The sequence below is a fragment of the Bacillus sp. CBEL-1 genome, assembly GCF_004348885.1.
GTDB lineage: Bacteria > Bacillota > Bacilli > Bacillales > Bacillaceae_H > Priestia > Priestia aryabhattai_A.
Genome location: NZ_SBIM01000013.1, coordinates 1323342 through 1381012, shown reverse-complemented (window position 1 = coordinate 1381012; position 57671 = coordinate 1323342). Strand labels below are relative to the sequence as shown.

Genomic DNA, 57671 nt, shown 5'->3' with positions numbered 1-57671 from the left:
GTGACGATTTCTTAGAAAAATTAGTATTAGGCGTAGCAAATAACCAAGAAGAAATCGATGGCATTCTACGTGATCACTTAGAAAAATGGACGTTAGATAGAGTTGCAACGGTAGACCGTACTATTTTACGTATGGCGGTATATGAAATGAAATACGAAGAAGAAATTCCTGGAAATGTTACGATGAATGAAGCAATTGAATTAGCGAAAGTATTTGGTGATGATCAATCTGGTCGCTTTATTAATGGTGTATTATCGAAGGTAGCTGTTACTCTATCTCGCTAACCGAGTACAATCTAATGAGGTACTTCTCTCCTTTATCTAAAAAGGAGAGGGGAAGAACCTTTTAGAAACAAGGAGGTTATATTATGAGTGAAGTTCGTTATTTAACTGTATCAGCATTAACACGCTATATTAAGCGGAAATTTGATGTTGATCCTCACTTACAAGATATTTGGATTAAAGGTGAAATATCTAACTTTAAAAAGCATAGTAGAGGTCATATGTATTTTACCTTAAAAGATGAAAATGCTCGAATTGCAGCGGTTATGTTTGCTGGTCATAACAGCAAGTTAGCTTTTCAGCCTGAAGAAGGAATGAAAGTGTTAATTCGCAGCGAAATATCCGTATACGAACCAAGTGGAAACTATCAAATGTATGTAAAGGAAATGCAACCTGATGGTGTTGGTAATCTCTACTTAGCTTATGAGCAGTTAAAGAAAAAGCTTGAAAAAGAAGGCTTATTTCATGCTTCCCACAAACAAAACCTTCCAAAATACCCGAGTGCAATCGGTGTAATTACATCCCCGACAGGAGCCGCAGTCCGCGATATTATCACAACGCTGAAAAGGCGCTACCCAATCGCTAAAATTATTGTTATACCAGCTCTCGTTCAAGGTGTGAATGCTGCTCCTTCAATCGTAAAAGCAATCAACGAAGCAAACAAGCGAGACGAAGTTGATGTACTAATTGTTGGGCGAGGAGGAGGGTCGATTGAAGAGCTATGGGCGTTTAATGAAGAAGCGGTTGCACGTGCGATTTATCATTCAGCGCTACCTGTTATTTCAGCAGTTGGGCATGAGACCGACTTTACAATTGCAGATTTTGTAGCAGATCTAAGAGCCCCGACTCCAACAGGAGCTGCAGAACTCGCAGTACCAAGTATTGCTGAGATTTCGGAGCGTATTTCGCAACGAAATATTCGCTTACTTCGCGCGATGAATGAAAAAATTCAGCATAGTAAAAGACGATTGGAAAAGTCCCAAAAATCCTATGCGTTTCGCTATCCACAAAAACTAATCGAACAAAAAGAGCAACAACTTGACCGCGTTATCGATACATTATATCGTGAAAGCAAGAGATTTTTCGAAAGAAAGCAAAATCAATACGAACAACTTGCCATGAACTTGCAGCGCAATCATCCTCAGCAAAAAATCAAGCAAGCACGTGAACAGCACATGCAGCTAACAAAAGTGTTGCAAAGAGAAATGCAACAACTTATGAAACAGCAGCACCTTTTATTTGCAACCACAGCCTCTAAGCTACATGCACTAAGCCCGTTAAAAACAATGGAGCGGGGATATAGCTTGGTGTATGATGATGATCAGAAGTTAATAAAATCAACAAAGCAATTGGCAAAAGGTGATACTATTCAAGTTCGGTTAACTGATGGGCAACTACAGTGTGAAGTGTCAGATATAAAGGAGCGATAAAAGATGGCGAATAAAAAAGAGCAGACGTTTGAAGACGCAATGGATCAGCTGGAGAAAATTGTAAATAACTTAGAAGAAGGTGACATTCCGTTGGAAGAAGCGATTGAAAAATTTCAGCAAGGAATGTCTTTATCAAAATTCTGTCATGATCGTCTCCAGCAAATCGAAAAACAAATGGAGAACATTTTGCAAGAAGACGGAACGTTAGCACCTTTTACTGTTCAGGAGGAAGAATAAACGTGAGTGAACAGCAGCTACAGAATTATATTCAATTTACAAAAGAGAAAGTAGAGACATTTTTTCATGAGTATGTAACAAATCTGCAAGCTCCTTCATTATTAAAAGAGTCGATGTTGTATTCATTAATGGCAGGAGGAAAGCGTCTGAGACCAATGTTAGTTTTTGCGACGTTAAAAGCATTGGGGCATGATGAAGAAAAAGGAATCGCAGTTGCAAGCGCAGTTGAAATGATTCACACGTATTCACTCATTCACGATGACTTACCAAGCATGGATGACGATGATTTACGAAGAGGCAAGCCTACAAATCACAAGGTATATGGCGAAGCAACGGCAATTTTAGCGGGAGACGCGCTATTAACAAACAGTTTTCAGGTGATTATAAATGCCTCACAAATAAAAGATGAAGTAAAAGTAGAGCTTCTGAGCGAGCTTACAAAAGCAGCGGGAGCAGAAGGCATGATTAAAGGACAGGTTGCTGATATGCAAGGAGAACAGCAACATGAATATTTAACCCTTCAGGAGCTAGAAGATATTCATATACATAAAACAGGAAAGCTTTTAAGTTTTTGTGTGAAAGCAGGTGCAATCTTAGGTGAGGCAACTGAAGAGCAGTTGAAGCTTCTAGAAAAGTTCAGCTTTAACTTAGGAATTGCTTTTCAAATTCAAGATGATATTTTAGATATTGAAGGGTCCGAAGAAGCAATTGGCAAACCAGTGGGAAGCGATACGGAAAACGAAAAGACGACGTATCCACTTCTACTGGGAATGGAAGAAGCCAAACAAAAGCTTCATCACCATATTCAATCCAGCTTAGATGCGCTTAAAACAGCGAATTTGGATACGGGGTTGCTTGAAGAAATTTGTCTATACGTAGCAAAACGTGATCGTTAAGCAACGGCCCTGTTTTTTATATAAATGAGATAAAATAAGATTGAGTCCCAATATTGCCTATGCTATAATAGCCTTACTACTATGTCAAAGACGTAGTGCATAGGTTTGCAAGACATATACAATATTTTGGTGGCCGTTATCACATTTGTGTTAGCGGCTATTTTTTCACTGTTTTCTTTTAAAGAGAGGTATGTTTACTTATAACCTGACAAAGGTATTATAAGTAGTAACTGTGTTAATAATTGACTATTAGTATAAAACCATACAAAATGTATTAAGGTAACTTTATAACAAGTACGAAAGTGAGTGATCCAGATTGGATCTTACAGCGATAAAAAGTCCTGATTTTTTAAAAAAGATGTCAATAACAGAATTAGAAGCATTGAGTGAAGAAATTCGTCGCTTTTTAATTACAAAGCTCTCTGTAACAGGAGGCCATATTGGGCCAAACTTAGGAGTAGTTGAGCTGACGGTGGCCCTTCATAAAGTATTTAACAGTCCTAAAGATAAATTTCTATGGGATGTTGGACATCAGTCCTATGTTCATAAAATTTTAACGGGACGAGCATGCGAATTCGATACTATTCGCCAGTATAAAGGCCTTTGCGGTTTTCCTAAGCGTGATGAAAGCGAACATGATGTGTGGGAAACGGGACACAGTTCTACTTCATTATCAGCTGCAATGGGAATGGCAGTTGCGCGTGATTTACAAAAAACAAAATCTCATGTTATCCCAATTATTGGTGACGGAGCCTTAACAGGCGGTATGGCCTTGGAAGCGCTAAACCATATTGGCCATGAAAAAACAGATATGACTGTTATTTTAAACGATAATGAGATGTCGATTGCTCCAAATGTAGGTGCCCTTCACAGCGTACTGGGGCGACTTCGTACAGCAGGGAAATACAATTGGGTAAAAGATGAGCTAGAAGTGCTTTTGAAAAAAGTTCCAGCCGTTGGTGGGAAACTAGCAGCCACAGCGGAGCGCGTTAAAGATGGTCTAAAGTATATGGTTGTATCCGGTATGTTTTTTGAAGACCTTGGATTTACATACCTCGGTCCGGTGGATGGTCATAATTACGAAGAGCTTTTAGAAACTCTTCAGTATGCCAAGAAGACAAAAGGGCCAGTTGTCGTTCATGTTATTACGAAAAAAGGTAAGGGGTACTTACCAGCAGAAAGTGATACTAGCGGTGCGTGGCATGGTACAGGCCCTTACAAAATTGAGTCTGGTGACTTTATTAAAGATAAAAATGTACCGGTAGGATGGAGCGCACTAGTGAGTAATACTGTTTTAAAAATGGCTCGTAAAGACGAACGTATTGTAGCGGTCACGCCTGCTATGCCAGTTGGGTCTAAGTTAGAAGCATTTCAACAAGAGTTTCCGCATCGTATGTTTGATGTTGGAATTGCAGAGCAACATGCAACAACGATGGCAGCTGGCTTAGCTACTCAAAATATGAAGCCGTTCTTAGCTATTTATTCAACGTTCTTGCAGCGTGCTTATGACCAAGTTGTACATGACATTTGTCGTCAAAAGCTAAATGTATTTATCGGAATTGACCGAGCAGGCTTAGTTGGAGCAGACGGAGAAACACATCAAGGTGTATTCGATATTGCATTTTTACGCCATTTACCAAACTTAGTGTTAATGATGCCGAAAGATGAAAATGAAGGTCAGCATATGGTTCATACAGCATTAACATATGAAGCAGGACCAATTGCTATGCGTTATCCTAGAGGGAATGGTCTAGGGGTACCGTTAGATGAAGAGCTAAAGTCAATTGATATTGGAACATGGGAAGTACTAAAAGAAGGTACAGATGCAACTATCCTAACGTTTGGTACAACGATTCCAATGGCTATGGAAGCGGCGGAAGCGTTAAGTGAAAAAGGTATTCAAGTTGAGGTTATCAATGCACGTTTCATCAAGCCAATGGATGAAGCAATGCTGCACCAAGTTTTAAAATCAAACCGCCCTGTTTTAACAATTGAAGAAGCTGTATTACAAGGTGGATTTGGAAGTGCAGTATTAGAGTTTGCTTCAGAGCATGGATATTATTCCCCTATTGATCGTATGGGAATTCCAGATAAGTTTATTGAGCATGGAAGCGTAACAAAGTTATTAGAAGAAATTAACCTAACAACTGATGAAGTAATTAATCGAGTAAATAAACTCGTAAGACCAATACAAAAGAGGCTTGAAGTGAAGTGACGAAAAAAGAACGAGTAGACGTTCTACTAGTCGAAAAAGGCTTGGTAGAAACGAGAGAAAAAGCGAAGCGAACAGTTATGGCTGGCCTTGTATACGCGAATGAACAGCGTTTAGACAAGCCTGGGGAAAAGATTGATCGAGAAACACCTTTGACTGTAAAGGGAGCAGTAATGCCGTATGTAAGTAGAGGTGGCTTTAAGCTTGAAAAAGCACTGAAAGAGTTTGATGTACAAGTGAAAGATCGTATTATGATTGATATTGGCTCGTCAACAGGTGGATTTACTGACTGTGCTTTGCAAAACGGAGCAAAAATGTCATATGCACTGGATGTCGGCTATAATCAACTTGCTTGGAAGCTACGACAAGATGAGCGAGTGGTTGTGATGGAACGTACGAACTTTCGCTATGTTACGCCAGCTGACCTTACGGCCGGGTTACCTGAATTCGCGTCAATCGATGTTTCATTTATTTCCTTAAAGTTAATTCTACCCGTGCTAAAACAACTTCTTGTATCAGGGAGTGACGTGGTAGCCCTTGTGAAGCCGCAGTTTGAAGCAGGTCGCGAGCAAGTTGGAAAAAAAGGAATTGTACGAGATGCAAAGGTTCATCAAGAAGTTGTTGAGAATATGGTGAGTTTTGCTTTGAAGGAAGGGTATGATGTACGCAACGTATCGTACTCACCAATAACGGGTGGAGACGGAAACATTGAGTTTCTACTTCACCTACATTGGAAAGGACAAAGAGAGCAAGGAGAGAATCTTGCTACTCTAACAGCTCAAGAAGTTGTGGAACAAGCGCATTTAGTACTTAAAGAGAAGAAGTCTTAACGCTCTTGTCTCTGTCCAAGCATGAAAAGCCAATGCTAGTAACTCTAGCATTGGCAATTTGATTATACACCTTTATACGCAAAGGTGTATAATCAAATTGAATGTCAGCATGATGTGGAAGAGAATCATAACATTCCGTCTATACTATAAGAAATAAGATAATACATATTAGTGTGAGGTGCCAGTATGAACAAAGGGCAAAGACATATTAAAATTCGTGACATTATTACAAACAATGATATTGAAACGCAAGACGAGTTAGTAGATATTTTGAAAAATCAAGGATTTAACGTAACGCAAGCAACCATCTCTCGCGACATTAAAGAGCTTCACTTAGTAAAAGTTCCGTTAATGGATGGTCGCTATAAATACAGCCTTCCTGCCGATCAGCGCTTTAACCCTTTACAAAAGCTAAAGCGGTCATTGATGGATGCTTTTGTAAAAATCGATTCAGCAGGGCATATGCTGGTAATGAAAACTTTGCCAGGTAATGCCAACGCTATTGGAGCATTGATTGATCATTTAGATTGGGAAGAAATTCTAGGTACAATTTGTGGTGATGATACGTGTTTGATTATTTGTCGAACGCCTGAAGATACTCAAAAGATTTCGGATCGATTCTTAGAAATGTTGTAAAGGTGTGTGAAACAGATTGTTAGCAGAACTATCAATCAAAAACTTTGCCATCATTGATGAGCTTTCAGTATCGTTTGAAAAAGGCTTAACAGTTTTAACAGGTGAAACAGGAGCTGGTAAGTCAATTATTATTGATGCTATTCATTTGCTTGTTGGAGGGCGTGGTTCATCTGAGTTTGTAAGGCATGGAACAAATCGAGCGGAGATTGAAGGGTTATTTTTAATTGAAGACGAGCACCCTTGCTATGAAAAAGCCAAGCAGGTGGGAGTTGAAGTTGAAGATGGAATGGTGGTGCTAAGACGAGACATCACTATGAACGGTAAGAGTATTTGCCGTATCAATGGAAAGCTAGTCACGCTTGGCATTTTACGTGAAGTGGGTCAAACACTGATGGATATCCATGGACAGCATGAACATCAGGACTTGATGAACCAAGATCGACACCTAATTCTTCTTGATCAGTATGGGGGGCAAAAGGTTGAAGAAGCACTATCAGAATATCGAGAAGTGTTTACTACATATACGACGCTAAAGAAACAGTTAGAACAATTGACAGAAAATGAACAGCAAATGGCTCATCGCTTAGACTTAATTCAATTTCAGCTTGATGAAATCAAAGCAGCTGATCTTCAACCAAATGAAGATGAGTTGCTGATGGATGAGCGCCTTAAGATTTCTAACTTTGAGAAGATTTATACGTCCTTAACAGATGCGTATAATGCGCTTCATGGTGAGCAAAGAGGGTTAGATTGGCTGGGTGTAGCTATGAATCATGCCGAAGAAATTTCAAACTTAGAAGATACCTATGGTGAAATTTCAGAAGTTATATCATCAAGTTTTTATCAAATTGAAGATGCTTCTTATCGTATTCGTCAGCAGCTTGATTTATTAGAGTATGACCCAAAGCGCCTTAATTTTATTGAATCACGGCTAAATGAAATTAGTCATTTAAAGCGTAAGTATGGTCAAAGCGTTGATGAAATTCTGGAGTATGCAGCTCAAATTGAAGATGAAATTGATCGAATTGAAAATCGAGATACTCACGTTGAGAAAATTAAACAAAAGCTGTCGAGCATAGCGGAAGATTTGCTTGTTGAAGCGAAAAATGTTTCTGAGGTTAGAAAGCAGCTAGCAGCAGAATTAACGGATAGTATTCATCAAGAGCTACAGGAGCTTTATATGGCTAAAACTATTTTTAATATCGTATTTGAAAAGCTACCATCAAATCAAGCTGATAGCGAACTTAGCGGTGATTCTGTTAAGTTTACTAAGGATGGTATCGATTCAGTGGAGTTTTACATTTCTACAAACCCAGGTGAGCCGTTAAAGCCTCTTGCTAAAGTAGCGTCTGGTGGAGAACTATCTCGTATTATGCTTGCACTAAAGAGTATTTTCTCTAAGCATCAAGGCGTTACGTCCATTATTTTTGATGAAGTAGATACAGGGGTGAGCGGCCGTGTCGCACAGTCCATTGGTGAGAAAATTCATGCCATTTCTGTAGATTCTCAAGTACTATGTATTTCTCATCTTCCACAGGTGGCTGCTATGGCAGATACACATTTGTTTATTTCAAAGCAAATTAAAGATGATCGTACTACAACATCTGTTCTACCTTTAAGTGAAGAAGAGAAAACAAAAGAAATTGCTCGCATGATTGCAGGAGCCGAAATAACTGATTTAACTCAGCAGCACGCCCAAGAACTGTTGGGTTTAGCAGCGAAAATTAAACAATAAGCATTTAAAAAGCGCTTCTGGTGGATTGTTATGTGCCAAAAGCGCTTTTTTTATGTAGTAAACTTTGGTTAAAAATCTTTCCTGCCGTTCTTTTTATTTTTCTTTGAACTTCGGTTATAAATGGGCTATAAGAAGGCAAAAGTAAAAGTGTAGCCATTTAGGCGAGGAAGCGAGGAGAGTGAAAAGATGAACAATCGAATTAGATATATAATTGGTGCAATTCTCCTTGTTTCGTTTATTTTTGTAGGCTTTATCCCTGTTGTGCAGCAATACCTTACTATCCCAAAACAAATGACATTGTTTAAAAGTGATGAAGTGAATTTTCCTACATCGTTAGCAGTTAGCACTCATAGTAATGATGTTATTGAAACGATGAAACAAGACGCTAAGCTTAGTATCGCTGGCAAAGAAGTAGGAAAAGAAGAAATGATGCTCCACCTTGCAGGAGTACCGGTCAAAAGAGTAGATGTTCAAGTATTATCTGACTTTAAAGTCATTCCTGGAGGCCAATCAATTGGTGTCAAGCTGAACTCTAAAGGTGTTTTAGTTGTTGGTTATCATCAAGTTGATACGAAAGATGGAAAGAAATCTCCTGGTGAAATTGCAGGCATCCAAGTAGGCGACATGATTACAAAGATCAATGGCAAAACGATTGAAAAGATGAGTGATATTACCCCATTTATTCAGCAAGCAGGAAAAACTGGAGAGCCTTTAAAATTGCAAGTAATGAGAGAAAAAGAACAATTTCAAACAAAGTTATATCCTTTAAAAGACAAAGAAGATTACGCGTATCGAATTGGTCTATATATTAGAGATTCGGCAGCAGGTATTGGTACGATGACTTTCTATGATCCAAAATCAAAGAAATATGGAGCGTTAGGTCACGTCATTTCCGATATGGATACCAAAAAACCAATTGTTGTAGAAGATGGGCAAATTGTACGCTCTACCGTCACATCAATTGAAAAAGGTGAAAACGGCGTTCCAGGCGAGAAGCTAGCACGCTTCTCAGAAGATAAAGAAATTATCGGCAACATCAAAACAAATAGCCCATTTGGTATCTTTGGAAAGCTATCTGAAACGATGGAAAACGGTATTTTAGATAAGCCAATGCCGATTTCACTATCTCATCAAGTAAAAGAAGGACCCGCTAAGATTCTAACGGTAGTTGAAAATGATAAAGTGGAAGAGTTCGATGTGGAAGTTGTTAGTAGCATTCCGCAAAAATTCCCTGCTACTAAAGGGATGGTCATTAAAATTACAGACAAAGAGTTATTAGACAAAACAGGTGGTATTGTGCAAGGAATGAGCGGCAGCCCAATTATTCAAGATGGCAAAGTAATCGGAGCTGTTACGCATGTATTTGTTAATGATCCAACTTCAGGATATGGTGTTCATATTGAGTGGATGTTAAATGAAGCTGGTATTAATATTTATAAAAAAGAATCAAAAAGAGCGAGCTAACGATAAATAGTTCGCTCTTTTTGCGATGAAAAGACTGTCGTAATACCGTTAGAAAAACGTCGAAAAAACCAGAAAACACAAGGAATTTATGGGATAATGATAAAAAAGACTTTTTTATAAAAAAATAAAGGAAATAATGTTGCATTGTCGAATTTGTCCTTTAGAATAAAGAGTAGAGACATGCGGGACTGGCGTATAAGTTAAGGGAATGAGGAGGAAGATACTTTGAAAAAAATTAAAGTATGTTTAGTCGATGATAATAGAGAATTAATTGGACTGCTTGAGGATTACATTTCTGAACAAGATGATATGGAAGTAATCGGGGTTGCGTATAACGGGCAGGAATGTTTGTCTATTTTAAAAGATAAAGATCCAGACGTGCTTGTACTAGATATCATCATGCCTCATTTAGATGGGCTTGCAGTATTGAGTCAATTAAAGGAAATGAAAAAAGAAAACTATCCTAACGTAATTATGCTAACCGCTTTTGGTCAAGAAGACGTGACGAAAAAGGCAGTCGATTTAGGCGCTGCTTATTTTATTTTAAAGCCATTTGATATGGAAAACTTAGTAAACCATATTCGCCAGGTAAGCGGTCAAGCTTCATCTTTCACAAACCGTTCATCCTCATCAGCAATGCGCTTACAGCGTGATAATAAGCCTGCGAACTTAGATGCAAGCATCACAAGCATTATTCATGAAATTGGCGTGCCTGCTCACATTAAAGGCTATTTATATTTACGTGAAGCGATTTCCATGGTTTATAAAGATATTGAATTACTGGGTTCAATTACAAAAGTCCTTTATCCGGATATTGCTAAAAAATATAATACTACAGCAAGTCGTGTGGAACGTGCGATTCGTCATGCAATTGAAGTAGCATGGAGCAGAGGTAATATCGATTCAATTTCCTCTTTATTCGGCTATACGGTTAGCATGACAAAAGCAAAGCCTACAAATTCAGAGTTTATCGCCATGGTTGCGGATAAATTACGTCTTGAACACAAAGCTTCTTGAGAGGGTAAGAAGTAAACGAAGGCTTACTAACTGTTAAATATGAACGAGATAGTACAATAAAAAACATCATTCTTTACGAGGACGCTAATCCGATAAAGAATGATGTTTTTTATTGTACTAGTTTTTCAAAACCTAGTGATGATGTTTACGCATTAAGTCTAATAACGTTAATGCGTGTCTGTATAATTAGATTTAACAATAGTTAATTTACTAAAATAAATATAGGTGATACCATATATACTTGTAAAAGTGTTGAATTGTAGAGAAGTGGAACGAGCTGTTACACATACTTGTTATTTTTTTCACATATTGAATACGTAATATAACATTCACTCCCACTTTTAATTTATCTATTAAAAAAGAAGGTGACATTCAAAATTGAGGATTCATATGAGATATAAGCGTATTATTTTTGCCTTCTGCATGGCTTTAAGTATTTCTTGTTTTGTTTCATTTATGTTGGTATCCATTAACTTTGGTTACAATGATACATTTATGCAAACGTGGTTAAAAATCTGGTCTGAAGCTTTTGTATGTGCTTTTTTTGGCTCTTATTTCTTTCCAATCGGCATTAATAAACTAATGAGTAAAATTCAGTTTGTAGAAAAGTCTCTAAATGGTAGTGGTAAAGAAATATAAAAAAACTCGGCTTTTTAAGCCGAGTTTTTTTATTGAAAAAGAGATAAGATAAAAGTCCAAATACAAACAAATAAAAGTAAAGTGAGGCTGTAGCGCAGCGTCATTTTGGTTAACTCAGCTTCTTTTCCTGTTTGGCCAACTGCTGCTGTTGCAATAGCAATTGACTGTGGAGATACGAGCTTCGCCATGACTCCTCCAGCTGTGTTGCTAGCAACTAGCATAGAAGGATTTGTTCCAATTAAAGACGCGGCCGTTGTTTGGATTGGAGCAAAAAGCGTATTGTTATTCACAACAGAACCTGTCATAAACACACCAATCCAGCCAAGAACAGGGGAGAAGAAAGGAAAAATTTGACCTGCTTCAGCTACCGCATTCCCAAGTGCCATCGTTAATCCACCGTATGTCATTAGTTTGGCGATGCTAATAACAGCACAGATCATCCCAATGGGAATGATAAATTCTTTTATTGTCTTTCCTAGAAGTGCTAGGCTCCGAGATGGACTAATTTTTTTCGTTGTTAAAACAGTGGTTACAGCAGCCAAAAGGATGGCCGTTCCAGTTGCTCCAATAAAGTCAATTGAAAGTGCAATTGGTGTTCCAGGAGCATTAAACGTGAAAACAAAAGATGATAACGGGTTTCCTGGTTGGAAAAGAGATTTGAAAACTGGAAGACTCCAAAGCAGTACAAATCCTGTTAACAAATAAAAAGGTGACCATGACAGAATGATTTCTTTTAATGCGTACTTGTTTACAGTAGATACTTGTCCATTTAGTAAGAAAATACGCTTTGGCTGCCATTTACGTAAGAAAAGAGCAAGGGCTCCCATTGCTAGAAGGGCAGGAATAATATCAGCAAGCTCTGGCCCAATCCAGATAGTCATAGCGGCTTGTGCACTAGTATAAACAAAAGACGTGACCAAAATAGCAGGGAGTGTTTCTTTAACTCCTCGCCATCCATCAAGTAATAAGATGAGCAAGAAAGGAATCGTAAAGTTAACCAAAGGGAGCGTTAAAGCTGTTTGAACAGATACATCCATAGCACTTACATTCTCTAACTGAAAAGTATCAACGATTGCTATTGGAATACCAATGGCACCAAACGCACCAGATGCTCCGTTTGCTATTAGGCAAAGCATAGCTGCTTGAAGTGGCTTAAAGCCGAGTGAAACGAGCAGCACGGCGCAAATTGCAATTGGTACACCAAAGCCCGCAGCTCCTTCTAAAAAGGCATTAAAGCAAAAGCCGATGAGCAACAGTTGAAGTCGCTGATCACTGGAGATGTTGATAATACTACCTCTTAGAACATCAAATTTCCCGGTTTCGACGGCAATTTTGTAAAGCCAAACCGCCATAATAATAATATAGCCGATAGGCCAAATACCTTGAATGAAACCTTGAATAACGCTCCCAACTGCATTGGTAGGTGAAAGGTCAAAAAAGTAAACAACAAGAAACAGTGTAATAGCTAGGTTTAATAGTGCTGCATAAATCCCTTTCATTTTAAAAAGAGTTAAGCATATTAAAAATGAGATAATAGGAATAGCTGCAATAAGTGCTGAAAGTGTAAGATTCTCAAATGGATTATACGTATCAACAAGCATTTAAACGGCTCCTTTAGGAAGCGAGAAAGCGAACTTACTCGCTTTCTGCTTAGTTTGTTAAAGTGAAAAGTGATTTCTGAATTTCTTTTAACGTTTGAATAGATTCTGAGAACTTTTTCTGTTCCATCTCATCTAACGGAAGTTCTAAGACTTTTTTGACACCTCCGCGATGAATGATACTTGGAACACCCACATAAATATCGTGCTGATCGTATTCACCATCTAAATAGGCTCCTACTGGAAGAACAACTTGCTCATTTTTTAAGATAGCTCTCGTAATCCTGGCTAGCCCCATTGCAATACCGTAATAAGTAGCGCCTTTTGATTTGATAATGTCATAAGCTGCATTTCGTACTTGAACAGCAATTTCTTCTTTTCGTTGTGGTGATAGCTGATTTGCAATTGGTGTTCCACAAATATTTGCTCCGCTCCAAACGGCAAGCTGAGAATCACCATGTTCTCCAATGATATAACCATGAACGCTTGTTGGAGCTGCACCAAGCTCTTCACTGAGGAGGTGGCGGAAACGAGCTGAATCAAGGATGGTGCCTGAACCAATTACGCGTTCCTTTGGAAGACCTGAAAATTTCCATGTGGCATAGGTAAGAATATCAACTGGGTTTGTCGCTACTAAAAAAATGCCATTAAATCCAGATTCCATAACTCCATTTACGATATGTTCGAAGATTTGGACATTTTTATGAACAAGGTCAAGTCTCGTTTCTCCTGGCTTTTGAGCAGCTCCTGCACAAATTACGACAATAGCAGCGTCTTTACAATCATCATACGTTCCAAAAGAAATGTGCATAGAGCTTGGAGCATATACGATACCGTGAGCTAAATCCATTACATCACCGCGTGCTTTTTCTGCGTTTAAATCAACTAATACTAACTCATCGCAAATACCTTGATTCATTAATGAATACGCATAGCTTGCTCCAACTGCACCTGTACCTACTAACACAACTTTATTTCCTAACGTCATTTCCATAAGAGTGCCTCCTCAAGAGAATAGTATGTGAAATATTTCACATGTTCGGATAAATAAAAAACAAATCAACTTTATTTTTTAGGCTCATTTCAACAAAAAAAGATATTGTGAAATGTTTCACAAATAGATAATAACACTTGCTTTTTCATTTGGCAACAACAAAATATCATTTTTTATTAAATGTTAATTAAATAAAAAAGGCCTTAAAAAAGGCCTTTTTATCTTCTGTAGTTTCATAATAGCTAGTGCTATTTCTGATATTAGTTATTTTCGTCTTCTTTATCCAGCTGAGCAAGCTTTTGCAATAGGATATGCTGTGGCATGTGCATCAGTTGTTCTAAAGGGACGTTCAGTTTTTCAGCCAGTTTAACAGCCGTATCAGGTGAGATTTGTAGTGGTCTCATACATATCAACTCCTATTCTCTTGTAAAATATATGTGTAAGCATTATGATAAATTGCAACTACCTTGTTAATCATAAGTCATAATGAAGGGATTGAGCAAGTATGCGTATTATGGGTCACAGAGGAGCAGCAGGGACGTTTCCTGAAAATACAATGATTTCGTTTGAAGAAGCAATCAGAGTAGGAGCAGATGGAATTGAACTTGATGTTCATATGTCCAAAGACGGTGAGCTCATGGTTATTCATGATGAAAAAGTTGATCGAACAACAAATGGTAAAGGGTATATAAGAGACTTTAACTATAAAGAATTAAGAAGTCTTGATGCGAGTTATAAATTTAAAAAGAAATACGGAGCTTGTCAAATACCTACGTTAAATGAAGTACTAGCTTGGGCTTCTAATCAGCAGTTTTCTGTTAATATTGAATTGAAAAATAACCTGTTTGAGTATGCTTATTTAGAAATGAAGGTACTTGATCTCATCTACTATTATAAAATGAAAGATCGTATCATTATATCTTCATTTAATCATAATAGCTTAGCAAGAGTCACATCTTTTGATTCAACAATTGAAACAGCTATTTTATATTCATATCCAATGTTTGAACCCTGGATTTATGCTCAACACCTTGGTGCTAGAGCACTTCATCCAAATTATCGCACAGTTAATCAAGTAAACGTAGCCGCTTCCAAAGACTATCGTATCCCTGTGCGGCCATATACAGTGAATGATGTAAAGCTAGCGAAACAGCTATACGGATATGGTTGTGAATCCATCATCACTGATTATCCTGAGAAAATGATTAAAGAATTTGCTGCTAATCGTATGTAATAAAAAAGCATCTCTATTTTTTTGATAGAGATGCTTTCTCTTTTTGCTGAAAGCGAGGTTGAACCTTTTGACGCTTTCGATCTCGATGAAGAATAAAACCTGCTACAAATCCTAAACCAATTACAAACAATAGTAACCCTATGGTAAATTGAAGCATTAAGGATGAAAAAGGAGGCTGTAAAATTCCAAACACCATATCTCTCATTAATTTAATGCCATACCCTGCTAAAACTCCGGGAATTAATAAAATGAGCAACGCAATAATCCTCATCATAGTTAGGAAATCCTTTCCTGATCTGTCTTACTTAAATGATAAAACAGCAAAAAAAATTGTCAATACTGTTTAAAGTTTTATATGATAAAGTAGTGCAAGAAGTTGCAGAGTATTTTTCCATTTTAAATGAAAAAGGTGAAAAAATATGCAAACTGTGTTGATTATTGGTGCTAACACGGGTGGATTAGCCGTACTAAAAATGATTGAAGAAGCCGAGGGAATAAAGGTAGTTGGAGTAGTAGACGTTAATTCTAAAGCCCCAGCGATGAAGTATGCAGAGCAATTAGGAATAAAAGTTTCCACAACCTGGAGGTCTTTTCTCCATAAAGGTGTAGACGTCATTGTAGATGCGACTGGGAATGAATATGTGTTTCAGGAACTACATAAGCAAAAACAAAGTAATACGTTACTGATACCAGGTTCAGTTGCTAAAATGATGGCTAGCTTAATGGACCAAAAAGAAGAGTTAATTGAACGCTTAACGCATGAATCAGATAAGTATAATCTAATCTTTAACTCTACACATGATGCAATGATTGTTGTAGATAAAGAGGCGAAAGTAACCCTCTTTAATAAAAGTGCTGAAAGAATCACGGGCTTAAAAAGTGAAAATGTCATTGGAAAGCATATCCATGAATCCATTCCAGCAAGCGAGTTACCAACAACTTTACTGACAAAACGAACGGATTATAATCGAGAGTTTACTATTACCAATAGTCATAAAGTAATTACGTCACGTATTCCTATGGTTAATGAAAAAGGAGAATTATTTGGAGCCTTTTCTGTTTTTAAAGATATTACAGAAGTGGTAAATTTAGCTGAAGAAGTGACGAATTTAAAGGATATTCAAACTATGCTTGAAGCAATTATTCAGTCATCAGAAGAAGCCATTTCAGTTGTGGATGAAGAAGGTGTTGGGTTATTAATAAACCCTGCTTATACAAAGATTACGGGGCTTCAGCGCTCAGATATTATTGGAAAGCCGGCGACCACAGATATCTCTGAAGGAGAAAGCATGCACATGCAAGTGTTAAAAACAAGAAGAGCTGTGCGTGGTGTTAGCATGAAGGTAGGGCCGAACAAAAAAGATGTTGTTGTAAACGTTGCTCCAGTTATTGTTGATGGTAAGTTAAAAGGGAGCGTAGGTGTTATCCACGATATCTCAGAGATACAGCAGCTTACTACGGAATTAAACAGAGCGCGCCAAATTATTCGTACGCTAGAAGCGAAGTATTCGTTTGCAGACATTATTGGTGAATCTGAAGAGTTTTTGTTAGCTATCGAACAAGCAAAACTAGCAGCTAAAACTCCTGCAACAGTATTATTACGCGGAGAGTCCGGAACTGGAAAAGAGCTGTTTGCCCACGCTATTCATAATGCAAGTGAACGAAAGTATAACAAATTTGTGCGCGTAAACTGCGCTGCGCTATCAGAATCTCTTTTAGAAAGCGAACTCTTTGGATATGAAGAAGGAGCATTTTCAGGTGCTAAGCGTGGAGGCAAGCGCGGGTTGTTTGAAGAAGCAAATAACGGAAGTATTTTCTTAGATGAAATCGGTGAATTATCAGCACATATGCAAGCAAAACTATTACGAGTACTGCAAGAAAAGGAATTAGTACGAGTAGGAGGAACTAGCTCAATTCCTGTAAACGTACGAGTAATTGCAGCAACGAATGTGAATTTGGAACAAGGGATTGCAGAAGGAACAATTAGACAAGATCTTTACTATCGATTAAATAAAATTCCAATCCAAATTCCGCCTCTTCGTCTGCGAAAAGAAGATATCGAGGCCTTGGCGCTACACTTGATTACAAAAATTAATCAAGACTATGGTAGAAGCGTAGAAGGTCTATCAGAAGATGCGTTGAAACTACTTCTACACTATGATTGGCCTGGGAACGTCAGAGAGCTTGAGAATATTTTGGGAAGAGCTGTTATTTATATGCAGTATAGTGAAGTGCTCATTACTGCAAAGCATCTTCCAACCTTAAATAATGTAAGTGAGCAGTCTGAATCAATACCTGTTGATTTTACTATACAAAATGGTGAAACTCTTTCAACGTTAGTGGAACAATATGAAAGAGATGTTATACTGCACGTTTTAAAAGAACATGATTATAATAAAACAAAAACTGCAAAACGTCTAAATATATCCATCCGTGCTCTTTACTACAAACTTGAAAAATATGGAATTGCAAATATAGGCATGCAATAATATGCATAGTATGCAAATTATTGCGCATGGACTTATAAACTTATTAACTGATTTTGTATCCCTGAAAAATAATAAAGTCTACTGTTTTTAGCATTAATCAAGGCAATTCGTTAGAAAACGAGGGATTTTTCGGTGTTATCAGTATTTGGCATGGTTCTTGCAAATATAAAAAGTGGTGAAGCTATTCGCTTCGTTTTTACCAAACTCTAACATGAAAGGTCGAGCACTTCATGATACTTAAACAGTTAATGCGTAAAAGTATAACGAATAAACAGGTTACAATCGCCGTTGCTGCTGCTGAGGACGCAGAAACCCTTGAAGCGGTTAATCAGGCCTGTGAGCACCAATTAGCTCGTTTTATTTTATATGGAAACGAAGCTAAAATTAAATCAAATTTAGAGCAAAAAATCAAAAGACGCTTGGAAGCAGGCGAAGTTACGATTGTGCATACAAATTCACCTCAACAATCTGCCCAAGAAGCAGTGCGTGCTGTAGCAATGAATGAAGCGCATATCGTTATGAAAGGTCACCTCTCAACTTCAACCATTCTTAAAGCTGTTTTACATAAAGAGAACGGTTTGCGAACTGGAAACGTCTTGTCACACGTAGCTGCCTTTGAAATTCCAGGGTATGACAGACCTATTATTGTCACAGATGCAGCAATGAATATTGCACCAAATATTCAAGAGAAAGTACAAATTATTGAAAATGCCGTGGGTGTTGCACAAGCAATGGGGATAACCAAACCGAAAATAGCGCCAATTGCGGCTGTTGAAGTAGTCAATCCAGCAATGGAAGCGACTACTGATGCTGCATTATTAACACAGATGAACAAGCGTGGTCAAATAAAAGGTTGTGTTGTCGATGGACCTCTTGCTTTGGATAATGCCATCAGTCACGTAGCTGCTGAGCAAAAAGGAATTCAAAGCGAAGTTGCTGGAGCAGCTGATATTTTAATGGTACCTACAATTGAATCGGGAAACATTTTATATAAATCACTTATTTATTTTGCGAGAGCAAAGGTTGGAGCTGTTATTGCTGGAGCAAAAGCGCCAATCGTACTTACGTCACGAGCAGACTCTGCTGAAAGTAAACTTTACTCGTTAGCGTTAGCAATCAACGTAGCGACACATAATTAATAGGAGGAAACAACAATGAAAATTTTTAGCTATATGGAACAATACGATTATGAACAATTAGTTTTTTGCCAAGATGAGCAATCGGGGTTAAAAGCAATTATTGCCATTCATGATACAACAATTGGGCCTGCTTTAGGTGGAACGAGAATGTGGACGTATGAGTCTGAGGAAGCGGCAATTGAAGACGCGCTGCGCCTTGCAAAAGGGATGACATATAAAAACGCAGCAGCAGGGCTTAACCTGGGAGGCGGTAAAACAGTTATTATCGGTGATCCTAAAAGAGATAAAAACGAAGAAATGTTCCGCGCGTTTGGACGTTATATTCAAGGGCTAAACGGACGCTATATTACAGCTGAAGATGTGGGAACAACTGTTGAAGATATGGACCTTGTATATCAAGAAACAGACTACGTGACAGGAGTTTCACCTGCGTTTGGTTCATCAGGAAATCCTTCGCCAGTTACGGCTTATGGAGTTTATCGCGGGATTAAAGCAGCTGCAAAAGAAGCATTCGGTACGGATATTTTAGAAGGAAAAGTAATAGCAGTTCAAGGAATCGGAAACGTTGCATATAACCTGTGTCGTCATCTTCATGAAGAAGGAGCAAAGCTCATTGTGACAGACATCAACAAGGAGTCTGTGCAGCGTGCAGTTGAAGAATTCGGTGCAAAAGCAGTAGACCCGCAGGATATTTATGGAGTAGAATGTGATATCTATGCACCTTGTGCACTAGGTGCAACAATCAATGATGAAACAATTCCACAATTAAAGGCAAAGGTAATTGCAGGAGCAGCAAACAATCAGTTAAAAGAAGCCCGTCATGGTGATATGATTCATGAAATGGGAATCATTTATGCACCGGACTATGTAATCAACGCTGGAGGAGTAATTAACGTAGCGGACGAATTGATTGGTTATAATCGTGAACGCGCATTGAAAAAGGTTGAAACGATTTATGATAATATTGAAAAAGTAATTGAAATTTCAAAGCGAGATGGAATTCCGACATATGTAGCGGCAGATCGCCTAGCAGAAGAGCGAATTGAGAAACTAAGACGCTCTCGCAGTCAGTTTTTGCAAAATGAACATCACCTTTTAAGTAGACGTTCTCGCTAATAATTAACAGCTAGGGACCTGTAGAGATACGTTCCCTAGCTTCATTTAGGCAAACAGCATTTTACCCCACTCTTAACGGATAGTAAATCCTTCTTTTAAGATGATGAGGTTACAAAGAAAAGAAGTGGGAAATCAGCTGTCTGTAAAGGTTCGGTAAGTTGAACTAAACGTCAATGGAGATAAAGAACGTTTCCGCTGATGGAAGTTAAACTTGATACAGCTAGGAGGCTCTATGTTAATTATGCAAGATTATCGAATACTCACCATTAATCCAGGATCGACATCAACGAAAATCGGTGTATTCCACAATGATCAAATGATTTTTGATCGCACGATTCGCTATGAAGCAAAAGAACTGAGTGTATTTGAAACCATTTATGATCAATATGAGTTTCGGAAAAAATCTATTCTAGAAGCGCTTGATGAAGAGGGAATTAATTTATCAAAACTTAATGCAGTCTGCGGACGTGGTGGGTTGTTACGTCCAATTGAAGGCGGTACGTATGAAGTAAATAAGCTAATGCTTACAGACTTAAAAGAAGGATATGCAGGTCACCATGCATCAAACCTTGGTGGAATCTTGGCATATGAAATCGGTTCTGGTTTGAATATTCCAGCATTCATTGTAGACCCTGTGGTTGTTGATGAATTATTGGACGTGGCTAGGATATCAGGTAGCCCATATATGGCGCGTAAAAGCATTTTTCATGCATTAAATCAAAAAGCAGTAGCCCGTAAAGTTGCTGCCAAACTTGATAAAAAATACGAAGAATTAAATTTAATTGTGACACATATGGGTGGAGGTATCACTGTAGGTGTTCATAATTATGGAAGAGTCGTTGATGTGAATAACGGTTTACATGGTGACGGTCCTTTTAGTCCAGAGAGAGCGGGAAGTGTTCCAGTGGGAGAACTTGTCCGCTTATGTTTTTCCGGTGAGTATTATCGCGAAGATATTATGAAGATGCTTGTTGGTAAAGGTGGATTAGTTGGATATTTAGGGACGTCTGATGTTCAAAAAGTTGAAAAACTTATTGAACATGGAAATGAAAAAGCAAAATTGGTGTATGAAGCAATGGCTTACCAAATTGCAAAAGAAATTGGTGCAGCAAGTGCTGTGTTAGCAGGTAAGGTCGATGCGATTATTTTAACAGGTGGAATTGCTTATTCAAAAATGTTCGTGAGTTTAATTATTGAACGCGTAAAGTGGATTGCAGATGTTACGGTGTTTCCTGGGGAAAATGAGCTTCAAGCACTGGCTGAGGGTGCACTGCGCGTCTTAAAACAGGAAGAAAAAGCAAAGCAATATCCTGGTGAGCACATTCACTCTTCTACACTTTAAAAGGAAAGGCGTGACAATATATGGCAAGAGAATATGATGTAGTAGTTCTAGGAGGAGGCACGGGCGGATACGTAGCGGCAATTCGTGCTTCTCAGCTCGGCTTAAGCGTTGCAATTGTAGAAAAAGAAAAGCTGGGTGGTACATGCCTTCATGCAGGGTGTATTCCAAGCAAAGCTTTGTTACGAAGTGCAGAAGTATTTCAAACAACAAAAAAAGCAGCCTCTTTTGGCGTTTTAGCATCTGATGTAAAACTTGATTATGAGCGTGTACAAGAGCGAAAAGATTCGATTGTCACACAGCTGTATAATGGTGTCAAAGGATTGATGAAAAAAGGCAAAATCGATGTGTATGAAGGCTTTGGTCGCATATTAGGACCATCCATCTTTTCACCGATGCCAGGAACCATTTCAGTTGAACTAAAGAGCGGTGAAGAAAATGAAATGCTTATACCAAATAACGTAATCATTTCAACGGGCTCGCGCCCAAGAACGTTACCAGGACTAACGATTGATGGAGAGTTTATCATTACATCGGATGAAGCTTTACAAATGAAAAATCTTCCTCAATCTATTATGATTGTTGGTGGCGGTGTGATTGGTGTTGAATGGGCTTCAATGCTTGCTGGCTTTGGAGTTAAGGTAACAATTATTGAATACAGTGATCGGATTCTGCCGACCGAAGATTACGATGTATCAACTGAAATGAAAAAGCAGCTACAGCGAAAAGGAATTGAGGTAGTTACTTCTGCTAAAGTATTAGCGGATACTGTTGAAGTAGCTAGCAGTGTAAAAGTGAAAGCTGAAGTGAATGGTGAAACAAGTACATACGAAGCTGAAAAGATGCTTGTATCTGTTGGGCGACAAGCCAACGTTGAAGGTATTGGATTAGAAAACACAGATATTGTTGTTGAAAATGGTTTTATTAAGACAAATGAATTTTATCAAACAAAAGAGTCACATATCTATGCAATTGGTGATGTCATTGGTGGTCTTCAACTTGCACACGTTGCTTCTCATGAGGGAATTGTAGCCATCGAACATATAGGAGACAAAAAGCCGCTGCCAATTCAATATGAAACTATTTCAAAGTGCGTATATAGTAGCCCAGAAGTGGCAAGCGTGGGTTTAACAGAGCAAGAAGCAAAAGAAAAAGGTCATGCCGTGAAAGTTGGTAAAATGCCGTTTAAAGCAATTGGTAAAGCACTTGTATATGGTGAAGCAGAAGGATTTGTAAAAATCATTAAAGACGAAGAAACAAATGACTTGCTTGGAGTGCACATGATTGGTCCACACGTAACAGACATGATTTCAGAAGCGGGTCTTGCAAAAGTGTTAGATGCAACGCCATGGGAAGTTGCTCATACTATTCATCCACACCCAAGCTTATCTGAAGCAATCGGTGAAGCAGCACTAGCTGTTGATGGAAAGGCCATTCATTTTTAATTATTAAGGAGGTTTTAACTGATGACTGAAAATCGTCATGAAGCGCTAGGTTTAACAAATGAACAAGTAGTTGAAATGTATCGTACAATGCTTCTTGCTCGTAAAATTGATGAGCGTATGTGGTTACTAAATCGTGCTGGGAAGGTACCCTTTGTTATTTCGTGTCAAGGACAAGAGGCAGCGCAGGTCGGTGCAGCGTTTGCGTTAGATCGTGAGAAAGACTACGCATTACCTTATTACCGAGATATGGGAGTAGTTCTTGCGTTCGGAATGACAGCACGTGATTTAATGCTATCAGGATTTGCAAAAGCAGAAGATCCAAACTCAGGCGGTCGTCAAATGCCAGGTCACTTCGGGTATAAAGAGAAGCGCATTGTAACGGGGTCTTCTCCGGTGACAACGCAGGTTCCTCATGCTGTTGGCATTGCTTTGGCAGGTAAAATGGAGAAAAAAGAGTTGGTGACATTTGTAACATTCGGTGAAGGCTCATCAAACCAAGGTGATTTTCACGAAGGTGCTAATTTTGCAGGGGTTCATAAATTACCTGTTATTTTCATGTGTGAAAATAACAAATATGCCATTTCAGTGCCAGTAGAAAAGCAGCTTGGGTGTGAAAAGGTATCAGACCGTGCAATAGGCTATGGAATGCCTGGATACACAGTGGATGGAAACGATCCTTTAGAAGTATATAAAGTTGTAAAAGAAGCAAGAGAAAGAGCAGTAAAAGGTGAAGGACCAACACTTATTGAAACGGTTTCTAGCCGTTTAACTGCTCACTCAAGTGATGATGATGATCGTGCGTATCGTGAAGCAGACGAAATTTCAGAAGCGAAGAAAAATGATCCAATTATTCGCTTTGGTGCGTATTTAAAAGAAACTGGGACTCTAACAGATGCGAAAGAAACTGAAATGCTTGAAGAAATCATGAAAATTGTGAATGAAGCAACAGACTACGCAGAACATGCTGCATATGCAGATCCAGAATCAGCTTTAAAATACGTATACGGTGAGTGAGGAGGAAACAAAAATGCCAGTAATGTCATATATCGATGCCGTAACAATGGCTATGCGTGAAGAGATGGAAAGAGATTCACGTGTATTTGTATTAGGAGAAGATGTGGGAAGAAAAGGCGGCGTATTCAAGGCAACTAACGGCTTATATGAGCAGTTTGGAGAAGAACGAGTAATTGATACGCCGCTGGCAGAATCAGCGATTGCTGGAGTTGGAATTGGAGCAGCAATGTACGGAATGCGTCCAATTGCTGAAATGCAGTTTGCTGATTTTATCATGCCTGCTGTGAACCAAATCGTTTCAGAGGCTGCAAAAATTCGCTATCGCTCGAACAATGATTGGAACTGTCCAATTACAATTCGTGCACCTTATGGTGGAGGCGTGCACGGTGCTCTTTATCATTCACAATCAGTTGAAGCGTTGTTTGCCAATCAGCCAGGGTTAAAAATTGTGATGCCATCTACGCCTTATGATGTAAAGGGATTATTAAAAGCAGCAATCCGTGATGATGATCCGGTGTTATTCTTTGAACATAAGCGTGCATATCGCTTAATTAAAGGTGAAGTGCCAGAAGACGATTATGTACTCCCAATCGGAAAAGCAGATGTGAAACGCGAAGGCGATGATATTACTGTTATTACATATGGTCTTTGTGTCCACTTTGCACTTCAAGCAGCTGAAAAACTTGCCGCTGATGGAATTTCAGCTCATGTATTAGATTTACGTACAGTGTATCCATTAGATAAAGAAGCAATTATTGAAGCTGCATCTAAAACAGGTAAGGTGCTTCTTGTAACAGAAGATAACAAAGAAGGAAGCATCATGAGTGAAGTAGCGGCTATTATTGCAGAACATTGTTTATTTGATTTGGATGCACCCGTTCAACGTTTGGCCGGTCCAGATATTCCAGCTATGCCATATGCTCCAACGATGGAGAAGTATTTTATGGTAAATCCAGATAAAGTAGAAAAAGCAATGAGAGAATTAGCTGAATTTTAAAGGAGTTGTTTCCAATGGCAATTGAAAAAATCAAGATGCCTCAGCTTGGAGAAAGCGTAACCGAAGGCACGATTAGCAAATGGCTAGTAGCTGTGGGAGATCAAGTTAATAAATATGATCCATTAGCAGAAGTGATGACGGATAAAGTGAATGCAGAAGTTCCATCTTCATTTACGGGTGTAATTAAAGAAATTATTGCAGCTGAAGATGAGACGCTACCAGTTGGAGAAACGCTGTGTTTGATTGAAGTAGAAGGAGCACCTTCAGCAGAGGCAGCTCAAAACCCTTCAAAAGAAACGAGCGAACAAGTTTCACAATTAAATACAGCTGACCATTCCAATAAAAAGCGCTACTCACCAGCCGTTCTTCGTTTATCTCAAGAACATGGAATTAACCTTGAAACACTTATAGGGTCAGGTGCAGGTGGTCGAATTACAAGGAAAGACGTACTGGCTGCAATTGAAAAAGGTCCACAGATGGATTCAGCTGGTCATCAAGAGACGCCAAAAACAGTATCGGTTCCATCAGCAACGCCTTCACCAAAAGCAGAGGTCAAAAAGCCAGAGCCTGTTCCAACGGCTTCTGGGGATAAAGCAATTCCTGTATCTGGTGTGCGTAAAGCAATTGCTAGCAACATGTTACGAAGCAAGCACGAAATTCCTCATGCCTGGACAATGGTTGAGGTGGACGTAACAAGCCTCGTATCATATCGTGATTCTATCAAAACAGAATTTAAACAAAAAGAAGGATTTAACTTAACGTACTTTGCTTTCTTCGTCAAAGCGATTGCACAGGCTTTAACGGAATTCCCAGAAATCAATTCGATGTGGGCAGGGGATGAAATTATTCAAAAGAAAGATATTAATATTTCAATTGCTGTTGCAACAGACGATGCGCTATTCGTACCTGTCATAAAAAATGCGGATGAAAAAACAATTAAAGGAATTGCACGTGAAATTAATGAATTGGCACAAAAAGTACGAGCAGGTTCATTACAAGCAGCAGACATGCAGGGTGGAACGTTTACCGTAAATAACACAGGATCATTTGGTTCCGTTCAATCTATGGGAATCATTAACTATCCACAAGCAGCGATTCTACAGGTAGAATCCATTGTGAAACGTCCAGTTGTTATCGATAATATGATTGCCATTCGAGACATGGTTAATCTATGTTTATCTCTTGACCATCGTGTACTTGATGGACTTGTCTGTGGTCAATTCCTAAAACGCATTAAGGAAATTTTAGAATCGATGTCTAAGGAACATACATCGATTTACTAAAAATAAAAGCACAATGATTCGCTCATTGTGCTTTTATTTGTTTAATATTTAATTCGAAAAAGTTCTGCTCGTTATGACGATTTGACATAGTGGATTTTGAGAAGGTATATATATTTCGCTTATAGAATGTAATAAAATAAAAGAAAGTATGTTAGTAGCAAAAGGCTTTGGTATCAAAGTGCAAAGGGGAAATGACGATGAATAAACCATCTTTTCATGAATTTACCTATACTCCTCAACAAGAATGGATAGAAGAAGTAAAAAAAGCGCTAAAAGATGATCCTCATTTATATGAAAAAGGAACATTTGAGAACATATCTTTGAAAACGCTTTATCGGAAAAAGGATGTGCAGAATTTATTGCATTTAAAAGATGAAGACCTTTACTTATTTGTCAGAGGTATAGACTCACATTCCGCATCAAATAAATGGAATATTGCACAGCGAATAAATGTAGCCGTTCCAAAGAAAGCAAATCAAATGATAAAGGAAGCGTTAGATAACGGACAAACGTCATTGGCTATTGAGTTAAACCCTATCTCAACTAACGGACAGAATCCTTTAACAGTTCCTTTTACTGAATTGAAAAATGGCGTTTTGCTCTCTAACTATACAGATCTATGTGCGCTTTTTAAAGATATTCAGTTGCCTGAAGTACCTCTTTTTATTCCTTCTGGATATACAGTAATACCGTTGATTGAATCTATCAATACGTACTGTCAACAGGAAGGAATCACGTTATCTCAAATGGTTGGAGTGATTGGAATGGATCCGCTCGGTTCGTTAGCTGAACACGCTAAGTCACCAATTCCGATTACTGATTTGTATCATGACATGGCAAAAGCGATTTCGTTTGTACAAGAAAAGAAAAGCTTGCTAAAGACAGTACTTATTGATACAAAACCTTATCATATGAGCGGAGCAACAGCCGTTCAAGAGTTAGCATATGCACTTTCAACAGCCGTACAATACACGGATGAATGTTTAAAGCGCAATATTCCCTTACATCATGTATTACCTCATCTGGCATTTTCATTCTCAACAAGCTCACAGCTTTTTATGGAAGTTTCAAAACTGCGTGCATTTCGCTTTCTATGGCTTCAGGCCGTTCGAGCGTTTTCCAAGACTATAGACGTACCGCTTCCTTTCATCCATGTCAACACATCCATCCATACGCTTTCAGCACAAGATTTACATACGAATATTTTACGAGGAACCCTGCAAGCATTTGCTGGAATTATTGGAGGAGCAAATAGCCTACATGTTTATCCATATGATGCTATAACAAAGCAATCAACAGAGTTATCCAATCGACTCGCACGAAATACTCAGCTAATGCTTCAAGAAGAATCACAATTAGGAAGAGTCATAGATCCAGCAGGAGGTTCATGGTACATTGAATCCTACACGCATGAACTTGCAGAAAAAGCTTGGAAGCTATTTCAAAAAATTGAGTCCAAAGGCGGTATGGAAGCATGTCTAAAGTCAGGGTGGATTCAATGTGAGCTCCAACATATAAGTGAAAAGAAAAGAGAACAGCTACATAGTAGAAATGAAAGAATGGTAGGAGTGACGCATTATGTATCTTCAAGTGAAAGTATTTATGAAGAAGACAACGCTGCAAAAAAAGACTACCATGAATATCAATTGCAGTTAAGAAACGAATTAGCAGAGCCCTTCCTGTTAGTGGATGCATATGAGCAACAATCCTGTCCTGAATCAATTCTTCCTTTAAACCAGTGGAGAAAAAGCGAAGCGTTTGAGCAGGTGCGTAAAAAAACCAAAGGAATGACTATTGGTTGCATTGAACTATCACAAAGTAAATTGGTCAAGCAACAAAAAGAGTTTGCTTATGGTTTCTTCCAGTCTGGTGGATTTCAATGTGAAATTTTTTCGCCTTTATATCATGACTTGGATACCATTGAATGGTTGAAAAAACATCCTTGTCATGCATACGTAGTATGTGGTGAACCTGAACAAGTAAAAGATATGCTTGCTTTCCTTAACAAGTATAAGCAAGAAAAACTTTATGTATATGTTGTAGCGAAATCAGAGGTAGCCGGAGCGACAAAGGTTATTAATGAAAATGTAAGTGCAATTAACTGCTTTACCCAATTAGTACGCTGGATTGAGGTGAATCAACATGTATAAAAAACCACAATTTGAAAACATTGATTTTGGCTCTGATACACAAACAAAGGGAGTAAAGAGTAAGCAGCATACTGTAACATCTTTTCAAACAAATGAACAAATTCCTGTGAAATCTTTATATACAGAAAAAGATTATACAGGCATTGAATTTCTGGACTTTACACCAGGAAAGCCGCCTTACCTAAGAGGACCTTACGCGACGATGTATGTGAAAAAACCATGGACGATTCGTCAGTACGCAGGGTTTTCAACAGCAGAAGAAAGCAATGCTTTTTATCGTAGAAATTTAGCTGCAGGACAAAAAGGGCTGTCTGTTGCTTTTGATTTAGCAACACACCGAGGGTACGACTCTGATCATCCTCGTGTTGTGGGCGACGTAGGCAAAGCAGGGGTGGCAATCGATTCTATCTTAGACATGAAAAAGCTTTTTGACGGTATTCCGCTGGATAAAATGTCAGTTTCAATGACTATGAATGGTGCTGTACTACCAATCATGGCTTTTTATATCGTAACTGCTGAAGAACAAGGTGTGCAAAGGGAACAACTAGCCGGTACCATTCAAAATGATATTTTAAAAGAATACATGGTGCGGAATACGTATATTTATCCTCCAGATATGTCGATGAGAATTATTGCAGATATTTTCAAGTATACGTCTGAACATATGCCTAAATTTAATAGCATCAGTATTTCGGGTTATCACATGCAAGAAGCAGGAGCACCAGCTGACCTGGAGCTAGCCTACACGCTAGCAGATGGATTAGAATATGTCCGAACGGGGATAAAATCTGGTATTTCAGTAGATGCTTTTGCCCCGCGGCTATCATTCTTTTGGGCGATTGGAATGAATTACTTTATGGAAGTAGCAAAAATGAGAGCTGGTCGATTGCTATGGGCTAAGTTAATGAAGCAGTTTAACCCCAAAAATCCCAAATCACTAGCTTTGCGCACCCACTCACAAACGTCTGGTTGGAGTTTAACGGAGCAAGACCCATTCAATAACGTAGTACGTACATGCGTAGAAGCACTTGCAGCTATTTCAGGACACACACAATCATTGCATACGAATGCATTAGATGAGGCAATTGCGTTACCAACAGATTTTTCTGCAAGAATAGCACGTAATACACAGCTATATTTGCAAGATGAAACGTCTATTTGTTCTGTTATCGACCCACTGGGAGGAGCTTATTATATTGAATCGCTAACAAATGAGCTTGTTCATAAAGCATGGGCTCATTTAGAAGAAATTGAAGCACTTGGTGGCATGGCTAAGGCAATTGAAACTGGAATTCCAAAAATGAAAATTGAAGAAGCTGCTGCGAGAAGGCAAGCCAGAATCGATTCCAAAGCTGAAATTATTGTTGGAGTGAATGCATTCAAAGCGAACGAAGACGAGGAACTAGAGATTTTAGATATTGATAATCAAGCGGTGCTAACAGCGCAGGTAGAAAGGTTAAAAGAGCTGAAGAATCAGCGCGATGACAAGCAGGTGGAAAAAACCTTACGTGATTTAACACATGCTGCTGAAACAGGCCAAGGAAATTTACTAGAGCTAGCGGTTGAAGCTGCGAGAACAAGAGCAACGCTAGGAGAAATATCATTTGCTCTTGAAAAAATATCTGGTAGGCATCAAGCAGTTACACGCTCAATAAAAGGTGTTTATCAAGCAGAATTTGAAGGAGCAGAGCTTATTGATAAAGTTCGCCGGTTAACGGATGATTTCTTAGAAGAAGAAGGAAGAAGGCCAAGGATTCTAGTTGCTAAAATGGGTCAAGACGGTCACGATCGTGGAGCAAAAGTCATTTCTACAGCATTTGCCGATCTAGGTTTTGATGTTGATATTGGTCCGCTTTTTCAAACGCCTGAAGAAACTGCAGTGCAGGCAATTGAAAATGATGTTCATGTAGTAGGGTTTAGCTCGCTTGCTGCAGGACATAAAACGCTACTTCCACAGCTTGTTGAACAGCTGCACTTACATGGTAGAGAAGATATTTTAGTCATTGTAGGAGGCGTTATCCCTAAACAAGATTATCCATTCTTAGAAGCAAGCGGAGCAGCAGCTATCTTTGGTCCAGGTACGATCATTCCAAAAGCAGCTATCCATGTGTTAGAAAAGATTAAAGAAAAGCTAGCGGTAGATGAGTGATTATATGGCCAAATTAAAAACGGTGTCTCAGTATAAAGATGGAATTTTAAAAGAAAATCGAGCTGCTTTAGCACAAGCCATTACCTTAATTGAAAGCCAGGCTGCTAAGCATAAACACTTGGCTCAACAGTTAATGAAAGAAATTTATTCGCATACAGGAAAATCAATTCGAATTGGATTTACAGGTGTACCAGGAGCCGGAAAAAGTACGTTAATTAATGCATTTGGGACGTATCTATGTGATCATGGGTACCGAGTAGCAGTACTGGCGATTGATCCCAGCAGTACGGTGTCCGGTGGAAGTATCTTAGGTGATAAAACGCGCATGGAACAGCTCGCTAAGCATCCAAGAGCTTTTGTTCGACCGTCTCCTTCACAAGGAACATTAGGAGGAGTTCATCGTAAGACAAGAGAAGCTATCCTTTTATGTGAAGCAGCAGGTTATGACGTTATTTTTGTCGAAACAATGGGCGTGGGGCAAGGTGAAGGAATCGTTAAGCAAATGGTTGATGTTTTTATTCTTCTTGTGTTAACAGGGGCAGGAGACGAACTTCAAGGAATTAAAAAAGGAATTCTAGAATTAGCTGACTTAATTTGTGTCAATAAAGCGGATGGAGATAATCGACAAAAAGCAGTACTTACGAAAAAAGAGTATGAATCCGTTATTTCATTTCTATATGCTCATTCACCTAATTGGCAACCAAAAGTGTTAACAACCTCTATTTATGAAGCAGGTGACTTTATAAACTTGTGGAATCACATTGCTGATTATAAGGGTTGGATGATACAAAATGGCCAGTTTGAAAAAAAGCGGGGATTACAGCTATCTGCATGGTTGCAGTCAAGAATTTCTGATTATCTGTACGAATCTTTTTATGGTAAGCAAGAGCTGCGACAGGCTTTAAAAAGCGTTGAGCAACATATGCAAAAAGGACACCTAACGATGGAAGAAGCATTTGAGAAAATAATTCACCAGTATGAACAAGTGAATCAACCGATAAAATAACAATAATTTTTTTACAAACATAAGCGAAAGAAATCGCGTTTTAAGTCATGGTTTGCTATGATAAAAGTAGCTAACTAAAGGAGGTAAAAAGATGAACATCGATTTTAATTTATTTATGAATGATGTTGTTCGCCAAGCGCGTCAAGAGATTGAAGCTGCAGGCTATACACAATTAACGACAGCTGAAGACGTAGAGGATGCGCTTCAAAAGTCAGGTACAACATTAGTAATGGTGAACTCAGTTTGTGGATGTGCAGGTGGAATTGCTAGACCAGCAGCTGCTCATTCCGTTCATTACGATAAGCGCCCAACGAATCTCGTTACTGTATTCGCTGGTCAAGATAAAGAAGCAACGGCTCGCGCTAGAGAATATTTTGAAGGTTATCCACCATCTTCCCCATCTTTTGCGTTATTAAAAGATGGTAAAATTATGACAATGGTAGAGCGTCATGAAATTGAAGGACATGAGCCAATGTCTGTTGTAACAAAACTTCAAGAAGCGTTTGAAAAATATTGTGAAGAAGTATAAATGAAAAAGCCGCGTAAGCGGCTTTTTTTGTTTGGTGAAAATGTTTATAATATTAATTTTTTATACATAATTCACATAGTTATGGAAAATGGTGGATAAGTATTTTCATATAGCTAAATCTATATTTAAAAAAAGTATTGCATAAATATAAATACGTGTTAAAATACAGTTACATGAATATATATTTATTTTTTGTAATGACTTGTAATAAGGAAAAACTTATTTCATAATATTATTAATTTTAAAAATATTAGAATTTGGAGGGTATGTGATATGAAAATGAAGAAATGGCTATCAGTAACAGTTATAGGGTTGTTAACAGCCGGAGCATTAGCTGCTTGTGGTGCTGGTGAAGGTGCTTCAAATGGAAGCGGAGGCAGTGATGATGCAAAAGTATTAAAAATGGGAACTTCAGCTGATTATCCACCGTTTGAGTATATTGATACAGCAAAAGGCGACAATGAGCCGATTGGTTTTGATATCGACTTAGCAAAAGCAATTGGTAAAGAACTAGGTTATGAAGTGCAAGTTGTCGACATGGAGTTCGGTAGCTTAATACCATCTTTACAGTCTAAAAAAGTGGACTTTGTTTTAGCAGGAATGACGCCAACGGAAGAGCGTAAAAAGAACGTGGATTTTTCAGATGTATACTATGAGGCGAAAAATGTACTTGTATCTAAAAAGGACGAGCCAATTAATAGCATTGAAGAGTTGAACGGAAAAAAAGTAGGTGTTCAAACAGCATCTATTCAAGAAGATGAAGCAAAAACACTATCAGAAGAAGTAGACATTAAAATTGAAAGTCGCGATCGTATTCCACAATTGATTCAAGAAATGAAGTCAAATCGTATTGATGTAGCAATCATTGAGGATACAGTAGCAAAAGGCTATGTTGCAAAAGATGATACGTTACAACTTGTAGAAACAGGCCGAGAAGACTCTAATAAAGGATCTGCAATTGCGTTTTCAAAAGATAGCAAACTGACAGACGAATTTAACAAAGAGTTAAAAGAAATGAAAGACAATGGAGAGCTAGAAGAGCTAATTGTTAAATGGTTTGATAGCAAAGAATAAGAGACAATGAACGGAGAGGAAGGAAAACAGGCATGAATTTGGACTTTTCACAAATCGTGCCTTCAATCCCTTATATTTTAAAAGGGATAGGAGTGACGATTCAAATAGTTTTAGCTTCAGCCATTGTGGGTTTTGTACTAGGAACAATCTTATCCCTATTTAAGATTAGTCGTTCAAAACCGCTCATTTGGTTAGCTGACCTTTATACATCAATCTTTCGTGGTACGCCGCTCGTACTGCAGTTATTGCTTATTTATTTTGGGTTACCACAGATTTTAGGTTTTGATATTGCGCCGTTTCCTGCTGCAGTTGCTGCATTTGGATTAAACTCAGCTGCGTATATTTCAGAAATTATTCGTGCTGGTATTTTAGCAGTCGATAAAGGGCAACGTGAAGCTGCTCTTGCTCTAGGAATTCCATATCGTAAAATGATGGGCCAGGTTATTATGCCACAAGCCTTAAAAAATATTTTACCAGCTTTAATGAATGAGTTTATTACGCTCACGAAAGAATCAGCACTTGTAACGGTTATCGGTGCTCTTGATATTATGAGACGTGCATATATCGTTGGAGGAGAAAAGTTTGCATATTTTGAACCTCTATTATTTGCAGGATTAATTTATTACATCATGGTAATGGGCTTAACGCTCCTTGGTAAAGTGATCGAGAGGAGAATGAGAAAAGGTGATTAAAATTGAAAACTTACACAAGTCCTTTGGCCACAATGAAGTTCTAAAAGGCATTTCTACAATTATTAAAGAAAAAGAAGTAGTCGCTGTCATTGGCCCATCAGGTTCAGGGAAGTCAACGTTTTTACGTTGTATGAATTTACTTGAGCAGCCAACTAGTGGAGCTATTACAATAGCTGATCAAGAAATTACCAATGCGAAAACAAACATTATGAACGTACGACAAAATGTCGGAATGGTGTTTCAGCATTTTCATCTGTTTCCTCATATGACGGTGCTTGAAAACTTAACGTATGCGCCTATTACAGTTAAAGGCATTTCAAAAGAAGAAGCGAAAAATAAAGGAATGCAACTGCTAACCAAAGTCGGACTAGCTGAAAAAGCAAACGAGTATCCAAATCGACTTTCAGGAGGTCAAAAGCAGCGTGTTGCTATTGCTCGTGCTCTTGCGATGGAGCCAGAAATAATGCTTTTTGATGAACCAACATCTGCTTTAGATCCAGAGATGGTAAAGGAAGTATTAGATGTAATGAAATCATTAACTGAAACGGGTATGACAATGGTTATTGTTACGCACGAAATGGGATTTGCGCGCGAAGTAGCAGATCGTGTTTTATTTTTAGATGGTGGTCGCCTAGTGGAAGACTCACCTCCCACTGAGTTTTTTACTGCACCTAAAAGTAAGCGTGCGAAAGATTTTCTTGAAAAAATCTTATAATAATCAGAAAGCGTAGAACGAAAGTTGTTCTACGCTTTTTTTAATTTATAAAAAGCTCCAAGCATTGCGTAATTGAATGAAACATGTTAATAAATAATAGTATTATGAATAACTTATAAAAAAGGAACTGCTTAGGAGTTTTGACGACATGAAATATAAAATTGGTTATCGAACCTTTAAAACAGCCGTAGGTACTGCACTAGCAATTAGCATTGCACAGCTCATTGGCCTTGAGTTTTTCCCATCAGCGGGGATTATTACAATCTTATGTATACAAAATTCACAGAAAAAATCGTTGCAAAGTGCGTTTGATCGCTTTGTAGCTTGTTCGATTTCAATTTTATTTTCATTTATTTTCTTTGAAGGAATTGCTTACCATCCAGCGGTTATTGGGCTAATGCTGCTATTTTTCATTCCGTTAACCGTTATTTTAAAGGTGAACGGAGGAATTGTAACAAGTTCGGTTATCTTATTGCACATTTATTCTCTTGAAAATATGACGTGGCAAATTGTTTTAAACGAATTGGGGCTAATTGTGGTTGGGATTGGCGTAGCGCTTCTTGTTAACTTATACATGCCAAGTTTAGACAAAGAGCTTCGTCAGTATCAGCAGGACATTGAAGAGAATTTTCATATTATGCTTAAAGAAATGGCGATTTATTTAAGAACAAACGAAAGTACTTGGTCCGGTAAAGAAATTGCTGATACAGCAGTGCTTTTAGAAAAAGCTAAAAGTTTAGCCTTTCGAGATGTTGAAAACCATTTTGTACGTTCAGAAAATTATTATTATCGATATTTTAAAATTCGTGAAAAACAATTAGAAATTCTAGAACGTACTCTTCCTCTTCTCACATCAATCGATCTTGTGGTTGAACAAAGATATATGATTGCTGATTTTATTGAAGAATTAAGTTTTTCTATTCACCCTGGTAATACAGCCAAGCTTTTTTTATTAAAGCTAGAGCAACTCAAAGAATCTTTTCAAAGCATGGATCTACCTAAGTCTCGTGAAGAATTTGAAGCGCGAGCGGATCTGTTACATTTTGTAAAGGAAATAGAGCAATATTTAATTATTAAACAAAGCTTAAAAATTACGTAAACAATATGCATGTTGTAGCAACCCCTTACGAACAATAAGAAAAAGCGTAAGGGGTTGAATTGTATGCACGTCGTATTTCTTATTTTAGTACTTGTATCACCAATTTGGCCGCTGGGAGAAAATCCTTTACCAGCTGACCCTTTTATTATTGTAAACAAACAGACAAATGAATTAGCATATATTGAACATGGCAAGATAGAGAGTGTTATTAAAGTGGGTTCAGGAAGAACAAAAGATTTAACACCAGAAGGGGAATTCACAATAACGGTCAAAGCAGCAAATCCTTATTATCGCAAAGATAAGATTGAAGGTGGGGACCCTGCTAATCCACTTGGATTGAGGTGGATTGGATTTGATGCAAAAGACACGGATGGACGAATTTATGGCATTCACGGTACAAACCAGCCAAACTCTATCGGTAAGTATGTTTCGAATGGGTGCATTAGGCTTCGAAATGAGCGAGTTGTGGAGCTATATGAAAAGGTTCCTCTTGGAACAAAAGTATGGATTGTGACCAGTGGAAAACCCTTTGAAGACCTAGCGAAAGAAAAAGGAATAGAGGTGCAATAAAAGGTAGGTGAGAAATCACCTACCTTTTTTATAGCCACATTGTAATGCCAGCAAGAACAGTTGTGATTACCATTGTTCCTAGCATTAAATAGACCACAATTTTTTGCCATTTTTTATTCGACATAAAAGAGTAGCTCCTCTCACAACCTTTTTTTCTATTTTACATGTAGCAACGAAATGGGACAAGCAACTTCTTTATTCGCTTTTGTTTTAAGAAGGAGAATGACGATTCATTCAAGAATATGTCTAAATGAAAACGCTTTTTTGTGGGGGTGGGAAATATGAACAAAATTGATCATATTGGCATTGCTGTTCACTCGATTGATAAAATTAAACCATTTTATGAGAGGCAGCTTGGCTTAGTATGCTTAGGGACAGAAAAAGTAGAAAATCAAGGTGTAAAGATAGCTTTTTTTCAATGCGGTGATTCGAAAATTGAGCTTCTTGAACCTTTAAATGATAGCAGTCCAGTTGCTAAATTTATTCAAAAGCGTGGAGAAGGTATACATCACATTGCTTTTGGCGTTAAGAGCATTGAAGAACGGATTCAAGAACTGAAAGAACGTGGAATTAAAATGATTGATGATGAGCCAAGATTAGGAGCTGGTGGTGCGGCCATTGCTTTTTTACATCCGTCTTCCACGGCAGGGGTTTTGTATGAGCTTTGTGAAAAGAAACCAACAAAGGAGGAATAGCAGATGGTTGATATTTATGAAAAGCTAAATGAGCTATACGATAAGCGCCGCAAAATTGAACAAGGGGGGGGAGATGAAAAAATTGAAAAACAGCATTTTAAAGGAAAGCTAACGGCTAGAGAGAGAATTGATTTATTGGTTGACAACGGAACGTTTGTTGAGGTTCAGCCTTTTATAGAACACCGCTGTCTGGACTTTAATATGAACACACAGACAGGTCCTGGAGACGGTGTTGTCACGGGGTACGGTAAAGTAAATGGTCGAGGCATCTATTTGTTTTCTCAGGATTTTACGGTATTTGGCGGTGCGCTTGGAGAAATGCATGCAAAAAAAATCGCCAATGTAATGGACCTAGCAGCGAAAACTGGTGTGCCTTTTATCGGATTAAATGACTCCGGTGGAGCGAGAATCCAAGAAGGCGTGATGTCGTTAGACGGATACGGTCAAATCTTTTATCGAAACGCTATTTATTCTGGAGTCATTCCTCAAATTTCAGTGATTATGGGACCATGTGCAGGTGGGGCAGTATACTCGCCAGCCATCACTGACTTTGTATTTATGGTGGAAAAGACGAGCCAAATGTTTATTACAGGACCGAAAGTAATTGAAACAGTAACAGGTGAAACCATTACAGCAGAGAACTTAGGTGGAGCTGCTGTTCATAATGAAATTAGTGGAAATGCTCATTTTAGTGCAGGTTCAGAAGAAGAAGTGCTTGAGCAAGTTCGCCTCTTACTAAGTTATTTACCTTTATCTAATACTGAAAAGCCACCGAGTGTCCCTTATGATGATCAAAGCAATGACCGCCCGGAATTACTGGATGTTGTGCCTTTTGATGCTGTTAGACCATATGATGTTCGCCATGTTATTCAACATGTCGTAGACGAAGGCACATTCCTAGAAGTGCAAAAAGATTTTGCTAAAAATATTGTGGTTGGCTTAGCTCGCTTGAATGGAAGCGTGGTGGGGCTTGTTTGTAATCAACCAAAATTTATGGCCGGCAGCTTAGATATTAACTCCTCAGATAAAGCCGCACGTTTTATAAGGTTTTGTGACTCTTTTCATATTCCACTTATTACGTTTGAAGATGTAACAGGATTCTTTCCAGGTATTAAGCAAGAACATGGCGGTATCATTCGTCACGGTGCTAAAATTTTATATGCCTATTCTGAGGCAACTGTTCCGAAAATTACGGTGATTTTGCGAAAAGCTTACGGTGGAGCTTATGTTGCGCTAAATAGTAAATCAATTGGTGCAGATATGGTATATGCTTGGCCAAATGCTGAAATTGCCGTCATGGGTCCTCAAGGAGCTGCCAATATTATCTTTGCGCATGAAATTCATAATAGTGATGCTCCTGAAGAGGTTCGAGCTGAAAAAATTGAGCAGTATCGCGATAAATTTGCTAATCCGTACGTTGCAGCAAGGGCGGGTATGGTAGATGATGTAATTGATCCAAGAGATACGAGAATAAAACTAATACAAGCACTTGAAATGTTGCACAATAAAAAGGAAGAGCGTCCACAGCGAAAACATGGTAACATACCATTGTAGGTTAATTTTGGAGGGATTACATATTATGGTTAATGAGCAACGTTTAGTTGATCTATTTTTAGAACTTATACAAGTTGATTCAGAAACAAAGTATGAAGCCGAGATTGCAAAAGTATTAACAAAAAAATTCACGGCGTTAGGAGTAAGAGTTGTTGAAGATGATACAACAGCTGAAACTGGACATGGTGCAGGTAATTTAATTTGTACCCTTCCTGGAACAAAAGAAGGAGTAGATACCATCTATTTTACTTCTCATATGGATACAGTTGTTCCTGGAAAAGGCATTAAGCCATCCATTGAAGACGGTTATATTAAAAGCGATGGAACAACGATTCTAGGAGCTGATGATAAAGCTGGGTTGGCAGCAATGTTAGAAGCTATTCAAGTGTTAAAAGAGCAAAATGTTGAGCACGGTACCATTGAGTTTATCATTACGGTTGGAGAAGAATCCGGATTAGTGGGTGCAAAAGCATTAGATCCAAAACTTGTAACGGCTAAATTTGGCTATGCGCTTGATAGCGATGGAAAAGTGGGCGATATTATTGTTGCTGCTCCAACTCAAGCAAAAGTTAAAGCAGATATTTACGGAAAAACAGCTCACGCTGGTGTAGCGCCTGAGCGCGGGGTTTCAGCCATCACCATTGCTTCAAAAGCGATTTCACGTATGCCGTTAGGGCGCATCGATGAAGAAACAACGGCAAACATTGGTCGTTTTGAAGGTGGAACACAAACGAATATTGTGTGCGACTACGTATCGATTTTAGCAGAAGCTCGTTCACTGGTTCCTGAAAAAATGGCAGCGCAAGTTGCCAAAATGAAGGAAGCTTTTGAATCTGCAGCAAGTGACATGGGAGGAAGAGCTGAAGTAGATATTAAAGTAATGTATCCTGGATTTAAATTCAGCGATGGAGACCATGTTGTTGAAGTAGCTAAAAAAGCCGTTGCCAATATCGGTCGCTCTTCACGTCTGTTACAAAGCGGCGGTGGCAGCGATGCAAACGTCATTGCAAGTTTTGATGTGCCGACTGTAAACTTAGCGGTGGGTTATGAAGACATTCATACAACGAGCGAAAAGATTCCAGTTGAAGAACTTGTAAAAACATCAGAGCTGGTTGTATCGATTATCAAAGAAGTAGCAAATGGATAATAATCTTATTGTAAAAAGCTTGAGCCTTGCAGCTCAAGCTTTTTACATATCGGCTAATTTAAAGTTTGAATTTTTTGACACTTTGTATAATGTAAACAGCAGGTTTCTTCAGTAAAATGGATTATAAGCTTAAAACCTTAACGAAAAGGAGTGAAATCAGTCGAGGGGGAAAGTCAATAAAAAAATATGTAAGCGCTTTCAATAATATTTTATATAAAGCAATTTAGAAGGGGGATGGATTTATGAAGTCTTCAGTTCAGCCGATGCTTCAAACAATTGTACAGAATTTTAGTGAAGTTGAAAAAGGCTTGTCAAATCAAGAAGCTATTGAAGAAGCTAATCGATGTTTATACTGTTACGATGCTCCTTGCATTCAAGCTTGTCCAACGGGCATTGATATACCAACGTTTATTAAAAAAATTGCGTCTGGAAACTTAAAGGGGTCTGCTCAAACGATTATGACATCCAATCCTGTTGGAGCGAGCTGTGCGAGGGTTTGTCCAACAGAAGAGCTTTGTGAAGGAGCATGTGTATTAAATCATTCGACTAAGCCTATTATGATTGGCGATCTTCAGCGGTATGCTACTGATTGGGCTATTCAAAATGAACAGGTGTTATTTACAAAAGGAAAGCCAAATGGAAAGCGAGTTGCCATTGTAGGTGGAGGACCAGCTGGGCTTTCAGCTGCCAGGGAGCTAGCTCGCTTTGGATATGCCGTAACAATTTTTGAAGCAGAAAAAGAAGCAGGTGGGTTAAATACCTATGGAATTGTATCATTTCGACTTCCTCAAGCTATTTCCTTTTGGGAGGTACAACAAGTAAAAGCTCTAGACGTTGAAATTAAGACAAACGTGCGCGTTGGTGAAGACGTGATGCCGAGTGAACTTTTAAAGAACTATGATGCAGTCGTTCTTGCTATTGGAATGAGTAAGGTTCCAAATTTAGGTATTGAGGGAGAACAGCTAAACGGGGTTTATGATGCAATTGAATTTGTGAAAAAAACCAAATCGGAAGCTTTGACTACAGAGTTTGTAGGAAAAAAAGTAGCGGTTGTTGGTGCAGGAAATACAGCGATTGATGGAGCAACATGTTCCGTACGATTAGGGGCAGAAAACGTGCAGATTCTATACCGTAGAACAAGTGCTGAAATGACAGCTTATGATTTTGAATATGAATTTGCCAAGCAAGACGGTGTAGAGTTTCGCTGGTTAACAGTACCTGTGAGAATTGTTGGAAATGACAAAAACGAAGTGACAGGTATTGAATGTATTAAAATGGAACTAAAAGAATCGGAAGGCCATGGACGAAAAAAGCCTGTACCAATAGAAGGGTCGGAGTTCTTAATTGAAGTCGATGCTGTTATTAAAGCCATTGGACAAGAACGTTACTTATCTTTAATTAATCAATTTGAATTAAAGCAAGATGGTGGCGTGGTAATCATTAATCAAGATACGTTTCAAACCTCCAATCCTAAAGTTTTTGCCTGTGGTGACGTTGTATTTGGAAAAGGACAAGGTGAAGCCATGGTTGTAACTGCTGCACAGCAAGGGAAGAAAACGGCATATGGCATTCATGCTCAGTTAAAGAAAGAAGCAATTGAAACAGCTTAAACAAACGAGAGGGGGAAACAAGTATGGCAGATTTACGTATAAATTTAGCAGGTATTAAATCACCAAATCCATTTTGGCTAGCATCAGCGCCGCCTACAAACTCAGGGTATCAAGTACAGCGTGCCTTTGAAGCAGGGTGGGGTGGAGCAGTTTGGAAAACGCTTGGAGATCCAATTTTAAATGTATCATCACGGTTTGCAGCAGTGAGTTTCAATGGCCAGCGCGTAGCGGGTTTTAATAATATTGAGCTTATTACAGACCGTCCGCTTGAGGTCAATTTAAAAGAGATTTATGAGACTAAAAAGAAATTTCCTGACCATGCTATCATCGCTTCTTTAATGGTTGAACCGAAACAGGAGAAATGGCATGAAATTGTAAAGCATGTAGAAGATGTGGGTGTTGACGGCTTAGAGCTAAATTTTGGCTGTCCTCACGGTATGGCCGAGCGAGGAATGGGAGCAGCTTCAGGGCAGGTGCCAGACCTTGTTGAAAAGCAAACGTACTGGGCTAAAGAAGTAGCGAAAACGCCTGTTATTGTTAAGTTGACTCCAAATATTACGGATATCACGGTTACAGCAGAAGCAGCTGTAAGAGGTGGAGCGGACGCAGTGAGCATGATCAACACTATTAATAGCTTAGCCGGAGTGGATATTAATTCATGGAACACAATTCCTCACGTGGCTGGTAAAGGTGCACATGGAGGCTACTGTGGTCCAGCTGTGAAGCCTATCGCATTAAATATGGTGGCTGAATGTGCAAGAAGTCCTCATATTAACGTACCGATTTCAGGTATGGGAGGCGTATCGAATTGGCAGGAAGCAGTGGAGTTTATGCTTATGGGGGCGACTGGGGTTCAAGTGTGCACAGCCGCTATGCATCATGGCTTTAGAATTGTAGAGGACATGCTTGATGGGCTAAATAACTACCTTGATGAGCGAGGAATTGCAAAAGTGAGCGATCTTGTTGGGAAAGCTGTTCCGAAATACTCTGATTGGGGAAATCTTGATTTAAACTATAAAGTTGTGGCTCGAATAGATCCCAATACATGTATTAACTGTAACAAGTGCCATATTTCATGTGAAGACACGTCTCATCAATGTATTGATATGTTAAAAGACCCTTCAGGAAAACCATATTTGCAAGTAAGAGAAGAAGATTGTGTGGGCTGTAATCTCTGCTCGATTGTCTGTCCTGTTGATGGCGCAATTTCCATGGTGGAGGTAGCAAGTGAGCAGCCACCTATGACATGGAATGAAAGACAAGCGGCACTTGCGATGACATCTGCACAAAAATTAGACGTATAACAAACAATAGGGGGATTAAGCCATGAGAAAATTAGTGAAAGATGGAGTGATTGTTACAGCAGCAGATACGTACAGGGGAGATATTTTAATTGAGGATGGGAAAATCACAGCAATTGGAACAGGGTTAGATGAATCTAACTGTGAGGTTGTTGATGCCAACGGAGCCTACATTTTTCCTGGAGGGATTGATCCACATACTCATTTAGACATGCCGTTTGGAGGGACTGTCACCAAAGATGATTTTGAAACAGGGACCATCGCAGCAGCGTTCGGAGGGACTACAACAATCATTGATTTTTGCTTAACAGATAAAGGGAAACCATTGCAAAATGCCATTAATACTTGGCATGCAAAATCAGAAGGAAAAGCAGCTATTGACTATAGCTTTCATCTAATGATTGGAGAGATGAATGATGAGGTATTAGAACAGCTTCCTACTATTATTGAAGATGAAGGAATTACGTCTTTCAAAGTATTTATGGCATATAAAGACGTCTTTCAAGCGGACGATGCGACCCTTTACCAAACGCTCATTCAGGCAAAAGAGCTTGGTGCGTTAGTTATGGTACATGCTGAAAACGGAGACGTAATTGACTATTTGACAAAGAAAGCATTAGAAGCAGGAAATACAGATCCAATTTACCATGCGCGCACTAGGCCCCCAGAGATTGAAGGTGAAGCAACAGGTAGAGCAGCATGTTTTACAGGTCTTGCAGATTCGCAACTATATGTAGTGCATGTATCTTGTGCTGAAGCGGTGAATCAAATTGCTCAGGCTCGGAACCGAGGTGTAAATATTTGGGGTGAAACATGCCCACAATATTTAGTTTTAGATGAATCGGCCTTAGAGAAGCCCAATTTTGAAGGAGCCAAATACGTTTGGTCACCACCTCTTCGTGAAAAATGGAATCAAGAAGTGTTGTGGAATGCATTAAAAAATGGAGATCTACAAACGATTGGATCTGATCAATGTTCATTTGATTTTAATGGACAAAAAGATTTAGGTAAGAACGATTTCACAAAAATTCCAAATGGCGGTCCTATTATTGAAGATCGTATGAGCATCTTATTCTCAGAAGGCGTGCAGAAAGGGAGAATAACGCTCAATCAGTTTGTGGATGTCACCTCTACTCGTACGGCGAAGTTATTTGGCCTATATCCGAAAAAAGGAACAATTGCTGTAGGAAGTGACGCTGATTTGTTAATTTTTGATCCAACAGTTAAACGCAAAATCTCGGCTGAAACCCATCATATGGCTGTTGACTATAGCGCATTTGAAGGAATGGAAGTTACGGGTGAGCCGGTTTCAGTATTGTGTAGAGGAGAGTTTGTGATTAAAGAAAAGCAATTTGTTGGTAAAAGTGGTTATGGTGAGTACATTAAGCGGTCAAAATTTAATGAGCGTAATGAAGCTCAGCAAGCTCCGGTGAAATTGTAACTATACTACTGTGCTGTGCTATGGCATAGCGCAACCCCTAGAGAAAGAGAGAGAAAACAGCCTTCATGATGAATGTAACGCGTTTACTAAATAGTATGAGGGGTGCAAGAAATGAAAAAATCAAAAAGCTATTTAAAATCACCGGATTTATTACCTATTGCGCATCAAAATCGTAAGATTGGAACGCTTGGCTTTTCGTTAATGTGGGTTAGTATGGCAGTTGTATTAGCTGCATTTGCAATCGGAGGATCTGGTGTGCAAAGCTTATCTCTCGGTTGGGTTGTAGTAGCAACTGTAATTGGATCTATTGCAATTGGTTTGTTTGTAACAATTATTGCTGATATTGGAATCGAACATGGTTTATCATTTCCAGTTTATATGAGAGCTCCGTTTGGAACAATTGGTACTCATATTCCCTCTGTTATGCGTGGGCTTGCAGCTTCTTGTTGGTTTGGGATTAATACGTATTTTGGTGCTACGGCAATGAATGGAATTTTAAATGCTCTAGCAGGGTTTAATAACTGGCTCGTTTGTTTTTTTCTCTTTGCGTTATTACAGCTTATCAATACAGCACTTGGAATTAAAGCAGTAGAACGGTTTACAGACCTAGCAGCGCCAGTTATTATCATCATTTCAGCCTGGATGTATACAACTCTGTCAGACCAAGCCCTTTCTCAAGGTAGAGAGGTTTGGGCTTGGATTGAAAGTCCGGTTACAGGAGGGGCAGCTGTTACAGCATTTATCGTAGTCATTATGAGCAACATGGGGTTTTGGGCAACGCTTGCGGCAGATATTCCATCTATTTCAAGGTTTATTAAAGCACCGACACATGAGCGGAGCTGGATAAAGCGTAATAAAGGGGCTCTTGTAGGAAGCGTAGTAGCATTGCCGTTAACTCAAACGTTTATGGTTATCATTGGCGGTGTGTCATATATTGCTGTGAAGAACTACGATCCAGTAGTGGCACTTCAAGAAGCTGCATCTGGACTTGCGCTTGGCGTATTACTTTTGATGGTTGTGTTTGCCCAGTGGTCAACAAATATCTCAGCAAATCTGATTCCAGCTGCCACGATTTTTTCAAATGTTGGTGGACCGAAAGTACCCTTTTGGGTTGGGGTAGTTATCGCTGGAATTGTAGGCACAATTGTACAACCTTGGAGCTTGTTCAGCATCATTGTTCCAGCATTGTTAATTGTAGGTGGGATTTTATCAGCGATTGTTGGCATTTTGTTTGCAGATTACTACTTATTGCGAAAGCGTAGAGTAAATGTAACAGAGCTGTATGAAGAAAATGGACAGTACCGCTACTTTTACGGCTTTAATATAGCTGGGTTACTAGCATGGACTATAGGTGGAACAAGTGCTTACTTTTTATCAACTTATTCGTTTGTCGTTGGATTTGTAGTAGGCTCTGTCTGTTATTATGTTTTAGCTAAATATTGGTGGTTTAAGCATTATAAACAAGATGAGATTGAGACACCAAGTGATGAAAAGTATCTAGGTATTACAGTTGGTCGAGATTGGGTTATCTCAATTGATGAAGAAGTAATTCAACCTGTCGCATCCAACCAAACTATTTCAACAGATTGAGGTGAAGTTATGTCAGACTACCAGCATTTTGTTGCAGAACGTGAAAAGATTGATTTTCTTATTGAAAAAGGTTTTATTATTAAAAGCGTGACGGAAAATCTAAGCGGTGCGTTTCTAGAATTTGAACGCATAAAGCAAGGAAAGGTTGAAAAAGAAAAGCTCCATATCCTAACGGCAGATGCTAGAAAGTATTTTTCAGGAATATTAATTCAGCAACTATAAAATAAGCCTACTTCATATTTCAAATATGAGGTAGGCTTATTTTTTTTAAAAAATTAGGGTGAAAAGTGAAACTAAATCATAAAATCTTTCGTTACTATTCATGTCAAGTATTACGTATTACAAACAGTTATTACATTTCATTTACAACAATGGAAAAAGGGTTTAGTTAGGGTGTGATTTGTAGTAAATAGTATAGTATGAAAGTTTTTTGAAAATGAAAATGTAAACGTTAAATAATTTAATAAATGATAAGGGTGTGACACAGAGATGATGAATGAGAAAGATTTAGACGTGATGACAGTTGAGGAAAGAAAAGTAATAGATAAGCTTAAGATGGAAATGCTTAATGCAGTGTCACTTCATGACCTACGTTTTTATAAACAAGAGATTCAAAGAATAAAAGAGCAAGCTAAAAAAAGACATGGTTTCTTTAAAACGCTGCAAGTAGCTGCTGAAAAGCTGTAAATCGCTGAATGATTTATAGCTTTTTTTTTGCAAAATTCTATGTAAGCAAAGGCGTGTATGATTATATTCTAAAAAAATATAAAGAGATAAAATGATTTATTTTTCAGAAAACTTAAGCTAATATAAAGAGATAGACTGATTAAGGGTGGTGTGGGTTTGAAATCTTATTTGACCATTAATGAGGTTTTAAAAAGAAAACATTTTAACAGCTGTGAAGTAATTGCAGGTAAAGTCGGTCTCACAAATCGAGTGAAATGGGTTCACGTTATGGAAGTGACTCGGGTGAATGAGCTTCTAAAAGGGAATGAATTAATTCTTTCAACCGGTGTAGGATGGAAGGAAGATAATGAATTGTGCCTGTCGTTTTTAAAGCAGTTAATCGAATGTCAGGCTTCAGGATTATGTATTGAACTGGGTACGTACACCTCTCAGATTCCTCAAAACGTCATTGAATTTGCAAATCAACATGAATTTCCTATTATTTTATTTCATGAAGAAGTGCCGTTTGTTGAAATAACCCAAGATTTGCATGCGTTACTAGTAAACCAGCATTATTTAATGATTTCAGATTTAGAAAATTACTCTCAGCAGCTGAATCAAATGCTGCTTTCTGTCAACGATCCAAAAGATATATTACAGCATCTTTGCGAATCAACCGGACTTTTAGCCGGGCTTCGTATACATAATGAAGTAATACTTTTTCCAGCCTGTCTAGACTTACCCCAACAACAATTATTACAACATCATATTACTGAACAAAATCAGAATCAAAGCAGCTTTTTTACTCATTCCATTCAATTGTTAGGTGAAAGCTATGCAGAGCTCCATATTCTTTCAACTAATGATTTTTTTACAGAGCTTGAAATGTTAACGGTTGATCGCACAGCTACAGCTCTAGCACAGCACTTTTTACGAGACTTATATGTTGAAGAAAAAAAGCGAGTTCAAGAAACAGAGTGGATGGTTCAATGGGTTAACGGTGAAATTTCTTCCTCGCAAATTACACATTATTTACAAGAAGTATTAAATGATTTTCCAATCCAAGGCGGAACAATCGTATGCTGTCAATGTGTACAAGACGTCAAGGTAGATCATACGTATTTAAAGCTAACGATTCGAGCAATTTTTGAACAAGAAGGCTTTCATCTTCTCATTTTAGAAAAGAAGAGAGAGTTAGTGTTGGTGGTTTTAAATAAACGTCAGGTGACGACGTGGAGAGAAAGGTTAGAAAAAAGCTTGAACCGTTGGATAAACCACGGTGATTTACAAGAAGTCAACAAATCACTAGGAGTGCAGCTGATCGGGGTAGGGCAGTTTAATCGACGATTAGACTACATTCATAAAGGTTATGAAACTGCTAAAAAAACGGTTTCGATTCAAATGACTTTGCACAACGAAATGAAAAATCATATTTGTTTTTATGAAGACCTTCACATGTATCGCATTATTTCGTTAGTCAATGAACAGCAGGAATTACAAGAAGTGGTGATGGAGTATTTACAGCCAGTTCTCGAATACGACCGTAAATTTAATGCTAAGTTATTTGAAACTTTGAAAGTATATTTAGCATGTAACGGATCAAAGCAAGAAACAGCAAAGCGCTTATATATTGTGCGTCAGACTCTGTATCATCGTATTGAAAAATTGGAAAAGCTATTAGGTTCTGATTTTATGGTTCATGAAAAACGAATGGCCATTGAATTTATGATTATGACCTATGACTATTTGTTTGCACTAAACGCATCTACTACTGCTATTAATAAATTAGGAAAAGCATCTTTTACATGATTCTCTTTCATTTTACTAGGTTTGTTTTGTATTTCATTACCCAATGTGTGAAACCATACAGAACTTCTATTTCACATTCTGTCTAATGAATCCGAAGCAAGAATTAATGATAATAAAAGTAAGATTGTATGTTAAAAGGGGGCTAATGGGATGTCAGTCGTGAATGAAGATACAAAGCAGTTAAGAAACTATGTGGGTGGAAAGTGGGTTGCTTCAGCAAGCAATCAGTTTCAAGATGTAATTGATCCTTCAACAGGAAAGACGCTTGCAAAAGTACCTCTCTCAACGAAGCAAGATGTTGACCACGCTGTTAAAAATGCGAAAGAAGCGTTTAAAACATGGAGGCATGTACCAGCCCCGAAACGAGCAAGGCTGATGTTTGCCTTTCAACACTTGCTTATCGAGCATCATGAAGAGCTTGCAAGACTCGTAGTAAAAGAGAATGGAAAGGCTTATAAAGAAGCTTATGGAGAGGTCCAACGTGGTATCGAATGTGTAGAATTTGCTGCCGGAGCACCAACGCTACTTATGGGTGAATCACTTAGCAATATTGCGGAAGAAATTGATTCAGAAATGTACCGTTATCCAGTTGGAGTTGTGGGAGGAATTACGCCATTTAACTTTCCAATGATGGTTCCGCTTTGGATGTTCCCGTTAGCTATCGTCTGTGGAAACACGTTTGTATTAAAACCATCAGAACGTACTCCTTTATTAGCTACGCGAATAGCTGAGTTGTTTACAGAAGCCGGAGCTCCATCCGGCATACTAAATCTTGTGCATGGTGCACATGATGTGGTAAATGGTCTCATTGAACATGAGGAGATTAAAGCAGTTTCTTTTGTTGGCTCCCAGCCAGTTGCTAAATATGTGTATGAACAAGCTGCGGCTCAAGGCAAGCGAGTTCAGGCTTTATCAGGTGCCAAAAACCATCATATCGTTATGCCAGATTGTGATATAGATAAAGCTGTAAACCATATTATAAGTTCTGCTTTTGGTAGCGCTGGGCAGCGCTGTATGGCATGCAGTGCTGTTGTGGTGGTAGACGGTGTTAAAGAACAGTTCGTTGCGAAGTTAAAGCAAAAAGCAGATGAATTAGTTATGGGCAGTGGGTTACAGGATGAAGTGCTTTTAACGCCTGTTATTCGTAAAGAACATCGAGATAAAGTACTTGGCTATATCGAAGCTGGAGTGGAAGAAGGTGCTCATTTAGTTAGAGATGGTCGTAAAGAAATGGAAGATCATTCGGAAGGTAATTTTCTTGGCGCAACGATTTTTGATCACGTAACACCTGCTATGACCATTGCAAAAGAAGAGCTATTTGCACCAGTATTAAGTCTGCTTCGAGCGGAAAGTTTAGATGAAGCGTTAGAATATATTGAAAAATCTCGATTTGGAAATGGTGCAACAATTTATACAAAGGATGCAAAAGCAATCCGCCAATTTAGAGAAGAAGCAGATGCTGGTATGCTAGGTGTCAACGTAGGAGTGCCTGCTACTATGGCTTTCTTCCCATTCTCAGGTTGGAAAGACTCTTTTTATGGAGATCTACATGTAAATGGAAAAGACGGATTAAACTTTTATACGCGTAAAAAGATGATAACATCACGCTTTGATTTTTAACATATTTATTAGGTGAAAACAGAGACTTCGGCTTTGGTCGGGGTCTCTTCATCCATATAATTATTGGAATCAGAAGGAGTGAACGCAATGGTTCAAGCTAGCAGTGGGGAAAAGAATAAAAGCTTAAAAAATAAGGATGAGCAATATTTATGGCACGGCATGAAACCTTATTCTCCTGAAGCTACTATGGTAGTAGAAAAAGCAAAGGGCGCTTGGGTAACAGATGAGGATGGAAATCGCTTTTTAGACGCTATGGCAGGGCTTTGGTGCGTAAATATTGGGTATGGAAGAGAAGAGCTAGCACAGGCAGCATATGAACAGCTCAAAGAACTAGCCTATTTTCCTTTAACGCAAAGTCACCCTCCTGCAATTCAATTAGCTGAAAAGCTCAATGAATTGCTAGGAGAAGAATATGTGATCTTTTTCTCTAATAGCGGATCAGAAGCGAATGAGACCGCATTTAAAATTGCGAGGCAATATCATCAGCAACAAGGGGAACAGGGGCGGTATAAAATTATTTCACGGTACCGTGGATATCATGGAAACTCAATGGGGGCATTATCAGCTACGGGTCAAGCTCAGCGTAAATACAAGTACGAACCTTTAGCAACTGGTTTTCTTCATGTCCCACCTCCTGATAGCTACCGAGGTGTCGATGAAATAGATGCACCAAAAGAGCAGCTTCAGTCGGTGAAGGTGATTGATGAAACAATGACGTGGGAGCTTAGTGAAACAATCGCTGCAGTTATAATGGAGCCAATTATTACAGGCGGAGGCATTTTAATTCCACCAGATAACTATATGCAAGGGGTAAAAGATGTTTGTGAAAAGCACGGAGCGTTATTGATTGTAGATGAAGTTATATGTGGGTTTGGACGCACAGGCGAAGCGTTTGGATTTATGAACTATGGCGTGAAGCCTGATATTATTACGATGGCAAAAGGTATTACAAGTGCTTATTTACCTTTGTCGGCAACAGCGGTCAAGAGAGAAATTTATGAAGCATTTAAAGGTAGCGATCAGTATGAATATTTTCGACATGTAAACACATTTGGAGGAAGTCCAGCTGCCTGTGCACTTGCACTCAAAAACCTAGAGATTATGGAAAGTGAAGGTTTATATAATCGTTCCAAAACGATGGGAACCTATTTATTGAATGAGTTAAAAGAAGAATTGAAAGAACACCCTTATGTAGGAGACATTCGTGGAAAAGGACTGCTGGTAGGGATTGAGCTTGTGTCTGATAAAACATCCAAAGTGCCCCTGGATATACAGTTGGTGAATCAAGTAATTACAAAGTGTAAAGAAAAAGGAGTTATTATTGGGAAAAACGGTGCAACAGTAGCTGGCTATAATAATGTGCTCACTCTTTCACCGCCTCTCATGATTCCAAAGGATGATTTAAACCTTCTTATTTCTGTATTAACAGAGGCACTTCAAACAATTAAGTAGCATAGGTAAGCAAAAAGCCTGTATAATGTGCATACAGGCTTTTTGTTCGGATTCACGTTTGGGTTAAGTAGAAAGGAAGAAGCACATGGAACTATTATTTTTAGGAACGGGTGCCGGAGTACCAGCTAAACAACGAAATGTTTCGTCGATTGCTTTGCAGCTTCTGCAAGAGCGAAGTGCCGTATGGCTTTTTGATTGCGGAGAAGCAACGCAGCATCAAATTTTACATACCTCCATTCGCCCTCGTCGCATCGAGAAAATTTTTATTACGCACTTGCATGGTGACCACATTTATGGCCTTCCAGGTTTATTAGGTAGCAGATCGTTTCAAGGAGGAGAAGAGCCTCTTACAGTATACGGTCCCCCTGGTATTGAGCAATTTATTAAAGTTACGTTAGAAGTTAGCCAAACCCACTTGAAGTATGGTCTTAAAGTTATTGAAGTGAATGAAGGGGTCATTTTTGAAGACAGCACGTTTAAAGTAGAATGTGCAAAGCTTGAGCATGGCGTGACGTCATATGGATATCGAATCGTTGAAAAAGACTTACCGGGTGCACTACAGGTAGAGCGTTTGAAAGAAGCTGGAGTACAACCAGGACCTCATTATAAGCAGTTAAAAGAAGGCAAAAGGATTTGTCTAGAAGATGGACGAGAAATTAACGGAGCGGAATTCATTGGAGAATCCAGACCGGGAAAAATCGTAACCATTTTGGGCGATACGCGAATGTGTAAAAATAGCACCAAGCTTGCAGAGAATGCGAACGTTTTAGTTCATGAAGCAACATTTGCTGAGGGAGATGAAAAACTAGCTTATGATTATTATCACTCCACAGCCAAGCAAGCGGCACAAGTAGCTCGGCAAGCGAACGTGCAGAAGCTAATCCTTACTCACATAAGTGCGAGATATCAAGGTCAAGCTGTTGAACGCTTAGTAGAAGGCGCGCTGAAGGAATTTAAGTACACTGTGGTTGCTTCAGACTTAGCAAGTTTTCCTGTTGAATAAAAGTAAAGTGAGGGCCATAAGGGCCCTCACTTTTTTACCATCCTCGTTCATATTGAACAGGTGCTTCAATATTTGTATTTAATTCTGTGGCAGCAGTACGTGGCCAATAAGGATCGCGCAGTAGTTCTCTTGCGACGAAGATAAGGTCAGCACGTTTGCTTTGGAGAATTTCTTCTGCTTGTAGACCGCTTGTAATTAAGCCCACAGCACCAGTATTAATAGCTGCTTCTTGCTTAATTTGTTCTGCAAATGGCACTTGGTAGCCAGGATATACGTTAATTTTGGCATGTACAAGTGCTCCTGAACTTACATCAATTAGATCAACACCTTGTTCTTTCATCCATGTAGCGAATGTTACATGGTCATTGACAGTTAATCCACCTTCAGTATAGTCAGTTGCAGAGACGCGAACAAATAGAGGTCCATCCCATACTTCTTGTACACTATCAATGATTTCTTTTAAGAAACGATAGCGGTTTTCAGCAGAGCCACCGTACTCATCCGTACGCTTATTGCTTAATGGAGACAGGAATTGGTGAACTAAATATCCATGCGCTCCATGAATTTCAATAATATCAAAACCTGCTTGCTTCGAGCGCTGTGCACCTTCTTTAAAAGCTGCAATTGTACGCTCAATATCTTCTTTTGTCATTTCAGCAGGTGTTTTACTTTCATCATCAAATGCAATAGCAGAAGGAGCGTAGATTGTTCCATCTACCGTTGCTTTACGGCCTGCGTGTGCAAGCTGGATTGCCGTTTTACTACCGTTCGCTTTTACTTGGTTAACAAGTCTTTGTAATCCCTCAACATGCTCGTCATTCCAAATTCCTAAATCACGTGAAGAAATACGACCCTCAGGTGTTACAGCAGTCGCTTCAATCATAATTAATCCAACTTGTCCAACTGCTCGTGAGGTATAGTGAGCTAGGTGCCAATCTGTTACGATGCCGTCTTCTTTTTCGCATGAATACATGCACATCGGTGACATAACAATACGGTTTTTTAGCTTTACATTTTTTACTTCATAGGGTGTAAATAATTTAGCAGTCACTTCATATCCCTCCATTATTTCGAGTTCCTAACAAAATGCATTATAGCACTGAGCTTTAGTAGATTTCACTTTATATGCTTTGCTGTTTCATGGCCATTTAGTAAAAAAACCTCAGCACTATGCTGAGGTTTTAACGTGACGTACGACTGCTCATCATTTTTTCATCAATGGCTTCGCCTAATTGTTTTGAGCGAAGTGTAGCTTTGTCAATACATTGGATAAGGGCTTCTTGAAATTCGTAATCAGTCAGCTGTTCTAGCCCTGCTTCTGTCGTCCCCCCTGGACTTGTAACTTCTTTTCGTAGCGTCGTAGGACTCTTTGGAGACGTTCGAAGCATTTGAGCTGCACCAATTAATGTTTGTGTAATTAAGTCTTTCGCTACGTCTGATTCAAGCCCTTGATGTAGCGCAGCTTTTTGCATCGCTTCTACCAAATAATAAACGTATGCGGGTCCGCTGCCTGATAAGCCTGTAACGGCATGTAGCTGTTCTTCAGGAACAACTGTAACCGTTCCAACTGTATGGAAGAGAGTTTCTGCTAGTTTTATATGCTCGTCGTTAGCGTGCTCTCCTTTGGAAATAGCTGTTGCAGACAAACCAATTGAAGCAGAAGTATTTGGCATAGCTCGAACAACAGGCACATCGTGTTGAAATAACGATAGGATGCTCGTTGTTGACACTCCTGCAAGGACAGAAATAATAAGGTGGCTTCTATGGATATAAGGTTTAATACTTTCAATGCTTTCTACAACGTCTTTTGGTTTGACTGCCAATATAATTACATCGCTTTTTTGAACGATTAAAGGAATATTTCGGGTAATATTAATCTTATATTGATTACGTAATTCATGAAGTCGTGCGTCGTTGCTGTAATTTGTAACGTGAATTTGTCCAGGTTTAAATTTATTTGTGCTAATTAGCCCTGAAATCATGGCTTCAGCCATTGATCCAGCACCGATAAAAGCAATATTTAATGGTTGTTTCATCAAGGGATGAACCTCCTTTTTATATACTTATTAATGAATAAAAATACTTTTTGTTCTGTATGAAGTCGTTGGATTTAATACATATAAGCTTTCTTCTATTAGTTGATTTTATAAGCATATTGTTGTAATTATGCACTGAGAAAATGATGGATGTCAATCTAATTTTCAGAAAAGAAAGCATATTGTATGAATGTATATTGGAATCGTGTACACTTAAAGAAAACGTCATTGCTTAGAAGGGGACAACGTTATGAAGGAACAAATTCACAAGTTCATATTGCCAACACCTTTTGCAGTTGGAGATGTAAATGTATATGTACTAAAAGGGGAATCCATTACTTTAATTGATGCAGGGGTGAAGACCGAAGAAGCTTGGAATTCTTTTACGAAACAGCTAAATGAAATTGGCTTACATGTAGAAGATATCGATCAAGTATTACTGACACACCATCATCCGGATCATGTAGGTATGCTTGATTATTTTTCACCAGATACACCTGTAATTGGACATTGGAGAAACGAGCCGTGGATTTCAAAAGATTCCGCTTTTTTTGATCGGTATGACGAATTTTTCACCGGGTTCTTCACACAGCTTGGCGTAGATGAACGGTTTCGAAAATATCTAAAAGGCTTACGTCATTCAATGAAGTATTCTTGTGACAGGTCACTAACAACTCAAATTCAAGAAGGTAGTCTAATAAAAGGTTTGGAAGATTGGAGTGTTATTGAAGTGCCAGGGCATGCTCAAAGTCATATTGCTGTATATCACGAGCAAAGCGAAACTTTAATTGGGGGAGATGTGTTACTTAAGCATATTTCATCTAATCCACTTATTGAGCCTCCGTATCATGAAGGTGAGGAACGAAAGAAATCAATGCTTCAATATAATGCATCCCTTCGTCGTCTTTCTGAATTGCCTATTTCATGTATCTACACAGGCCATGGAGATGAAGTGAATGAAGTAAGTAAGCTTGTGTCAGAACGACTAGCTAAGCAAAGAGAACGAGCTGAAAAAGTATATCAGCTTTTAAAGAACAAGCCGATGTCTGCATTCGATGTTTGTAAATTCTTGTTTCCATCCGTGTATGAAAAAGAATTAGGGTTGACGATGTCTGAAACGGTAGGGCAACTAGACTACCTTGAAAGCCTCCGCCAAATTAGTTGTCAATATGAAGGGAATCATTTTGTTTATCATACTCATTGAGCTTGTTTTTTTAAGTATAGAAAGATAAGATTAAAAACACTGAGTTTGTACAATTGAGGTGTAAAAATGAATAATCTTAAAGGAAAGTATATTTTAATTACGGGTGCATCTGGCGGATTAGGAGAAATGATTAGCTATGAAGTAGCTAAAAAAGGAGCTAACCCAATCCTTGTTGCTAGAAATGAAGCCCGCCTTCAAGAAGTATCAGAACAGATTAGTGAGAAGCATGGAGTTACTTGCCGTACATATAGATTAGATGTTGCCAATCTAAGTGATGTTGAAGTTGTCATAGGTAAAATTCTGGAAGATGTTCCTAAAATTGATGTGCTGATTAACAACGCTGGCTTTGGTGTGTTTGAGGAAGTGACGGAAGCTTCGATGGATACAATTTCGTCCATGTTTCAAGTAAATGTACTAGGGCTAATCGCGTGTACGAAAGCTGTTTTACCAGCTATGTTAGAAAGAAATGAAGGTCACATTATTAATATCGCGTCTCAAGCAGGTAAGCTTGCTACGCCTAAATCTAGCGGATACGCTGCTTCAAAGCATGCTGTATTAGGATTTACAAATGGACTACGTCTCGAAATTGCTAAAACTAATGTGCGCGTCACTGCAGTTAATCCAGGTCCAATTCAAACCAACTTTTTTACAATTGCCGATCAAACAGGTTCCTATGAAAAGAGCATGAAAAATATGATGCTTGACCCAGTGGATGTTGCAAAAAAAGTCGTTGAATCTATTGGCACCAATAAGCGAGAGATTAACTTGCCAAGATGGATGGGCATTGGCTCTACAATTTATCAGGTTGCGCCTCGGTTGGTTGAAACACTAGCAGGAAATGCGTTTTATAAAAAATAAGCTCAATGCCCTCAATGGGCATGAGCTTATTTTTTGTAGGCTGGGTCATAAAGCATTTTACCAGGACGTGTGTATGCCGTGTGACCTCCATCAACCGTAATGCAGTCTCCCGTTCATCATCAATAGCCATTGTTCGAGTGAGAGGTGTAACAGCCTCTTGTTCAGCATTACATCCGAATCAATCTAAATCTGTAGCTAGCCCAGATACAGAGGAGTTATTACTCATTGAAGCAGTTACAGATTACTCGTCTAATACGGCTTTAGCACGTACACAAGACTCAAATTTACCTTTATGATTTCCGTCACAAAAGGGCATCTTTTGTGACATGCCACATCGACATAGTGAAAACGTGGGTTTCGTTTCATACTTATTACCCTCAGCATCGATCAATTCAACATCACCAGTCACTCGAAATGATCCGTTATCCATTACCTTGATTTGAACTTTTGACAAGTTAATTCCTCCTTATGTATGATAAGCGCTCTTCCATAGTCTATATTAATGAGCGTAATAGTTTATGGAGTGAGCATTGTATATTATACTTCATTATATAAACATGTTCGCATCGTTTATACATTTATTTAAAAGGAGCGATAGAATGAATATTACATTTACTAATCGTGCTCTTGAAAAAGTGGCTGAAAAATATGACCAAAACTCATCTCTGTTTTTAAAATTGAAATATGATACGGACGGCTGTGGCTGTGTTGTAAGCGGCGTTACATCACTTTGGATTGTTGCTGATAAAGAATTTGATGATGTTGTTGTTTCAACAAATGGTGGTGACATTCTTGTTGAGAAAACAAAGCAAGTGTTTATGGATGATAATATGACGATTGATTACAGTGATGCTGCTGGAACATTCATGCTAAAAAGTCCATCCCAAATTTTAAATCCAAGAATGTCAATTATTGACCAGTCAGCAAAAGCGCGGTAGATTCTACCGTGCTTTTTTACTTTCTTATTGCTTAGCTAATTGATAGAGGCGATATTGTTTGCTTGAAATTGGATGTGAAAGGTAAGGTTCAATATACGAAACAGCAGCCAGAAGCTTTTCACTGTTAACGTTTGTTTGAACACCCATCTCATCTAACATAAAAACTAAGTCTTCTGTTGCAATGTTTCCTGTTGCACCTTTAGCAAATGGGCATCCGCCAATTCCGCCAGCTGAAGAGTCAAAGCGCATGACGCCAGCTTGAAGGCAAGCATAAATATTAGCCATGGCTATTCCTCTTGTATCGTGAAAGTGTGCATTTAGCAAAACCGTAGGAAATGCGCGTTTCAATGATGAAAAGAGAGTAAAAACGTCTTTGGGGTTAGCCATTCCAATTGTATCTGCGATGCTTAGCTCGTTTACGCCAGCTTCTACAAAGCGTGCGCACAGTTCAATGGTTTTGTCTGGATTAATTTTCCCTTCATACGGACAATAAAAGGAAGTTGATATGCATGTGCGAATGTAGGCGTTACGTTCTTTAAGCTTCTCAATAAGAGGTAGCTGCTGGTGAAGAGCTTCAGTGGTAGTTTTATTAATATTATGCTGGTTAAACGAGTTGCTGACGCCGATAAATAAAGCAACAGATTGACAATTTTCTTCAAGAGCTTTAGTTAGGCCTTGCTCATTTGGAACGAGAACAATATGACGGTCATTAGTAGAATGCTGCAATGGAAATGCTTG

55 protein-coding genes (2 of these 55 cut by a window edge) are annotated in these 57671 nt (G+C 38.6%); 46 read left to right on the top strand and 9 right to left on the bottom strand.

Going from position 1 to position 57671, the window contains the following annotated elements:
* From nusB to EPL02_RS16915, 11 genes are all read left to right on the top strand, one after another.
* Positions 1–284, top strand: the 3' portion of a protein-coding gene (gene nusB, locus EPL02_RS16965; RefSeq protein WP_094910763.1) for a transcription antitermination factor NusB. 109 nt of this gene lie to the left of the window's left edge; the window shows 284 of its 393 coding nt (coding positions 110–393); its start codon lies beyond the left edge, outside the window; its stop codon occupies positions 282–284.
* An 83-nt stretch (positions 285–367) separates the two neighbouring features.
* On the top strand, positions 368–1711 hold the full coding sequence (xseA, locus tag EPL02_RS16960; RefSeq protein WP_094910762.1) for an exodeoxyribonuclease VII large subunit: 1344 nt from the start codon (positions 368–370) through the stop codon (positions 1709–1711).
* Positions 1712–1714: 3 nt separating this feature from the next.
* On the top strand, positions 1715–1948 hold the full coding sequence (locus tag EPL02_RS16955) for an exodeoxyribonuclease VII small subunit (protein WP_094910761.1): 234 nt from the start codon (positions 1715–1717) through the stop codon (positions 1946–1948).
* Positions 1949–1950: 2 nt separating this feature from the next.
* On the top strand, positions 1951–2844 hold the full coding sequence (locus tag EPL02_RS16950; protein ID WP_131888285.1) for a polyprenyl synthetase family protein: 894 nt from the start codon (positions 1951–1953) through the stop codon (positions 2842–2844).
* 316 nt (positions 2845–3160) lie between these two features.
* A complete protein-coding gene (gene dxs, locus EPL02_RS16945; RefSeq protein WP_131888284.1) occupies positions 3161–5059 on the top strand; it encodes a 1-deoxy-D-xylulose-5-phosphate synthase in 1899 nt (632 codons plus the stop codon).
* Positions 5056–5886, top strand: coding sequence for a TlyA family RNA methyltransferase (locus EPL02_RS16940; protein WP_131888283.1), 831 nt, complete (start codon positions 5056–5058; stop codon positions 5884–5886). Before dxs ends, EPL02_RS16940 begins: the two co-directional genes overlap by 4 nt.
* Before the next feature lie 186 nt (positions 5887–6072).
* Positions 6073–6522, top strand: a complete 450-nt coding sequence (gene ahrC / locus EPL02_RS16935) for a transcriptional regulator AhrC/ArgR (protein WP_025911491.1) — start codon at positions 6073–6075, stop codon at positions 6520–6522.
* Positions 6523–6538: 16 nt separating this feature from the next.
* A complete protein-coding gene (gene recN / locus EPL02_RS16930; RefSeq protein ID WP_131888282.1) occupies positions 6539–8257 on the top strand; it encodes a DNA repair protein RecN in 1719 nt (572 codons plus the stop codon).
* Between the two features lie 186 nt (positions 8258–8443).
* Positions 8444–9721 carry a SpoIVB peptidase gene (gene spoIVB, locus EPL02_RS16925; RefSeq protein ID WP_094910756.1) on the top strand — a complete coding sequence of 426 codons (1278 nt, stop codon included), beginning with the start codon at positions 8444–8446 and terminating at the stop codon, positions 9719–9721.
* Positions 9722–9946: 225 nt separating this feature from the next.
* The gene (gene spo0A, locus EPL02_RS16920) at positions 9947–10738 is read left to right on the top strand and encodes a sporulation transcription factor Spo0A (protein ID WP_094910755.1); all 792 of its coding nucleotides are present in this window, start codon (positions 9947–9949) and stop codon (positions 10736–10738) included.
* Positions 10739–11128: 390 nt separating this feature from the next.
* Positions 11129–11377, top strand: coding sequence for a DUF2798 domain-containing protein (locus EPL02_RS16915; protein ID WP_286175478.1), 249 nt, complete (start codon positions 11129–11131; stop codon positions 11375–11377).
* Positions 11378–11406: 29 nt separating this feature from the next.
* Here the strand turns inward: EPL02_RS16915 and EPL02_RS16910 are convergent, their stop codons facing one another.
* From EPL02_RS16910 to EPL02_RS16900, 3 genes are all read right to left on the bottom strand, one after another.
* On the bottom strand, positions 11407–12978 hold the full coding sequence (locus tag EPL02_RS16910) for an L-lactate permease (RefSeq protein ID WP_131888280.1): 1572 nt from the start codon (positions 12976–12978) through the stop codon (positions 11407–11409).
* A 49-nt stretch (positions 12979–13027) separates the two neighbouring features.
* Entirely contained in the window at positions 13028–13969 is a 942-nt protein-coding gene (locus EPL02_RS16905; RefSeq protein ID WP_094910752.1) for an L-lactate dehydrogenase, read from the bottom strand.
* 260 nt (positions 13970–14229) lie between these two features.
* Entirely contained in the window at positions 14230–14373 is a 144-nt protein-coding gene (locus EPL02_RS16900; protein WP_094910751.1) for a YycC family protein, read from the bottom strand.
* A 101-nt stretch (positions 14374–14474) separates the two neighbouring features.
* Here EPL02_RS16900 and EPL02_RS16895 point away from each other — a divergent pair, with 101 nt between their 5' ends.
* Positions 14475–15203: a glycerophosphodiester phosphodiesterase gene (locus EPL02_RS16895; RefSeq protein ID WP_131888279.1), complete on the top strand. Its 729-nt coding sequence runs from the start codon at positions 14475–14477 to the stop codon at positions 15201–15203.
* A gap of 13 nt (positions 15204–15216) precedes the next feature.
* On the opposite strand, the gene EPL02_RS16890 is transcribed toward EPL02_RS16895, so the two are convergent.
* On the bottom strand, positions 15217–15477 hold the full coding sequence (locus EPL02_RS16890) for a DUF2627 domain-containing protein (protein WP_131888278.1): 261 nt from the start codon (positions 15475–15477) through the stop codon (positions 15217–15219).
* Positions 15478–15622: 145 nt separating this feature from the next.
* On the opposite strand from EPL02_RS16890, the gene EPL02_RS16885 reads away from it, so the two are divergent.
* The 17 genes from EPL02_RS16885 (at position 15623) to EPL02_RS16805 (ending at position 36009) form a co-directional block, all read left to right on the top strand.
* On the top strand, positions 15623–17692 hold the full coding sequence (locus tag EPL02_RS16885; RefSeq protein ID WP_131888277.1) for a sigma 54-interacting transcriptional regulator: 2070 nt from the start codon (positions 15623–15625) through the stop codon (positions 17690–17692).
* Positions 17693–17922: 230 nt separating this feature from the next.
* Complete coding sequence (gene yqiS, locus EPL02_RS16880; protein ID WP_131888276.1) at positions 17923–18831, top strand: phosphate butyryltransferase; 909 nt, start codon at positions 17923–17925, stop codon at positions 18829–18831.
* 15 nt (positions 18832–18846) lie between these two features.
* The gene (gene bcd / locus EPL02_RS16875; protein WP_094910746.1) at positions 18847–19947 is read left to right on the top strand and encodes a branched-chain amino acid dehydrogenase; all 1101 of its coding nucleotides are present in this window, start codon (positions 18847–18849) and stop codon (positions 19945–19947) included.
* 241 nt (positions 19948–20188) lie between these two features.
* Positions 20189–21289 carry a butyrate kinase gene (gene buk, locus EPL02_RS16870; protein WP_094910912.1) on the top strand — a complete coding sequence of 367 codons (1101 nt, stop codon included), beginning with the start codon at positions 20189–20191 and terminating at the stop codon, positions 21287–21289.
* A gap of 20 nt (positions 21290–21309) precedes the next feature.
* Positions 21310–22731 carry a dihydrolipoyl dehydrogenase gene (lpdA, locus tag EPL02_RS16865; protein WP_131888275.1) on the top strand — a complete coding sequence of 474 codons (1422 nt, stop codon included), beginning with the start codon at positions 21310–21312 and terminating at the stop codon, positions 22729–22731.
* 21 nt (positions 22732–22752) lie between these two features.
* Positions 22753–23745 carry a thiamine pyrophosphate-dependent dehydrogenase E1 component subunit alpha gene (locus EPL02_RS16860; RefSeq protein ID WP_094910744.1) on the top strand — a complete coding sequence of 331 codons (993 nt, stop codon included), beginning with the start codon at positions 22753–22755 and terminating at the stop codon, positions 23743–23745.
* 13 nt (positions 23746–23758) lie between these two features.
* The gene (locus EPL02_RS16855) at positions 23759–24742 is read left to right on the top strand and encodes an alpha-ketoacid dehydrogenase subunit beta (RefSeq protein WP_094910743.1); all 984 of its coding nucleotides are present in this window, start codon (positions 23759–23761) and stop codon (positions 24740–24742) included.
* Between the two features lie 14 nt (positions 24743–24756).
* Positions 24757–26025 (top strand): dihydrolipoamide acetyltransferase family protein, encoded by a 1269-nt coding sequence (locus tag EPL02_RS16850; protein ID WP_094910742.1) that lies wholly within the window; start codon positions 24757–24759, stop codon positions 26023–26025.
* A gap of 197 nt (positions 26026–26222) precedes the next feature.
* Positions 26223–28175, top strand: coding sequence for a methylmalonyl-CoA mutase family protein (locus EPL02_RS16845; RefSeq protein WP_165932593.1), 1953 nt, complete (start codon positions 26223–26225; stop codon positions 28173–28175).
* Positions 28168–30324, top strand: coding sequence for a methylmalonyl-CoA mutase (gene scpA / locus EPL02_RS16840; RefSeq protein WP_094910740.1), 2157 nt, complete (start codon positions 28168–28170; stop codon positions 30322–30324). The genes EPL02_RS16845 and scpA overlap by 8 nt, the downstream gene beginning before the upstream one ends.
* Positions 30325–30328: 4 nt before the next feature.
* The gene (meaB, locus tag EPL02_RS16835; protein ID WP_131888273.1) at positions 30329–31330 is read left to right on the top strand and encodes a methylmalonyl Co-A mutase-associated GTPase MeaB; all 1002 of its coding nucleotides are present in this window, start codon (positions 30329–30331) and stop codon (positions 31328–31330) included.
* 91 nt (positions 31331–31421) lie between these two features.
* Positions 31422–31859: a BrxA/BrxB family bacilliredoxin gene (locus EPL02_RS16830; RefSeq protein ID WP_094910738.1), complete on the top strand. Its 438-nt coding sequence runs from the start codon at positions 31422–31424 to the stop codon at positions 31857–31859.
* A 279-nt stretch (positions 31860–32138) separates the two neighbouring features.
* Positions 32139–32933, top strand: a complete 795-nt coding sequence (locus tag EPL02_RS16825; protein WP_165932601.1) for a transporter substrate-binding domain-containing protein — start codon at positions 32139–32141, stop codon at positions 32931–32933.
* Positions 32934–32965: 32 nt separating this feature from the next.
* The gene (locus EPL02_RS16820; RefSeq protein ID WP_025909773.1) at positions 32966–33625 is read left to right on the top strand and encodes an amino acid ABC transporter permease; all 660 of its coding nucleotides are present in this window, start codon (positions 32966–32968) and stop codon (positions 33623–33625) included.
* Positions 33618–34340, top strand: coding sequence for an amino acid ABC transporter ATP-binding protein (locus tag EPL02_RS16815; protein ID WP_094910736.1), 723 nt, complete (start codon positions 33618–33620; stop codon positions 34338–34340). Before EPL02_RS16820 ends, EPL02_RS16815 begins: the two co-directional genes overlap by 8 nt.
* Before the next feature lie 148 nt (positions 34341–34488).
* A complete protein-coding gene (locus EPL02_RS16810; RefSeq protein ID WP_094910735.1) occupies positions 34489–35439 on the top strand; it encodes an aromatic acid exporter family protein in 951 nt (316 codons plus the stop codon).
* Between the two features lie 63 nt (positions 35440–35502).
* Positions 35503–36009, top strand: coding sequence for a L,D-transpeptidase (locus EPL02_RS16805; protein WP_131888272.1), 507 nt, complete (start codon positions 35503–35505; stop codon positions 36007–36009).
* A 28-nt stretch (positions 36010–36037) separates the two neighbouring features.
* Here the strand turns inward: EPL02_RS16805 and prli42 are convergent, their stop codons facing one another.
* Positions 36038–36133, bottom strand: a complete 96-nt coding sequence (prli42, locus tag EPL02_RS20995) for a stressosome-associated protein Prli42 (protein ID WP_165932592.1) — start codon at positions 36131–36133, stop codon at positions 36038–36040.
* Positions 36134–36290: 157 nt separating this feature from the next.
* Between prli42 and mce the strand changes: the two genes are divergently transcribed.
* From mce to rnz, 13 genes are all read left to right on the top strand, one after another.
* Positions 36291–36704 carry a methylmalonyl-CoA epimerase gene (gene mce, locus EPL02_RS16800; RefSeq protein WP_131888271.1) on the top strand — a complete coding sequence of 138 codons (414 nt, stop codon included), beginning with the start codon at positions 36291–36293 and terminating at the stop codon, positions 36702–36704.
* Between the two features lie 3 nt (positions 36705–36707).
* Positions 36708–38258 carry an acyl-CoA carboxylase subunit beta gene (locus EPL02_RS16795; protein WP_094910732.1) on the top strand — a complete coding sequence of 517 codons (1551 nt, stop codon included), beginning with the start codon at positions 36708–36710 and terminating at the stop codon, positions 38256–38258.
* Between the two features lie 25 nt (positions 38259–38283).
* Positions 38284–39405: a tripeptidase T gene (locus EPL02_RS16790; RefSeq protein WP_131888270.1), complete on the top strand. Its 1122-nt coding sequence runs from the start codon at positions 38284–38286 to the stop codon at positions 39403–39405.
* A gap of 242 nt (positions 39406–39647) precedes the next feature.
* Positions 39648–41015, top strand: coding sequence for an NAD(P)-dependent oxidoreductase (locus EPL02_RS16785; protein ID WP_094910730.1), 1368 nt, complete (start codon positions 39648–39650; stop codon positions 41013–41015).
* A 23-nt stretch (positions 41016–41038) separates the two neighbouring features.
* Positions 41039–42319, top strand: coding sequence for an NAD-dependent dihydropyrimidine dehydrogenase subunit PreA (gene preA / locus EPL02_RS16780; RefSeq protein ID WP_131888269.1), 1281 nt, complete (start codon positions 41039–41041; stop codon positions 42317–42319).
* 22 nt (positions 42320–42341) lie between these two features.
* Positions 42342–43757, top strand: a complete 1416-nt coding sequence (gene hydA / locus EPL02_RS16775) for a dihydropyrimidinase (protein ID WP_094910728.1) — start codon at positions 42342–42344, stop codon at positions 43755–43757.
* 111 nt (positions 43758–43868) lie between these two features.
* On the top strand, positions 43869–45347 hold the full coding sequence (locus EPL02_RS16770; protein ID WP_094910727.1) for an NCS1 family transporter: 1479 nt from the start codon (positions 43869–43871) through the stop codon (positions 45345–45347).
* 9 nt (positions 45348–45356) lie between these two features.
* The gene (locus tag EPL02_RS16765; protein ID WP_025909784.1) at positions 45357–45569 is read left to right on the top strand and encodes a hypothetical protein; all 213 of its coding nucleotides are present in this window, start codon (positions 45357–45359) and stop codon (positions 45567–45569) included.
* A 267-nt stretch (positions 45570–45836) separates the two neighbouring features.
* The gene (locus tag EPL02_RS16760) at positions 45837–46034 is read left to right on the top strand and encodes a hypothetical protein (protein WP_025909785.1); all 198 of its coding nucleotides are present in this window, start codon (positions 45837–45839) and stop codon (positions 46032–46034) included.
* A gap of 156 nt (positions 46035–46190) precedes the next feature.
* Positions 46191–47822: a PucR family transcriptional regulator gene (locus tag EPL02_RS16755; RefSeq protein WP_094910726.1), complete on the top strand. Its 1632-nt coding sequence runs from the start codon at positions 46191–46193 to the stop codon at positions 47820–47822.
* Positions 47823–47972: 150 nt separating this feature from the next.
* Positions 47973–49442, top strand: coding sequence for a CoA-acylating methylmalonate-semialdehyde dehydrogenase (locus tag EPL02_RS16750; RefSeq protein ID WP_131888268.1), 1470 nt, complete (start codon positions 47973–47975; stop codon positions 49440–49442).
* An 87-nt stretch (positions 49443–49529) separates the two neighbouring features.
* On the top strand, positions 49530–50894 hold the full coding sequence (locus tag EPL02_RS16745; RefSeq protein ID WP_131888267.1) for an aspartate aminotransferase family protein: 1365 nt from the start codon (positions 49530–49532) through the stop codon (positions 50892–50894).
* 85 nt (positions 50895–50979) lie between these two features.
* On the top strand, positions 50980–51897 hold the full coding sequence (gene rnz, locus EPL02_RS16740) for a ribonuclease Z (protein WP_094910723.1): 918 nt from the start codon (positions 50980–50982) through the stop codon (positions 51895–51897).
* A 34-nt stretch (positions 51898–51931) separates the two neighbouring features.
* Here the strand turns inward: rnz and namA are convergent, their stop codons facing one another.
* Both namA and proI read right to left on the bottom strand, forming a co-directional pair.
* The gene (namA, locus tag EPL02_RS16735) at positions 51932–52948 is read right to left on the bottom strand and encodes an NADPH dehydrogenase NamA (RefSeq protein ID WP_131888266.1); all 1017 of its coding nucleotides are present in this window, start codon (positions 52946–52948) and stop codon (positions 51932–51934) included.
* 130 nt (positions 52949–53078) lie between these two features.
* Positions 53079–53933, bottom strand: coding sequence for a pyrroline-5-carboxylate reductase ProI (gene proI, locus EPL02_RS16730; RefSeq protein WP_131888265.1), 855 nt, complete (start codon positions 53931–53933; stop codon positions 53079–53081).
* Positions 53934–54183: 250 nt separating this feature from the next.
* Here proI and EPL02_RS16725 point away from each other — a divergent pair, with 250 nt between their 5' ends.
* The 3 genes from EPL02_RS16725 (at position 54184) to EPL02_RS20990 (ending at position 56291) form a co-directional block, all read left to right on the top strand.
* Positions 54184–55137 (top strand): MBL fold metallo-hydrolase, encoded by a 954-nt coding sequence (locus tag EPL02_RS16725; protein ID WP_131888264.1) that lies wholly within the window; start codon positions 54184–54186, stop codon positions 55135–55137.
* A 66-nt stretch (positions 55138–55203) separates the two neighbouring features.
* A complete protein-coding gene (locus EPL02_RS16720) occupies positions 55204–55995 on the top strand; it encodes an SDR family NAD(P)-dependent oxidoreductase (protein ID WP_131888263.1) in 792 nt (263 codons plus the stop codon).
* A gap of 80 nt (positions 55996–56075) precedes the next feature.
* Positions 56076–56291: a hypothetical protein gene (locus EPL02_RS20990; RefSeq protein WP_165932542.1), complete on the top strand. Its 216-nt coding sequence runs from the start codon at positions 56076–56078 to the stop codon at positions 56289–56291.
* Here EPL02_RS20990 and EPL02_RS16710 read toward each other — a convergent pair.
* Entirely contained in the window at positions 56237–56425 is a 189-nt protein-coding gene (locus EPL02_RS16710; protein WP_175384181.1) for a CDGSH iron-sulfur domain-containing protein, read from the bottom strand. The genes EPL02_RS20990 and EPL02_RS16710 overlap by 55 nt on opposite strands.
* Before the next feature lie 169 nt (positions 56426–56594).
* Here EPL02_RS16710 and EPL02_RS16705 point away from each other — a divergent pair, with 169 nt between their 5' ends.
* A complete protein-coding gene (locus EPL02_RS16705; protein WP_094910718.1) occupies positions 56595–56933 on the top strand; it encodes an iron-sulfur cluster biosynthesis family protein in 339 nt (112 codons plus the stop codon).
* Positions 56934–56957: 24 nt separating this feature from the next.
* Here EPL02_RS16705 and EPL02_RS16700 read toward each other — a convergent pair whose 3' ends face one another.
* Positions 56958–57671: the 3' portion of a hydroxymethylglutaryl-CoA lyase gene (locus tag EPL02_RS16700; RefSeq protein WP_094910717.1), read on the bottom strand. It continues 198 nt past the right edge of the window; 714 of the gene's 912 nt are visible here — the last part of the coding sequence; its start codon lies off the right edge, out of view; the stop codon is at positions 56958–56960.

Bases quoted from the DNA above. Each gene is read 5' to 3' on its own strand.
- EPL02_RS16765 (WP_025909784.1), top strand. From the start codon at position 45,357: ATGTCAGACTACCAGCATTTTGTTGCAGAACGTGAAAAGATTGATTTT.
- prli42 (WP_165932592.1), bottom strand. From the start codon at position 36,133: ATGTCGAATAAAAAATGGCAAAAAATTGTGGTCTATTTAATGCTAGGA.
- EPL02_RS16955 (WP_094910761.1), top strand. From the start codon at position 1,715: ATGGCGAATAAAAAAGAGCAGACGTTTGAAGACGCAATGGATCAGCTG.
- mce (WP_131888271.1), top strand. From the start codon at position 36,291: ATGAACAAAATTGATCATATTGGCATTGCTGTTCACTCGATTGATAAA.
- EPL02_RS16890 (WP_131888278.1), bottom strand. From the start codon at position 15,477: ATGATGAGGATTATTGCGTTGCTCATTTTATTAATTCCCGGAGTTTTA.
- lpdA (WP_131888275.1), top strand. From the start codon at position 21,310: ATGGCAAGAGAATATGATGTAGTAGTTCTAGGAGGAGGCACGGGCGGA.
- EPL02_RS16860 (WP_094910744.1), top strand. From the start codon at position 22,753: ATGACTGAAAATCGTCATGAAGCGCTAGGTTTAACAAATGAACAAGTA.
- EPL02_RS16745 (WP_131888267.1), top strand. From the start codon at position 49,530: ATGGTTCAAGCTAGCAGTGGGGAAAAGAATAAAAGCTTAAAAAATAAG.
- EPL02_RS16885 (WP_131888277.1), top strand. From the start codon at position 15,623: ATGCAAACTGTGTTGATTATTGGTGCTAACACGGGTGGATTAGCCGTA.
- EPL02_RS16750 (WP_131888268.1), top strand. From the start codon at position 47,973: ATGTCAGTCGTGAATGAAGATACAAAGCAGTTAAGAAACTATGTGGGT.
- EPL02_RS16915 (WP_286175478.1), top strand. From the start codon at position 11,129: ATGAGATATAAGCGTATTATTTTTGCCTTCTGCATGGCTTTAAGTATT.
- rnz (WP_094910723.1), top strand. From the start codon at position 50,980: ATGGAACTATTATTTTTAGGAACGGGTGCCGGAGTACCAGCTAAACAA.
- preA (WP_131888269.1), top strand. From the start codon at position 41,039: ATGGCAGATTTACGTATAAATTTAGCAGGTATTAAATCACCAAATCCA.
- EPL02_RS16785 (WP_094910730.1), top strand. From the start codon at position 39,648: ATGAAGTCTTCAGTTCAGCCGATGCTTCAAACAATTGTACAGAATTTT.
- EPL02_RS16710 (WP_175384181.1), bottom strand. From the start codon at position 56,425: ATGGATAACGGATCATTTCGAGTGACTGGTGATGTTGAATTGATCGAT.
- EPL02_RS16725 (WP_131888264.1), top strand. From the start codon at position 54,184: ATGAAGGAACAAATTCACAAGTTCATATTGCCAACACCTTTTGCAGTT.
- EPL02_RS16795 (WP_094910732.1), top strand. From the start codon at position 36,708: ATGGTTGATATTTATGAAAAGCTAAATGAGCTATACGATAAGCGCCGC.
- EPL02_RS16855 (WP_094910743.1), top strand. From the start codon at position 23,759: ATGCCAGTAATGTCATATATCGATGCCGTAACAATGGCTATGCGTGAA.
- yqiS (WP_131888276.1), top strand. From the start codon at position 17,923: ATGATACTTAAACAGTTAATGCGTAAAAGTATAACGAATAAACAGGTT.
- EPL02_RS16760 (WP_025909785.1), top strand. From the start codon at position 45,837: ATGATGAATGAGAAAGATTTAGACGTGATGACAGTTGAGGAAAGAAAA.
- hydA (WP_094910728.1), top strand. From the start codon at position 42,342: ATGAGAAAATTAGTGAAAGATGGAGTGATTGTTACAGCAGCAGATACG.
- EPL02_RS16910 (WP_131888280.1), bottom strand. From the start codon at position 12,978: ATGCTTGTTGATACGTATAATCCATTTGAGAATCTTACACTTTCAGCA.
- EPL02_RS16705 (WP_094910718.1), top strand. From the start codon at position 56,595: ATGAATATTACATTTACTAATCGTGCTCTTGAAAAAGTGGCTGAAAAA.
- EPL02_RS16805 (WP_131888272.1), top strand. From the start codon at position 35,503: ATGCACGTCGTATTTCTTATTTTAGTACTTGTATCACCAATTTGGCCG.
- EPL02_RS16845 (WP_165932593.1), top strand. From the start codon at position 26,223: ATGAATAAACCATCTTTTCATGAATTTACCTATACTCCTCAACAAGAA.
- meaB (WP_131888273.1), top strand. From the start codon at position 30,329: ATGGCCAAATTAAAAACGGTGTCTCAGTATAAAGATGGAATTTTAAAA.
- EPL02_RS16810 (WP_094910735.1), top strand. From the start codon at position 34,489: ATGAAATATAAAATTGGTTATCGAACCTTTAAAACAGCCGTAGGTACT.
- EPL02_RS16825 (WP_165932601.1), top strand. From the start codon at position 32,139: ATGAAGAAATGGCTATCAGTAACAGTTATAGGGTTGTTAACAGCCGGA.
- ahrC (WP_025911491.1), top strand. From the start codon at position 6,073: ATGAACAAAGGGCAAAGACATATTAAAATTCGTGACATTATTACAAAC.
- xseA (WP_094910762.1), top strand. From the start codon at position 368: ATGAGTGAAGTTCGTTATTTAACTGTATCAGCATTAACACGCTATATT.
- EPL02_RS16790 (WP_131888270.1), top strand. From the start codon at position 38,284: ATGGTTAATGAGCAACGTTTAGTTGATCTATTTTTAGAACTTATACAA.
- EPL02_RS16900 (WP_094910751.1), bottom strand. From the start codon at position 14,373: ATGAGACCACTACAAATCTCACCTGATACGGCTGTTAAACTGGCTGAA.
- EPL02_RS16905 (WP_094910752.1), bottom strand. From the start codon at position 13,969: ATGGAAATGACGTTAGGAAATAAAGTTGTGTTAGTAGGTACAGGTGCA.
- buk (WP_094910912.1), top strand. From the start codon at position 20,189: ATGCAAGATTATCGAATACTCACCATTAATCCAGGATCGACATCAACG.
- EPL02_RS16720 (WP_131888263.1), top strand. From the start codon at position 55,204: ATGAATAATCTTAAAGGAAAGTATATTTTAATTACGGGTGCATCTGGC.
- EPL02_RS16770 (WP_094910727.1), top strand. From the start codon at position 43,869: ATGAAAAAATCAAAAAGCTATTTAAAATCACCGGATTTATTACCTATT.
- EPL02_RS16820 (WP_025909773.1), top strand. From the start codon at position 32,966: ATGAATTTGGACTTTTCACAAATCGTGCCTTCAATCCCTTATATTTTA.
- scpA (WP_094910740.1), top strand. From the start codon at position 28,168: ATGTATAAAAAACCACAATTTGAAAACATTGATTTTGGCTCTGATACA.
- proI (WP_131888265.1), bottom strand. From the start codon at position 53,933: ATGAAACAACCATTAAATATTGCTTTTATCGGTGCTGGATCAATGGCT.
- bcd (WP_094910746.1), top strand. From the start codon at position 18,847: ATGAAAATTTTTAGCTATATGGAACAATACGATTATGAACAATTAGTT.
- spoIVB (WP_094910756.1), top strand. From the start codon at position 8,444: ATGAACAATCGAATTAGATATATAATTGGTGCAATTCTCCTTGTTTCG.
- EPL02_RS16830 (WP_094910738.1), top strand. From the start codon at position 31,422: ATGAACATCGATTTTAATTTATTTATGAATGATGTTGTTCGCCAAGCG.
- EPL02_RS16850 (WP_094910742.1), top strand. From the start codon at position 24,757: ATGGCAATTGAAAAAATCAAGATGCCTCAGCTTGGAGAAAGCGTAACC.
- EPL02_RS16895 (WP_131888279.1), top strand. From the start codon at position 14,475: ATGCGTATTATGGGTCACAGAGGAGCAGCAGGGACGTTTCCTGAAAAT.